The sequence below is a fragment of the Bartonella sp. 220B genome, assembly GCF_026930205.1.
GTDB lineage: Bacteria > Pseudomonadota > Alphaproteobacteria > Rhizobiales > Rhizobiaceae > Bartonella.
In genome coordinates this window covers 1-57671 of record NZ_JANHOI010000009.1, presented here as the reverse complement: position 1 = coordinate 57671, position 57671 = coordinate 1, and the positions used below count along the sequence as shown (strand labels likewise).

The window sequence follows — 57671 nt, the reverse complement described above, 5'->3', positions numbered from 1 at the left end:
CATAAGCTCACACAATACAAATAAGTATGTGAAGAAAAAAATCCAACGATTCTGCTCTAACTTCATAAAAAAAATGCCTCCGCAACCCTAATAAAGTGCACCAGAACCATCCTTGGAAACAAGAAAAAATACAAAAGCGCCGAAACACACTCAGCGTTATATGTAGGGCTCGCGCTTAAGAAATTTGCTTGCCTACAACAATAAGGGGGCGTAATAAAGGGGGACTACTCAAATCATTCCCTCTAAAGAAAAGGCATGGGAAAAGCGTAGAAGCGCGTAAGTTGCTGTCAAAACATTTGGAAATCTACCACCTTGCATCAACACAACCAGTAAAAACAATAGAGAAATAATAGGGGGAATGTAAGGGGAAACTAGGAAAAATGTAAGGGGAAAACCAGCTTTTCCTTGAGCCCACAAAAAGCTTTTAAACGAGACCTGTTTTTCCAGATGAGGTATAATGGAAATACCACGGAAAAAGGAAAAAACATACGAATGCATATATCCCCATAAAACCATGAGGAAGGGCTAATAGTATTCATAAGTCTTTCCACGTAAAAATATGTTGATAGAAAAAAACACTATACATCTATGTTGAGAGCAAAAAGCCTATAAAGAGAAAATCGTTATGCCATGTAAGAAAAGCAGTTTACAAAAAGAGCTGTACAGTTTAGTACAGCTTTTTCTTTATTTTATGCTTTATGCACTTGCAGTTTTACAGCATGAAAGTGTCCTTACGGCTTCTGTAGCCATAATAACCAAAAACACTGGAAATTACGGCGCCAATCAGGCCTCCTAAAAAGCCCCACCAGCCCATCTGAGAGGCTGTTTTGGTGGTTTTAGTTGCAGTGTTTTTTGCTCCCTTTATGGCATCCTCAAGATTGTCCGAGAGTGTTTCTGCCTGTTCTTCAAGAGTTTTTAGAGCTTGTTCTATTTTTGCCTCTGCTCTTTGATAGACATGAAGTGCATGGTTGGCATTTGTTTGTGCTTCAGCGCGTGTCATGCCATCATGCATAAGGGTGTTGATGATATCGCCTCGATCAAACTTTGCTGTTAGCGCCTGTGCACGATCAGAAAGGCGGTCACCCAGATCTTTCAAATAAATGCGAATGTGAGAAGGATCCTTTTTGAAAGCTGTTATCGCAGAACCAATATCGTTAAGGGCAGCTTGATAAGATTGCTTCAAGCGTTCAGGATTGAGAGCAGGTATATCACTTTTATTGAGAACTGTGCGTAATTCAGCACGCAATTTGTCAAAATTGATACCATTGTCATCGTTTTTTGTAAAAAACTTTTCCAAATTTTCGCTGTTTAATTTTGCAAGCAGAGGGGAAAAATTTGTTTTAAAGCTGTCCACGGTTTGTTGGATTGCAGAGGTGTTTTCGAGAGTAGCTTTAGTGCTGAAACTTGCTGTATTTGAAACCACGTGGATGGCTTGGAGCGCCATGATAAGGGTTAACAGAGCCCAAGTGAGAAAGCCATGAAGTATGCCTGAGGATTCTGCAAAACGTCCAGCAACAAATCCTCCCAAAGCAAGGCTGATCAACATGACGATAAGAGATCCCATGCCAACAGAGAGAAAGGTTCCTTCAAAAGGGATGGAAGAGGTGAAGTCCATTTGGCTGAAGCCTAATGCTGCAACCAGAAAGGATAAGCAGATCGAAGTGGCAAGGGCTGTGACCAGTCCAGCAAAGATTGCGGACCATGAAATGGGTGTTTGAAAAAAGGGATATTCTGTTTCTAGAGATGTTTCTCCTAGAAAATGGGTATCGAATGGTGTGTCTTCAGGAATGCGGGTTTCCATGTTTTTATCTCCTTGAATGATGCTGAAGATAAAATGCCTTTTTCTCCATTATGTTCCCCCCATTATATTCCCAAAGAGACAAATCAGTGCGAATGATGCGCCCAAAATGGGTGGAGACGCACCAAAAATGGAGGGGAAAGTCCGAAAGCAGAAAGGAATGATTATAATGGGAGATATCACGTTATGATGGGGGGCACGGATTTTGATGGTGAGACCATTGGTGATACTTCTTTTTAGATTAGAGAGCAATTTATGGAGTATTGGCTTTGTGAGACGAATGTTTTGAAGGAAAGCAGAACAGGCACAACGGGAGGAGGGGAAATGATCGCTTGTTTTCTTTGCAATGTCGTGGAACTTGTTCGGTTCTTTCTGTCGTGGAATGGGAAAATATTTTCTTTTTTGTGAAAACATGATACCGGTCATTTTGATCAATGAAACGCTTTGTCATTGTATTAGAAATTTTAAAAAGACGCCGTTTGAGGATAAAATGTTTCCTGAAAATTTTTTAAAAAAACGTGAGGTCTATGGACCGCTTTGTGTTGGTTTTGATCCTAGTCATAAAGTTTTGCAATCATGGAACTTAAGCTGTGATTATAAAGGCTTAAAAGCGTTTTGTGATATCCTCTTAACAGCGGTTGTGGAGCATGTGGGGGTTATAAAGCCACAAGTCGCGTTTTTTGAGTTGTATGGTGTGGAAGGCCTTCACGTTCTCAAAGAATTGATTGAAGATGCACGAGACCAAGGTTTGTTGGTTATCGCTGATGCCAAAAAGGGGGATATTGGCTCTACTCTTGAGGCTTATGGGAGAGCTTGGCTTGGTTCAAGCAGTCCATTTAAAGCGGATGCACTGACAGTCAATCCTTTTCTTGGTTTTGATGCTCTCATTCCTCTGTTTAAGATTGCAGAGGAAACAGAAACCGCGATTTTTGTGGTTGTTCAGTCCTCTAATCCAGAGGGGAAGTGTATTCAAAATGCGCGCATTGGGGATCAGACAGTTTCTGTTCATTTGGCACAACGTATTTATGATTATAATAGCCAGTCTTTTGCTCAACATCATTCTGTGGGTCCTATCGGGGCGGTTGTTGGCGCAACATTGGGTAGTGAAGCAAAAGAGACAATTGAACAGTTAAAAAACAGCCTGTTTCTCGTTCCAGGGATTGGAGCACAAGGGGGAACAATCACACAATTGACAAACCAGTTTCCGCAAAATTTGTGGCAGAATATTATTCCTTCTGTTTCAAGATCCATTACAGATGCGGGGCGCAACAGTGTTGATTTAAAAGCGCTTATTCGTGACTTTGCGGAACAAGCGAAAAGTACCCTTCTGTCTTGAAGTTTTTTGCCTATGCACGAACTCTGTAACGCCCTTTCCTTAAAGAAGAGTGCTTCTTTCAGAAGATGATTGTCCTGCTTATTTAAAATCAACCGTTGCTCTTCATGCTTTTTGAAAAGCATGTTTCTCATTTGAGATTGAGAGAACGTAAAGCTGTTTGAAGATGAGGGAGATCATGGAGGGGAAAGCGTGGAAATGTGCTGAGAATTATTTAAAGCAGATGTGTTCAGGGGAGAAGGTTGTATGAGGGAGAGATGGGAATTTGCAATTTATGAGATGGGAGGGAGAAGCGTTTTTATCCTCTAAAGATGAGGGGTATGCTCTTTGTAAAGTAAAGATTGGCGTATTGTACAGCAAAGCTTGGTACATATTGTAGAGGCTTCAGATTGATAAAGTCATTGCAGCCTTTGTTTCTATAAGATAAGACACAAGTTATCCGTGAACACAAATTGTTACGAGAGAAAAGCATGTCATCAAAACAAGAAAAAACTAAAGCCCGTTTGCCTCGTGGTTTTGTTGATCGTACAAGTGCACAATTATATGCAACTGAGACTATGATTGCGCAGATTCGTGAAGTTTATGAACTTTACGGTTTTGAAGCGCTTGAAACACCGATTTTTGAATATACGGATGTGTTGGGTAAGTTTTTACCTGATGAAGATCGCCCAAATGCAGGGGTTTTTTCACTTCAAGATGATGATGAGCAGTGGATGTCTTTGCGCTATGATCTCACTGCTCCTCTTGCCCGTTATTTTGCAGAGAATTTTGAAATTTTGCCAAAGCCTTATCGTAGTTATCGTCTTGGCTTTGTTTTCCGTAATGAAAAACCAGGACCAGGGCGGTTTCGGCAATTTATGCAGTTTGATGCCGATATTGTTGGAACACCAACAGTGGCAGCAGATGCCGAAATTTGCATGATGGCAGCGGAGAGTTTGGAAAAATTAGGATTTCAACAGCATGAGTATGCTATTCGTCTTAATAATCGGAAAATTCTGGAGAGTGTCCTAGAGTTGATTGGTTTAGGGGGCAATGAGAAGGTTGAAAAGCGCTTAACAGTTTTGAGAGCCATTGATAAGCTTGATAAATTTGGTCCTGAAGGTGTGCGTTTGCTGTTGGGTAAGGGGCGTTTGGATGAAAGTGGTGATTTTACAAAAGGAGCAGAACTTAAGGACAAAGATATTGATTGTATCCTTGCTTTGCTCTCAGCAGAAGCGGGAACAGCAGAGGAAACGCTTGATGCTTTGAGAAAAGTCGTTGGTCAGAGTGTTCAAGGACTTGAGGGGATTGGTGAGCTTGAGGAAATGCAAACAATCTTTGCCGAAAATGGCATGCAAAACCGCATTAAAATTGATCCCTCAGTGGTGCGAGGCTTGGAATATTATACCGGACCTGTTTTTGAGGCTGCTTTGCTGTTTGATGTTCTCAATGATGATGGACAAAAGGTTGTCTTTGGCTCTGTTGGTGGGGGGGGGCGCTATGATGGGTTGGTGGCCCGTTTTCGGGGGGAAAATATTCCAGCAACGGGATTTTCCATAGGAGTTTCACGCTTGATCGCTGCCTTGCAAAATCTTGGAAAATTGCCTGTGAAAAAAAAGACTGGACCCGTTGTAGTTTTGATGATGGATAAAGAGCCAGAGGCGATTGCCCGCTCTCAAAAAATGGTCATGCAATTGCGTCATGCGGGAATTTGTGCTGAACTCTATTTAGGAGCAGCGGGAATGAAAGCGCAGATGAAATATGCAGATCGGCGTCAAGCGCCTTGTGTTGTCATCCAAGGATCACAAGAGCGTGAGAGCGGAAAAATACAGATCAAAGATTTGGTTGAAGGGGCGCGCTTGTCTCATGAAATTAAGGATAACCAAACATGGCGCGAAAGTCGACCAGCGCAAGTGACGGTTGATGAAGAAGAACTCGTCAAAACGGTACAAGATATTTTGGCAACGCAAGATGCACAAAAGTCTTCAGGCTGAAAAGAACCCCCTTATCTTCTTAAGGAAAATATTCTTGAGAAATACGTTTAAATGGTTACCAAAATTGCTTTGGATTTGTTGATGATGGGGAGAGTGCAATAGAGGCAGCTGTTTTAAAGATGGTATGCACTTTGATGTTCTTTATGAGGGAGGAAAAGGTGTCTTTGGCTTGTCGGTTAAGCGGGCACTGTGATGGGTTGCTTGCAGATTTTTGTGGTGAAAACAGGCGGGCAATAGGGTGCGATGAAAAATTCAAACAAACGGCATAAATTTTTCTTTGTGAGGGAATTTATGCCGTGAGGTTTGTGCTCTTTCAATTTAAAGAGGCGATTTTGAATCGCAATTAGTTTTGCAGTTTTTTTAAAACATTTTGTGGTGAAGAAACTTCATAAGGGTCTGTTGTACAATTGTCTGAAAAACCTGCTTCTTCAAACCATTGTTCAATCACACCATCGTTAATAACAGCAGCATAACGCCATGAACGCATGCCAAAACCGACATTGTCTTTAGCAACTAGCATACCCATTTTGCGGGTGAATTCGCCAGAGCCATCAGGAATTAATTTCACATTTTTGATTCCTTGTGCTTTTCCCCAAGCATTCATAACAAAAGCATCATTGACAGAAAGACAGTAAATTTCATCAATGCCCAGTTTTTTAAATTCATCATAAAGTTTTTCAAAATCGGGTAGCTGAAAGGTTGAGCAGGTAGGGGTAAAGGCGCCTGGAAGAGAAAAAAGAACAACTCGTTTTCCTTTAAAGTATGCATCACTGTTAACTTCTTGCCACCGGTAAGGATTATCTCCACCAACCGATTCATCGCGAACACGTGTATGGAAGGTAACGTTGGGAACGGTTTTTCTCATCATGGGTTAGCTCCTGTCTTTTATTGAAAATTGTGTTTCATTATCGAAAATTATGTTTCAAAACAGCTTTCATCTTTAAAAGCGTGTTTCATTAAGGTGTAAAAAAACTTCTATATTTAATAACTGTGCAAGTATTTCTTCATTCCGTCAAGTGGAATTAAGGAGAATTCGTGGTCGACTTTTAGCGATATTCACTTTAAAATTGAAGCCAAGAGTATAAAGGCATTTTTACGATGATAACGACAGTTTTAACAACGGCTTTTGAGGATCAAAAACCGGGAACATCTGGTTTGCGTAAAAAGGTATCGGTTTTTCAACAGCCCCATTATGTTGAAAATTTTATACAGTCTGTTTTTAACAGCATTGGGGATATTGAGGGAAAATGCCTCATTCTTGGGGGAGATGGACGCTATTTTAATCACACCCTTCTTCAAATTGTCCTGAAAATGGCAGCTGCCAATGGTGTTGCTTGCGTAAAGGTGGGAAGAGGGGGCATTCTTTCTACGCCCGCTGTTTCGCATCTTATTCGCAAAACACGTGCCTATGGTGGGATTATTCTTTCCGCAAGCCATAATCCTGGTGGTTTAGAGGGGGATTGTGGCATTAAATACAATATTTCTAATGGTGGGCCTGCTCCCGATTCCTTGTGTGAGGCTATTTTTGCCGCATCGAGGCGTCTTTCTTTTTATAAAATTTTTGAGGCGCCAGACGTTGATTTAGAAAAAGAAGGCACAAGCTTTATAGGGTCTATGCAGGTTGATATCATTGATCCTGTCGCAGATTATGTTGCTTTGATGCAGGAGATTTTCGATTTTGATTGCATTGCTAAATCCGTCGCTAGAGGGCTTACTTTGCGTTTTGATGCCATGCATGCGGTAACGGGGCCTTATGCACATGAAATTTTTGAAAAATGTTTAGGGTTTCCAGAAGGAACTGTGGTGAATGGTGTTCCCTTACCCAATTTTGGAGGAGGGCATCCAGATCCCAATTTGGTTTATGCCAAGGGGCTTTACGATTTTTTAATGTCGAAGCAGTCCCCTGATTTGGGGGCGGCATCTGATGGTGATGGGGATCGTAATCTTATTATTGGTCGTAAGCAATTTGTCACGCCTTCTGATTCCTTGGCTATTATGGTTGATCATGCCCATCTCATTAAAGCGTATCGCCAAGGTATTGCGGGGGTTGCTCGTTCTATGCCAGCAACGCGTGCTGTTGATTTGGTTGCTGCAAAAAAACAATTAAATTGTTTTGAAACACCAACCGGCTGGAAGTTTTTTGGTGCACTTTTAGATGCGGGAAAGGTAACCTTTTGCGGCGAAGAAAGCTTTGGAACCGGCTCTCACCATATCCGCGAAAAGGATGGTTTATGGGCGGTCTTATTTTGGTTAAATCTTTTGGCGGTGACAGGAAAAACTGTCGCACAAATTGTGCAACATCATTGGCGCACTTATGGGCGCTTCTATTCTTTACGTTATGATTATGAAGAAGTGGAGGCAGAAAAAGCGCATGCACTCATCGAGCATGTGCGTGCCCATTTACCACAGGCGGGAACAGAAATTGCTGGACTCCTGGTCGAAAAAGCAGATGATTTTACCTATCATGATCCCGTTGATCAGAGTGTGAGCAGCAAGCAAGGTCTGCGTCTTTTTTTCAAAAATGGAGCACGGTTAGTGGTGCGTTTATCGGGAACGGGAACCGTAGGGGCAACTTTGCGGCTTTATTTTGAGCAGTATGAAGCTGATTCACGTAAACATTTTCAAGAGCCGCAAAAAGTGCTCCAGCCTTTGCAAAAGGCTGCGTTGAAATTGTTAAATGTAAAACAACAGTTAGGGCGTGAAAAGCCCGATATCATTACATAAAGCTTATGGGTTAGGAAAACGTCTCTCTCTGTCATGTTGTGTGGTGCCTTTGTTGTGTGGTGAGCTTTGCGGGGTTCCAGCTATCATCATTCTCATCTGGCGTGCACTTTGTGGTTATCGTGCGCAGAATTATGTGCTCTTTGCAAGGAGCAATTTTGAAATGATGGAAGAAAAAAACATCGAACCGCGAAGGGTCCGATGTTTTCATCAAGCAAAATCTGTTTTCTACATTCATTGCGTCTTGTCTAGATTTATTGTGTAGGCTTATTGCGGATGAATCATCTTTTTAGGATCAACAAGCCGGTCGTAAGTCTCTCCAGAAACGCCCGCTTTTATTGCTTCAGCACGCAAAGTTGTATCATTTTTATGAGCGGCTTTGGCAATTTCGGCAGCTTTTTCATAGCCAATTTCTGGGGCAAGAGCGGTTATCAGCATTAATGAGCGTTCCATGAGAGAGTGGATATGGATTCGATTGGCACGTAATCCTTGTATGCAATGGAGATCAAAGGAGCGCATGCAATCACCAAGAAGCGTAATCGACTGTAAAACATTATAGCCAATAACAGGTTTATAAACATTGAGTTCAAAATGTCCCTGACTTGCGGCAAATGTCACGCTGGTATGGTTACCAAAGACTTGGCAAGCAACCATCGTCATTGCTTCACATTGGGTGGGATTGACCTTGCCCGGCATGATAGAAGAGCCTGGTTCATTTTCGGGCAAGTTGAGTTCTCCCAATCCTGAACGGGGACCTGAACCCAAGAAGCGGATATCATTGGCAATTTTGAACAAATCGGCGGCTAGGGCATTCAAGCTCCCATGGAAATGTGCAAGGGCTCCATGATGGGCGAGGGCTTCAAATTTGTTGTCGGCGGTCTTAAAAGTGATCCCTGTAAGGCTACTGATTGTTTGTGCAAAAGCAATATCAAAACCTTGCGGTGCATTGAGCCCTGTTCCAACCGCTGTGCCTCCTTGGGCAAGCATTTGCACATCGCTCAGAGCTGTTTCAATGCGCTGAAGGTTGGCTTCTAAGGCAGCACGATAGCCCGAAAATTCTTGTGCGAGAGTTAAGGGGGTGGCATCTTGTGTATGAGTCCGGCCGATTTTGATGATATCGGCAAATTCTTCCTCCTTTTTCTTTAAAGTCATAATAAGGGCTTCAAGAATGGGAAATAAATGTTGGCGTGTTTGCAATGTGGTGGCAATGTGAAGCGCTGTGGGAAAGGAATCGTTTGATGATTGACTCATATTGACATGGTCATTGGGGTGAACCGGTTTTTTGCTCCCTAATTTTCCTCCCAAAAGCATGCTGGCATGGTTAGCAATCACTTCATTGACATTCATATTGCTTTGTGTACCAGAGCCCGTTTGCCAAACAGAAAGGGGGAAATGGGTGTCAAAGGCACCTGCAAGCACTTCGTCAGCCGCAGCAATGATCGCTTTACCGATTTTTTCTGAAAGCTTGCCTTTTTCCATATTGACAACAGCTGCTGCTTTTTTGACAAGGCTTAAAGCATAGATGACACTGAGAGGTTGTTTTTCACTGCCAATATTAAAATTATGCAGAGAACGTTCAGTTTGTGCGCCCCAATAACGATCTTGCCGTACAGCAATCGTTCCAAAGCTATCCGTTTCCTGACGTGTTTCAACCATGATAAGTTCCTTTTTGTTCGCAAATTTAATAAAAAGCTAGATAACGCAAAATAGAAAAGAGAAGCAAGTCTTTGAAAGATCTTTAGGGAAATTATTTTATGAACAATCCTTGACATTGAGAAGAAGCAATTTTATATCTTAACTGTTGTTAGCACTCGTAAGTTGAGAGTGCTAGTAGGAACTTAAAATTAATTCAATTCTATCAATTATATTAAGTTTTAAGGATTTAAAATATGGCTAATATACAATTCCGCCCACTACACGATCGTGTTGTTGTTCGTCGGGTTGAATCTGAAAATAAAACCGCTGGTGGGATCATCATTCCTGATACTGCGAAGGAAAAACCTCAAGAAGGTGAAATTATTGCTGTTGGTAATGGCGCTCTTGATGACAACGGAAAGCGTGTGCCTCTCGAAGTGAAAGCAGGAGACCGTATCTTGTTTGGAAAATGGTCGGGCACTGAAGTAAAGATTAATGGGGAAGATCTCCTCATCATGAAAGAATCTGACATTATGGGAATTCTGGGTTAATTCAGAATCTCAGTTTTTATTTTGTACTATTTGAGATAACTCCAAGGAGAAATTAAATGGCTGCTAAAGAAGTCAAATTTGGCCGTGAAGCGCGTGAGCGTTTGTTGCGCGGTGTTGATATCCTTGCTAACGCTGTTAAGGTAACGCTGGGTCCTAAAGGGCGCAATGTGGTGATCGATAAATCATTTGGTGCGCCTCGCATCACAAAAGATGGTGTATCCGTTGCAAAGGAAATCGAACTAGAAGATAAGTTCGAAAATATGGGTGCGCAGATGTTGCGCGAAGTCGCTTCCAAAACCAACGATATCGCTGGTGATGGAACAACAACGGCAACCGTTTTGGGACAGGCTATCGTACAAGAAGGCGTAAAAGCCGTTGCTGCTGGTATGAACCCAATGGATCTCAAGCGTGGAATTGATGCTGCTGTTGATGAAGTGGTAGCAAATCTCTTCAAAAAAGCGAAAAAAATCCAAACTTCAGCAGAAATTGCCCAAGTGGGAACAATTTCCGCTAATGGTGCTGCAGAAATCGGTAAAATGATTGCTGATGCTATGGAGAAAGTTGGTAATGAAGGCGTTATCACGGTAGAAGAAGCAAAAACGGCTGAAACCGAATTAGAAGTCGTGGAAGGAATGCAATTCGATCGTGGATACCTTTCCCCATATTTTGTCACCAATGCTGAAAAAATGGTGGCGGATCTTGATGATCCTTACATCCTTATTCACGAAAAGAAATTGTCTAATCTCCAATCTCTCCTTCCTGTGCTTGAAGCTGTTGTTCAGTCTGGTAAGCCTCTTCTCATTATCGCTGAAGATGTTGAAGGTGAAGCTTTGGCAACGCTCGTTGTTAACAAGTTGCGCGGTGGTTTGAAAATTGCTGCTGTCAAAGCACCAGGATTTGGTGATCGCCGTAAAGCAATGCTCGAAGATATTGCTATCCTAACATCGGGTCAGGTGATTTCTGAAGATGTCGGCATTAAACTGGAAAATGTCACTTTGGATATGCTTGGACGTGCAAAGAAGGTCAATATTTCTAAAGAAAATACCACGATTATTGATGGTGCTGGACAAAAAGCTGAAATTAATGCACGCGTCAATCAAATCAAAGCGCAGATTGAAGAAACAACTTCTGACTATGATCGTGAAAAATTGCAAGAAAGACTTGCTAAACTTGCTGGTGGTGTTGCCGTTATCCGTGTTGGTGGTGCTACAGAAGTTGAAGTGAAAGAAAAGAAAGATCGCGTTGATGATGCCTTGAATGCAACACGTGCTGCTGTGGAAGAAGGCATTGTTGCTGGTGGTGGAACCGCGTTGTTGCGTGCAGCAAATGCGCTCACCGTTAAAGGAAAAAATCCTGATCAAGAAGCTGGTATTAATATCGTTCGTCGTGCACTTCAAGCACCAGCACGTCAGATCGCTACCAATGCCGGTGAAGAAGCAGCGATTATTGTCGGCAAGGTGTTGGAAAACAATGCGGATACCTATGGTTACAACACTGCAACCGGTGAATTTGGTGATTTGATTGCTTTGGGAATTGTTGACCCGGTGAAGGTTGTGCGTTCTGCTCTCCAGAATGCTGCTTCAATCGCAAGCCTTCTTATTACAACAGAAGCAATGGTTGCTGAAATGCCAAAGAAAGAAACTCCAATGCCTCCAATGCCTGGTGGTGGAATGGGTGGAATGGGCGGAATGGATTTCTAAGATCTTTCGCCAAGATAAAAAGGACGGGTCCATTGGGCCCGTTTTTTTTAACCATTTTTTTCATTCCAAGGGAGCAGAGGGGGGATTGTGGAAGTGTCTATCCTGTGAATTTGGTGCTTTGAGTCCTTTGGGAGTTGTTTCCCCTGTAAAGGTTTTGCGTTCTGTTCTCTCGACATGTTTTTTCAATTGTCCGCTTGTTTTATGACTAACGCAATGCTTGCTCAATGCTGACGAGAGACATTTTATGACGCCTCGTGGAGAAAATGGGTTTTTAGCTTCTTTATAAGGGGAAAAAATGGACAAAGTGAATCCGTTTTATGGGGTTGCTCTTTATAGGATTGCAATGTTTTTTCTTGTACCGAACAGACCTTACCTTTCATTGATGCATTGTTTTCTTAAGAAGTGTTGTGAGGGGTGATGATTTTTTTTTGAGAATGTTCTCTATCGGATGTTATGAAATTTTACCCTTATTTCTTTTGGGGTGCATTTAACCTTTAAGAATTCTGAAGAGAAAATGCCATGTTCGTGTTTTGCTTTAGTCATGGACAATGGACACGTCTTGCTCTATGGAGCTCTAAAGATGATGTTTCTTGAATCAAAGAGGGAATCTTATGAGTGAATATCCTAAATGTCCTCACTGTGGTGGTCTTTATACTTATGAAGAGGGTGAAAATTTTGTCTGTCCTGAATGTGCACATGAATGGCCCCAAAAGAGTGAAGAACCTACCCTCGATATCGTTTATGATGCCAATGGTCAGGTTTTGACAAATGGGGATAGCGTTATGGTGGTAAAAGATCTTAAAGTAAAAGGCGCTGCATCGGTTCTCAAGAGTGGAACGAAGGTGAAGAATATTCGCCTTGTGGATGGGGATCATAATATTGACTGTAAGATTCCGGGCATTGGTCAGATTGGCTTGAAGTCGGAATTCGTAAAAAAGATTTGAGAGGAACTAAAGTTTAAGCATGTTCGTTTGTTAAAGCGCAATTGCTTGTGCCGAAGATATAGGGGGTGTTTGAGATGAAGATAGAGGGGGGCGGAATTCCTTCCATTCTTTTAAAGTTTTCAAATATCATAACCATTTGAAAAAAGAAATGGCATGGAGATCTCAAAGAGATCAATGATCGTTATCACTTGTCGTGTTAAGGGGTGCTCTCTCTTTCTTTTTCTTCAGTTTTATAACGCCAATCATTCCAGTGGAAATAATGAGTGTAGACATAGCTAAAAAAGAACTCACTAATCCCACAAGTGCAAAAAGCCCAGCAATAAAGCCAGACACGGCTTCAGCAGAGTTTGCTAAAGTTGAAAAGGTTCCAAAACTCTTACCCAAATTTTCACGACGAGAGTATAATTGGATCGCTGAGACTAAACTAATATCCACAAATGCACCAATAAATCCCAAAACAAATGCTAACACGAGAAGGAGTTTTAAAGAAAGTGTTGCAGCTAAAGGCATAACAAACATAATAATTCCATAGAGAAGCCAAAATACCATGAGCTTCAACGATGTAATATTGAATATCATTTTACTATATAACAAACCACCTAGAAGAGTTCCTACAGCAATGAGAGAAAATAGAGAACTCACAAAGCTTTCCTCTCCACCCTTGGAAAGTACAAAAGCTGGAATTAAAAATCTTAAAATTGCACCCGTAAAGAGAATAGCAAAAGACGAGCCAACCAGTGTCATAAATAAATTATTATTTTCTGTAGAAATATCTTTAAGATAGGAAACTGTTTCTCGATAAATTTTTATAAAATGGAATGATTTCTTCTCATTTGCATTGAAATTCGTGAGATTAAATAATACTATAATAGAGAGAAAATAGGTAAAAAGATCAAAAATGAGGACTGTTGATTTATTGGCGAAAAAAAGCAGTACCGAACAAATTAAAGGGCCAATGAGGGATGCAGTCTCTTCTATAATTTGTGAAACGCTATTTGCCTTTGTCAGATCATTTATTGAAAATATTTTCGGAATAGCAGCTTGAAAACTTGGTTGAAAAAGACTTCTTCCTATCGTTGTACATATTGCCGCAAAAATAAGAACAATAATATGTGTACTCCCTGTTATAGAGGTTATAAAAACGAGTAATGAGGCTAATAATCTCACAAATTCACTGAAGATCATATTTTTCTTCAAAGAAAAATTATCAGCTAACCAACCTCCGATAGGACCAAAAAAGAGAAAAGGGATAAAGCGAAAAAAATACACAAGACCTGTAAAAAGGGGGTTATCTGTTAATTCTAAGACAAGTAAAATAAATATAACTTCATAAGCAGTATCACCAACTTTAGAAATAAAGAGAGAAAAAAAAAGAGACAATGGACTCTTTTTTAAAAATAAATTCATATCAACCATTCGATATTATAAACTTTTCTATAATTAAAGTTATATTACCTTTAATAAAATTGGTGATATAAACTTCAAAGAAATCTTATATTCTCATAAATCGCTTCATGCGTTAAGTGAAAACTTTTAAAAAAGCACGCATTATGATGTAAGAATTTGGATGGATATTAGGAAATATCATCCTTTTTCTTTGATCTTATAAGAGAATAGAAAATGATAAAGGACTTAAAGTCTTCTTTGTTTTTATGGATGACATGATGGGGTTGGGGGATTTAGTTTTATGACAGTATAGAAGTACTCTTTTCACGGATGTATTTGCTTATCGCTGTTTTGATCTCATTTTTATTGTGGCATTGCTTCTACACCTAAAACTTCTGGAATAAAATGCCGTAAAAGATTTTCAATTCCATGTTTGCGTGTTGCGGTTGAAGAGGGGCATCCGGCGCAGGCGCCGCGCATATTGAGATAAACAATAGCATTTTCAAAATCGCGAAAAGTGATATCTCCTCCATCATTGGTAACGGCTGGGCGAACACGTGTTTCAAGAAGCTCTTTAATTGTTAGGACAATATCAGCATCTTTTCGGTGTAGTTTGCTTTTTTATTGTGGCATTGCTTCTACACCTAAAACTTCTGGAATAAAGTGCCGTAAAAGATTTTCAATTCCATGTTTGAGTGTTGCGGTTGAAGAGGGGCATCCGGCGCAGGCGCCGCGCATATTGAGATAAACAATACCATTTTCAAAACCGCGAAAAGTGATATCTCCTCCATCATTGGCAACGGCTGGGCGGACACGTTTTTCAAGGAGCTCTTTAATTGTTAGGACAATCTCGGCATCCTTTTCATCATAAAATTCTTCGTTAAGCGCGTCGGTTTGTGCTTGTGCAGAGGCATTGGTGGTGATAACCGGATCACCAGAGAGAAAATGCTCCATAATTGTGCCTAAAATAATGGGTTTTAGATGTTGCCATTCGCCCTCTTGTTTGCTTACCGTGATGAAATCATAACCTAAAAAAACACCATTGATATTAGGAATATTGAACAGTTTCGCAGCGAGAGGTGAATTTTTAGCCGCTTCTTCACGGTCACGAAATTCTAACACACCTTCGGAAAGAACCACACGACCTGGCAGAAATTTAAGCGTTGCAGGATTGGGCGTGGTTTCAGTTTGAATAAACATAGACTCTCCTTTATATAAGGCCTTTTAGATAAGGGATGAGGAGGATCATGATCTCTCATCCTATTTAAGCTATAGATTCAATGTTTTCATCGGCAATATTACTCGGAATAACGGTAACAGGAATTGAAAATGCCGTTCCCCGATTTCCGATAAGTTGAATCAGTGGTCCTGGTCCTTCTGCATGGGCACTGGCTGCTAAAACAATCAGTGCAATCTCTTTATCTTCGTTGATGAGTTTAGAAATTTCATCAATTTTTTCACCTTCACGGATAATGATTTCTGCTTTTAAAGCGTGTGTTTTGCGTACATCATGGGCAATTTCTCGCAATATTTTATCAGCAATTTGCGTTGATTCTGTGCGCATAACGTTATTGACACCCAGGAAATGTTGAAATTCTATACTGTCTACAACACAGAGCAATACCAATGTTCTGTTGGTATTTTGCGCATGTTGGGCGGCAAATGCAACAGCACGCCGGCATTCTGGTGTTTCATCGATAATGACTAAAATTTTTTTCTTATGAGATTTTTGCGGACTTTTTCTCTTAGAAACCATGGGTTGCTCTCTGTATTCTTGACCATTGAAGCCTTATTGTTTCATGTATCCTGTAAAAAACCAACAATTTCGCGGATTTTTTTCATATTTTTTTCTGCTAATGCACTGGCACGTTGTGCGCCATCACGCAAAACAGAGTCAATATAAGCATTGTCTTGATGTAATCGACGCAATTCTTCTGTTATGGGTGCAAGTTTATGGACGACAAGGTCTGCTAAGGCTGTTTTGAAAAGTGAAAACTGTTGCCCTGAAAATTCTAAAAGAGCTTTTTCTTTGCTTATTTGCGCAAAGGCAGCATAAATACCAAGCAGATTGTCGATTTCGGGTCGCTCTTCTAGCGCTGTTAGTGTATCGGGAAGAGGGACGGAATCCGTTTTTGCTTTGCGGATTTTTTTGGCAATAAGATCAGCATCGTCGGTTAAATTAATGCGCGAAAAATCGGAAGGATCTGATTTGGACATTTTTTTTGTACCATCGCGCAATGACATAATGCGCATCGCTGTTTTGCCTATCAGGGCTTCTGGCAGGGGAAAAAAGCCTTGTTTTTCTTCTTCACCTATTGGTATCGAAACAGCAAAATTTAAATCCGCAATGCGTTTAGCGTAGTCGTTATTGAATTTTTGTGCAATATCGCGTGTGAGTTCAACATGCTGTTTTTGATCTTCGCCTACTGGAACATGTGTCGCACGATAGAGTAAAATATCAGCGGCCATCAGACTTGGGTAAGCAAAAAGCCCAAGGGATGCTTTTTCACGATCTTTTCCCGCTTTATCTTTAAATTGTGTCATGCGTTGGAGCCAACCAATACGAGCAATACAATTAAAAATCCATGCAAGTTCAGCATGTTGGAAAACACGAGATTGGTTAAAAATGATGTGTTTTTGCGGATCAATACCAGCCGCTAAAAAGGCAGCCGTGACTGCTCTGGTTGTTTCAGTCAAAGTAAGGGGATCAGGATTCACTGTAAGCGCATGCATATCGACAACACAGTAGAGGCAATGATAGGATGTTTGCAGCTCAACCCAATGTTTGATGGCGCCAAGATAATTGCCAAGATGTAAGTTTCCACTCGGTTGTACACCAGAAAAAACAAGCGGTGTGAAAGTGTCCATAGAAGTGTTCTTTCTTAAAATCAAATTATTTCTTTTGCGTTTTGTGTCAAAATGCCTTTCTGAAAGCAAGTTAAAATATTAGAGCCGTTTTTTGAAGTTTTTGAGGGTGAGGAAAAAAGAACGCGTATCAATTAAAAAATAAGCGCTAAAATAGACCAAGAAGAGAGAAACCATTATCCCTGATAACGTGCTAGCGCGCAAGAAAAATGATGCTTGTGAGGATAAAGGGAAAGACAAAAAGTCAAGTCTATTTAGGAGATAATGAAGGACCATCGTGCTTAAAACAGTGACGAGTATCAGACAGGCAATGCGTTTTATCAGTTGTGCATCAATTTTCCAATAACCACGTTTGAGGAGAACAGCACAAAGCAAAAGGAAGTTCACCCATCCAGAGGTGATTTCGGCAATGACAATGCCAGGAGCGGATAATATGGGGAATAATATTAAAGCAAGACTGATATTGATGAAAACACAAATGCCGGTGAAAATCATCGGTGTTTTTGTGTCTTCATGGGCAAAGAAATTGGGAATAAACACCTTAATGAGGACAAAGGCTGGAAGTCCTAATCCATAAAGTCCAAGGAGTTGTGCAACATGGTGCGTTGACTCACTGGTAAATTGTCCACGTTCAAAAAGTAAACTGACAATGGGAGTGGAGAGCAGTAAAAAGGCAACTGATGCAGGCAGCGTTAATAAAAGGGTGAGTTCAATAGAGCGGTTTTGCAAATCATGCGTTTCTTCATGCTTTTTGCCGCGCAAAGCTCTTGTCAATTCTGGTAAAAGAACAGTTGCAATAGCAATTGCTATCACACCTAGGGGTAGTTGATAAAGGCGATCAGCATACATCAAAGAAGATACAGCACCAGATTGGCTGGAAGCAATGTTGGTATTAATGAGCAAATTGATTTGCGTGATTCCTCCTGTGATGGCAGCAGGGAAGGCTAAAGTTAAAAGCTTACGAACATTGGGACTAAAATGGGGGCGGCGAAGGAGAATTTTCATGCCACTGCGACGCAAAGCAACAGCGATGAGGGTGAGTTGGAGAATTCCTGCAGCTAACACACCCCAAGAAAGATTGAGGCCGATATGCCAAGCATCAAGTTGATAAAACCAAGCATAGGCGAGCACACAGATGAGAATAATATTTAAAAAGAGGGGGGCTATGGCTGCGATAAAATAGCGTCGTAGGGCATTCAACATGCCCCCCATCATGGCTGCTAAAGACATGCAGGTTAAATAGGGAAACATGATTGCGGTAAAATGAATCGTGGCGTTAAATTTTGTCGCATCCTCTGTAAAGCCTGGAGCTATGATTGTTCTTACCAAAAAAGGCATACTGAGTTCCATGGCAATCGTTAAAAGTAACAGCAGCGAAAAGAGAACGCCAAACACCTCTTCGGCGAATTTGCAAGCAGCTTCTCTACCATCTTCGGTAATTTTTTTGGCAAAAAGAGGAACAAAAGCTGCGTTAAAGGCGCCTTCCGCAAAAAAACGGCGAAATGTATTGGGAAACCGAAAAGCCGCATTGAACGCATCGGAAACAGGACCCGTTCCAAGAGCGGCTGCCATTAACATTTCACGGATAAAGCCAAAAATACGGCTCATCAGGGTTCCAGAAGCAACAGTTGCAAATTTTTTAATTAAAATCATAAAAATATATCAGGTTTATTATGAAGGACAGGTGATAAAAAATGAATACAACGCATCAGATCATAAAAATCTGATCAACATATTAATGTAAGAATGTTAATAAATACTCTTTTAAACTGTTTTATGCTGGTGTTTGTCTTTCTGTCAACAAAACTACATGAAGCTGTCTTAAATTATGCTTATTACCTTTGTGTTAAAGCTTTGAGAACTTCCATACAACATAAAAATTCTTTCTCTCAAGCTGAATATATGGAGCTCTGTAACGAATAAAAAAGACGCAGAGAAAGTGGATAAAACGGATTATTCTCTCTGTTGCTGCTTTTTCTCGTTATTATCCATATGGTATCTCTTAGGCATCTTTTTGCTTCTCAAGCTCTCTGTTTTGCTTTTTAAAATCATGATTAGATATTTTTCCTTTTATGGAAGAAAATGATCAATGGGACAGAGCTCTCTTAAAGCGATAATCCAGCGTAAAAAAGAATGAAAAAAGTGAAAATTTATGCGTGCCTTTAGATGGATATTGTCCTTGCATATTCAGCTTTATGTGGTTGAATGCTCTGTTGTATCGCTTTATCTCGCAAGATGATTTCTGTTATTTTCTCTGCTTTAATTGCGGATGGGTTAAAAATTTTTATGTATTTTTTGAAACGGTTTTCTTTTATAGATTGGTGCAGATTTGGTGTTGAGTGTTCTTTAAATCTACGACAAGAAAGCTCTTTATCGGGAATGCTCTGTCGTATCTCTTTTACAGATTGAACGATTTTTGTAATTTCTTGTGCTTTGCTTAATGATGTACCAAGAGTTTTAGCTAGCTTTTCGTAATTCTTTTCTTCTATTGCTTCATGCTCGCTTGGTGATAAGCGCGCATTAATTTTTGCGCTATAAGCTCGTATTTCTTCTCTGAGTTCGAGAGACTGTGATAAGGCTTTTTGCTGTTGTTCTTTTGACAGGGCGCAGAGATTTTCCATCCATTCTTTAGGGACTTCTACCGGTTGTTCACAGCGTTTTTGTTTTGCACAATGGTCCTGCAGAATATCCTGTTCTATTTGTTTAAAAGTATCCACGTAACGATCAATGGCGATACATAGGGGTAAAATATTGTCTTCAGCACGTGCACGCGCGTTATTGATGATGCTACCTATGTTGATACCAGCAAGCTTAGAAATAGATTTAGGGAATTCTATAATTTGACATGCTAGTTTCTCACCCTCAAGGGGATTTTCATGAATTATTTCAAGTTTTTTCTCTAAAATATGCGGATTACCATAAACAATCTTGCACAAAACTTCGATTGCTTGTTTCTTCGCTTGGATGGATGTGTCTTCTTTAATCCTTGCAATGATTTCTTCTTTTGTGAGAGACGCTACTTTTTCTGCTGGAATGAGTATTTGTTGTAAGTCTTGAGCTCTGGGTACGGTAAAGGTCATAGCATCACCAATTTTGAGTGTTTTCAATTGCTCTGGTGCAAGATGCTTCTTATCCCCTATGATGAAAGTACCCTTAGCATCGATCATGAAGCCATTTGCGCCACCACCTCTATAGAAGCCTGTATAGGTTTCCTCTTCTTTCGCCGTGAGAACAAGACGCTCTTTCATATTCTCAACCCCAATCTTTTTCATGTGGTCCATGAATTCCTTTAAAATGAGCGTTTTTTCTGGATTGGAGATATCGTCAAACAGATGCTTCATCGGTTCTGAATCCCCAGATTGCAGTGATGCAATACTGGCAAGCTTCATGCGTTCTTCGGTGACCAGAGAAAAGTCTAACTTGTGACCTGCAACTTCAGCAAGTTTTTCAAAAAACATCCTTTGGGTGCGTCCATTGCCCTCTCTGAAAGGATGCGTATAGTTCAACTGTATCATCATTTCAGCAGCATTTTCAACGAATGCTTCGCGGCTTAAGCCTTTTAAATTATTCTTCTCGGTTAGTGTTCTGTCTAAATTTTCAAGGCCCTCTTGGACCTTTTTCCCTGATGCAAAAGAAATATTTGCTTTTTTCATTTCTGACATACAGGCAACGGTGCCATCTTTAAAGGTAAAAGGTTTCTCGCGCGTTTTTCCAGCCCATTCAAAAGTGTTTTTAAATAAAGTGTTATGAATATAGAGGAGATAGGCTGATGTTAGCTTTTGTGGTGGTGCTTCTTGGCGCAGATTAATGATTGCTTTTGCTGAATCATGAGCACACTGCATTTGTAATTTACCATAATCTGTTAGGCCATATTTATTTTTTAGTGTGACACTGTTTGGATAAAAAAAATTGCGCGGTGATATATTTTTTTCTTTTAGAGGAAATGTGTTTTGCAGATTTTTTGGCTGTGGCGCTGTAAAAAAAGAAGGAGCATCCATTGTCAAGATTGTTTGTTGCTCTGGTGTGAGATGCTTTTTATTTCCTATGATGTTCGTCTTATGGATATTCATCATGAACCCATGTCTATAACCTTCATAGGAGCCATGATTAGATGGCTTTTTTGTATGATCATTGTAAAACGATATTTTTTTCATTCAATCCTCTCATTTTCAATTCTCTCAAGGTATGCGTAGAATTCCTTGAATTCCTTTAAAACAAGCAATTCTTCTGAACTGGAAATATTCTCAAGATCATGTTTTATAGGCTCTGGAGTGCCATGGTGCGGCGTTGTCGTGCAGACAAATATCTTGCGTTTTTCTCGTGTGAAGCTTTGCAAATGTAAAGAAGGGGGATGTTCAGCCCATTTAAATGGGCTGCGCAGTTTTATGATGAAGTTTTAGCAATTTGCTGATGAAACGACGGAGGTATTTTATATTTTCCGTAACAGCACCAAGGATTTTGGTGCAATGATTTTGCGTCGATTGCACCAAAGGGGCAGGAAAAATAAAACTGTTTATCTGGTGAAAGCCATTGTTTTTTGTGCTTCAGTTCTTCGTGGTCGCACGTCTGGTGGATTTTTGTCTGTTTGCCTAGAGGTTTCACCAGTTTTTTGCTGTATGTTGTCTGACGAGCGCTCGAGCTGTTTGTGAGATTCTGATGAAAGTTGCTGTTTTTGCAAGCTTTTCTCTAGGCTGCGAGAATGTGCATGGCGTCTTTGTTTTTCCTGATGGCTTTCTAAAATGTGTTCTTTTGCATGTTTTATAGCTTCTGCATAACCTTCAATAGCATTCCCTAGATGTGTAAGAGCGTTTTCAGCCTGTTTGCGTGTATTACTTTTAAAGCCATGGAAATTGTGACCAGCAAGTTTACCAAAACAACCGGGGTGATTTATAACTTGCCATGCAAGCTGTTCTCCCTCAGCAGGAGCTTTTTCAACTGTTTCAAGCCTATACTGCAAAACATTTGGGTTACCATAAGCAATTGTACACCAATATGTAATTTCTGCATGACAATATTTGACCGCTGTATGACTTTTAACTCTGCGAGCAATTTCCTTATGGGAAAGGGATTCCATTTCTTGCTCAGGCTTACGCGGATTTTGTAAATCTTCAGCTATTTCAGTTAGGTCCATTGACGTTCTATGGCGTGTGTGTTTCCCTAGATGGCTCTGCGAAATGTTCTCTTTTGCCTGTTTTACAATATCGGCATAATTTTCAAGGGCAAGACAGAGGGATGAAACCTGCTTTTCAGCTTCTTGGCGTGTTTTACTTTTTACACCCAAAATTTGTTTTCCAGCAAGTCTGGCAACAAGGGCAGGATTTCCTGCAACTTGCCATGAAAAACTTTGTCCCAACATGGGATTTTTTTCGATTTCTGCAAGTTTTTTTTCAAAAATATCTGAGTTGCCATAAACAGTTTGAGACAAATTTTTGATTTCGTCCCTACAGGTTTGAACCAATGTATTGTTTCTCACTTTGAGGATAATTTCCTCTTGCGAGAGAGACATAGTTATTCTTGAGGAAGCAACAGTTTGAGTCGCTGTATTGCTTTGCTCTTTTTTTCTTATACGTGGTGGTTTTGGGGGGGGAGGTGTTGCGTATAGATCTTCACGTTCTTCAGATGAAATGCTGCTTGTTTGCACGCCTTTCCTGTCTCGTGTTTTTGGTGGAGTAGGTGGAGCAAGTGTTGCGTATAGGTTTTCACTGTCTTGAGAGGAAGTGCTGTTTGTCTGCATGCCTCTCTTGTCTCGCATTTTTGGTGGAGTAGATGGAGTAGGCGATGCGTAGAGACCTTCACTGTTTTCAGATGAAGTGCTATTTGTTTGCATACTTCTTGCACGTGGTGGTTTTTGTGGAGCAACTCTTATGTTTGCAGTTTCACTTTCTTGTGTGGTTGTTTGGCTTTGTTGTTTGTCTCTTGCGCGCGGAGGTCTTTGTGGAGCAACTCTTATGTTTGCAGTTTCACTTTCTTGTGTGGTTGTTTGGCTTTGCTGTTTATCTCTTGCGCGCGGAGGTCTTTGGGGAGCAGCTCTGGTGCGTAGGGTTTCTTCTGGGCGTTTGGGGAGAGGTGGTTCTTGCTCCTTTGGAGAAGTTTTGGAGGTGATTGGTGTTGCGGGAGAGTGTTCGCCCTGTTCTTGAAATTTTTGCATCATGCTCGCTATAAAAGGGGATGGTTGTCTTTTTTTCATGCATGTTTCCTTTCAAACTTTTACACTCTTTTTAAATCCCCCTTCGCGCCTTTCTCCATCGTGATGCTTTTTCATCGCTTGTTATGGAGGAGACTAAAAATACTTGCAAAAGACCTTGTGTTCTTCGTACAGATCATCATCAATATTTGTTAATATGCAGATTTATGAATAAGTTATATCAAATGATGAGGAAATTTTGATGTAACTTCTCCCTTACAGTTTATGCTACTCGGCGCAAACTGCTTTGCGGAAATCGCGCCAAGAACAACATGAAAAACGCAAATTTATCTACCCTTATCTGGCAAAAGCTATCGTTTTGGGTGCGGTTGCTTGGCGAGAATGAGCCTCCTGTGTTCTTTCATGTATCTGTTGAGAGGTTTTTCTCGCCTCATGATGTACGGTGGATGATAAGTATTCAGGAAGTTTAGAGAGGTTGGTTAAGTTTTTTTGTATTTTAACGCCTTGAGCCAGTTCAGCAGAGGAGCCATGGGGCTTTTGTTGCCGTTGTTGGGACTGTGCAAGGTTTTCTTTTAGCAAATGGACAATAGTTGCATAATTGTCAATGGTGTCAATTAGGGAGGAAAGTCCTGCTTCAGCATGTTTGCGGGCACTATTTTTTAAGCCACACATGTGCACACCAGCATAATTATGAAAAGACTGCGGATATGCGGCAAGTTGCCACGTCAACTCCTCTGCCGTAGCAGGATTCTGGAAAACTTCCTCCATTTTGTTTGCCAAAATATCCGATTTGCCAAAAACAATTTTGCACCAATATGTGACCCGTTCCTGATATCTTGTAACCGCTGGATTTTTAGAAATTTCTGCATTCTCCCTTTCAGATTGGTCTGAACTTTGCAGGATTTTTGCTACAGCCTCGCGGCCCATTGTTTGTTCATAATATGTGAGGACTGCTTCTGGGGTTATCGACAAATCTTCTCTCGCATATTGTACAGCCTCTCCATAACAGGCAACAGCACCACAAAGGGCAGAAAGATTTTCTTCTGCATTTTCGCGGGCGCGAGTTTTCATGCCACAGAGATTGAAACCGGCAAGCTTAGAGACACTTTCCGGATGGGCTGCAAGTTGCCATGAGAGGCTTTCTCCAAGAGCGGGATTTTTTTGAATTTCCTCTATTTTCTCTTGTAAAATGTTTTTGTTGCCATAAACAATTTTGCACAAATGTTGGATTTTCTCTTGATATGCTTTCACCAATCGGCTGTGTGGAAGAAGCTGCATGATTTGTGCTTCTGAGAGTGCCCTTGTTTCTGTTTGTGAAGCTGCTGTTGTGTAGAGGGTTTCCTCTTCATTTTGATCTGTCGCGCTTTTTACAGAGTGTTTTTGTTCTTTTTCTTTTAAGGAAGGAGACAGTTTTTTTCTTTGTGGAGCAGAGTTCGTGGAGAGGTTCTCTGAGGAAGTGTGTCCTGCGACAGCTTGTTCATAGCGTTTTATGCGTTCTTGTACTGAAAGCTGTAGAGGAGGAGGTTGGTTTTTTTTCATGCTTGTTTCCTTTTCATCATTGTTTGAGAAAATCTCTTTGGCACACTCTCCACCTTTATCATTTGAAGCTTTTATACAAAGGATCAATTTAAAGGGGATATTAATGTGAAGGGCTTCCAAAGACTTGTACTACGTCACTATCGTAATGGATATTTGTGTCTTTTATAGAGTTTTTTTGTGAAATTTTATCAATAACTTATATAAATTACGGGATTTCTTTGAGACAACTTTTTTGTCACATTTCATAACAATTCTTGGCGCAATCAAAACAGAGCGATTGCGCCAAGAGATAAGATAAAAAAGTAATAAAATAACAAATGATCACATAATAGGAAAACTTTATGCGTTTTTAATGTGCACACTTACATCGCATAAGCCATTGCTCCTTTTGGGGAAGGCGTTCTGCTGCGTGATTGCTCTTGCTGTTGAGCGCCTCGTTCTCTTCCTCTTTCCTGTTGGTGATGACGGTGATGATGATGGTGGTGATGCCCGTGTTCTGGACTTCCCTCTCCTCTCTCCAAGCCTTTTGTGAGATCTTTGTGTAGCTTTTGTGCAGTATGAATATGTCTTTCAAGAGCGGCACAAAGGGGACGAAAGCCATCTTCTGCTTCTCGACGGGCGGGGCTTTTTACGCCAAATACCTTTTGGCCCGCAAGCTTAGCATGGCTTTCAGGATTTTCTAAAAGCTTTTGTAAAACTTCTTCTCCTTGGCTAGGATTTGCAAGAATCTTAGCAAGATCGCCGTTCAAAGCATGTCTGTTACCATAAACAACGGCGCACCATTCTTGGACCTCTAGTATACCATATTGAAAATTTGGGTTTTGCGCAAGCCCTGAAGTCACTAGATCTTGCTGGGTTCTTGGAGGTGATGTTCTTCTTATTTTTTCCACTCCTTGGTAGAGGGTATTTTCTTGTGGTCCACCACTTCCCATACCAGCTGTTGCATAGACGGATTCTACGGGTTTGGAGGGCTGTTGTCCTCTCTGTGGACCAAATTCAAGCTCTGCATAGAGATGCTCTGATTGTGGGCGTGGGGGATGCTGCCCTCTATTGCCGTCGTAGAGAGGATTTTCTAAGTGGTAAGGGTCTGGCTGTCCTTCTAGCTCTTTTAGATCCCTTACTGCATAGGGGGATACTAATGGTGTGGGTTTTGGCCCACTACGTGGTACCGCATAGGCATTTTCTGGGTTTAATGGTTTTTGGGGGGCATAGGGATTATTTTCTGGTTGTGAGTGTGAACGCTGACCTCTGTTCGGGTGTTTAACCTCAGCGTAAACGACTTCTGGTTGTGAGTGTGAACGCTGCCCTCTATCTGGTTTGTTAACCTTTGCGTAGAGCTCTTCTGGGTTAAAGGGAGGAGGGGTGGGTTGATGTTTTTTCATGCACGTTTCCTTTCAAAATTTAGAAAACCTCTTTGGTGCATTCTCCACCTTTATACTTCGACAGATTTTATCTAAAGATAAGGTGTTCATGTGAATAACCTCCAAAGATTATGCGCTATTCTCCTTCATGGTAATGGATGTTTGTGTCTTTTATAGAGTTTTTTTGTGAAATTTTATCAATAAGTTATATAAAATTACGGGGGCTCTTTTTATACAATTTTTTTTGTAACATCTTGGAACACTCCTTGGCGCAATGGAGAGGAAATGATGTGCGCCAAAAGAGGATTAAGAAAAGCAAAATGACAGCTCATATTCAGCTGGTCAGAGCCAATGATGAGGAACGACTGACTTTAAGAGTGCGTGCTTGGCATTGAGCTTCTTTGGTGAGTTTCACGACTTGAGAGATTTCTTTTGCTTTACTTTCCGATGTACCGAGCAGGCAAGCAAGTCTTGTACAATCCTTTTGTTGTATGGCTTGACGCTCCTCTGATGATAAACGATTGTGTAATTGGCGCGAAAAAACATGGAGTTGTTGTTGTAGCGCGGTAGAATGTGATAAGGCTTCTCTTTGTTGTTCGAGGGGTAAAGCAAAAAGGTTTTGTAAAGCTCTCTCAGGTTTTTCGACAGGTTGGCTCAAACGACTTTGTTCTTTTGTATGCTGTTCTAGAACGTCTTCTTTTGTTTGCTGTGCCGTTATGGAATAAGTTCTGAATGCTTCACTCAAATTTGAAAGTTTCTCTTCAGCTTGTCTGCGGGAAGGACTTTTTATGCCAAGTACTTTTCTTCCTGCAAGCTTACAAATGGATGTTGGATTTTGAATAATTTGCTCCGCAATCTGTTCGCTCAAGCCTGGATCTGTTGCTATCATATCTAGCTCTCTGTTTAAGGTTCTTGGGTTTCTATAAACAGTCTTTACTAAACTCTCGACTTCTTTTCGGCACATTTCGACAGAAGGATTATTTGCAACCTTTGTGAATAATTCTTCATTTGTGAGTGGTGCTAAGTTTTCTTTTGGAATCAGACTTTCTCTTAAATGTTGCACGTTGGTTTTTTCAAAGCAGATTTGGTCGCCATTTTGTAATGTTTTCACTTGCTCTGGTGTGAGATCATCTTTGTGGACGATGACGAAAACACTATCCACTTCCATAACAAAACCTTCTGCGGAACAACCTCTATAGATGCCCTCATAGGTCACACCTTCTTTTGCTGCGACAACAACACGATTATTGATTTCAGGGAGTCCAGAATTTCTCATTTGGGAGATGAATTCTTTTAAAAGAAATGCTTTTTGTGGATGGGTGATATCTGCAAAAAGATCTTTCATCAGTTGTGGATTGTTATGTTGCATTGCTTCAACGCAGGCAGCCGTCATGCGTTGCTGTGTCACAACAGAAAAGTCAATTTGATGGCCTGCCGCTTGCCCAAGCTTTTCCATAAACATACGACTGACACGTCCATTGCCTTTTCGGAAAGGGTGTGCGTGATTAAGTGCCATAAAAACTTCAGCGGCCTCTTCAGCAAATTCTTGGCGTGATAAACCTCGTAAATTGTTTTTTGCGCTAAGTCTTCGCTCTAATTGTTTTAGTTCTTTTTGAATTTGTGAACCGACAGCGAAGTGGGTTTCATAACCTTTTGGTCGCATGGCCGGCATACGAGCAGTGGACCCATCTTTAAATGTAAAGGCTTGATCGCGGGTTTGTCCGGCCCATTCAAAAGTCTTGTAGAAAAGGCTCCAGTGGATTGTTTTTATATAGGCGGCATCAAATTTTCGTGGGGGTGGTTCAAGGCGAAAATTCACGGCTGCTCTGGCTGTATCATGGGCACAGCGTGCATACAGTTTTTGTGGGTCCATGATACCATATTTATTTTTTAGTGTTTTGCTATTTTTATAGAGGTAATTTTGCTCCAACATCTTTTTTTATTCCTTAAAGTTTAGGGGGTGGGTGGTGGATGAGCATGCGAAACGCTTCGTGGATAAATTCCCCCTTCGCGTATTTTTTTGAGATTCCAAGCCTTTCGGGAGAGAGGTTTAATCTCTCAATTCTAGAGCGCCGTATAGGTGCTGCTGGCTGTATCAACGGTTTTATGGTGTTTTTATCATTCTTTTGGCAGAAGAATTGGTGGTTTGTTCGCATTATTTGCAGGCACGTTACTTTTTTCATGTACGTGAGGACAGCTTCTTTGAGATCTCTTTTCTTTCTTTTTATCCTTGTCATCAAGAACATTTCTTTCAAAGCTGCTTTCTTCAAAAGCTCTTTGAGAGGCGTTTGAAGAAGAGATAGGGTGGTCGTGATCGCCATTGGGTGTTTTGGGGCTTTTTATAATGGACGCTGTCATAATGGGCGTTGGTGTTGGTGATCACACGCATAAAAGCACTGATCAAGAATTCTGCTTCATGATTGTTTTTTTGTGGGTCCATACAGAAATTCCTTATTGAAGGGGCTTTTAGAGGATATCCGTTTTTTCTCTTGTATTGTTGTTTTGCTCTGAATACGCATGACCAGAGGGTATTTTTCAGTTTTTCTTTGCTTGTGGGGCAAAACGGTTTTTTTCAGCAGCCGCTAACATTTCTTTTCTTCTAAAATAGATCGCTCGACCACATCGTAAAGGGGGATGTCCTTGCATAAGAATAATTTGTTCGTCTTGACGCATCTCTTGAATAATTTCATGCGGTAAAATCAACGCTCTTTGTTGATAATTGATGTTGTAAGAGCTCTTGCCCAAAGACAAACCTCTTGATTTGCTGGTTCCAGCGACTTCAACGGTCATTTGACCACAGCGCTCTGAAATGTCTTTGGCTGTTTGGAGGTCTTTAATGGCGGCATAACTCACAAAGGAGCAGCTTTCAAACCATGAGCGTGCTCCTGCTTCTCCAAAGTGATTGACCAACTGACCAGTGGATTGATAAAAGAGCATGAGGGACGTGCCATATTTACGACCACGATCGCGTGCTTCTTCTAAAATGTTCATATAACCAAGAAGATCAACTTCATCCAAGACAAACAAAACACGCTTTTTGTAGTTTCCGTCAGCTATAATCATGGCATTTAAAAAGGCACCAATAATCACCCGCCCAATCGCTGGATAACTGTTTAAAATGCTTGCAGGGAGATTGAGAAAAATATCAGTATTTCCGTTTGTAATATCTGAGGATGAAAAATCATCTCCACAAACCAGATCAGCATAGTTTGACAGAGAAAGCCATTGGGTATCTTTTGATGCAGTTGTATAGACCCCTGAAAAGGTCTGTTCCGCCATTTCTGTGAAAATACCAACCATTTCGCGAATAAAAGGAGAAGGGGTTGTTTCTTGAATCATCCGTAATTGATTGACAACTGCCGTTTCTGATTGAGACAAAATTCCACGTAATGTTTTTAAATTGCGTTCACTGTCTTCATATTCATCAGAGAATATAACATGTGCAAGAAGAGCAGTTAAAAGATTATGGGCTTGTGTCGAAAAATATTCTGCTGAAGAATTCTCTGATTTTTTATCTGTAAGAAGCAATTTGGAAAAACCCACAATATTGGCTTCACGTTGTGTACGTGGTACACTCTCGTCTAAGAGCCAGTCGAGAACATTAAAATTTTTTGTTAAGATAGAGTTGGGATCGAGAACAATAACATTTCTATTGCCCATCTTTTTTCGTGCAAATCTAACGATTGGTGCAACTTCCGTAGAAGGGTCGAGACAAACAATAGAGCCTGGATAGGTTAAACATGTTGGTATTACTGTACTTGTGGTTTTATAGCCACCAGAACCGGCAAAAAAGATCATGTGCGTTGAACCAAAGTCAAGATTGAAGGTAAGCAAAGGCACTTTTCCCCCTTTCCCCCATGTTGTTTTATCGCCAGGAGCAAAAGGAATATTGCGTACACTGTCTTGATCAACGCGGCATCTCTCACCAACGACAATTTGCCCATTGGCAGGAAAAATTCGGGCTGCATCTCTTAAGTTCATCCATGAGGCATTTCCAAAAACACCTTTTTTGGCGCGCTTTATTTTGCTCGTATGTGGAGAGAGTGTCATAACTTGAATTGCGAATAGAAAAACGCCACCAATAATACCAAAGATAACCATGGGATCCATGAATTGGAGGGCATAACTCCAAGTTATCCCTTGTTGACCAACATAGGGACTTAAGCGTTTTATTTCACTCCAAATGTAGGAAAAAGCAATGAGACCAAAAAAGACAGCCGAGACAAGCGTGATCGCTTTACGTAGATGCAATTTTTGCGATAAGCTATAAAATAATGAAACAGTAGCAATCAGCACGAGCATCAATAAAGGTTCTGAGCGAAGATACCAGTAGACTTGATTATCCTGCAGCCCATCGATGATAAACAATAACAAATGAGGAACGAGGAATATCGTTAAAGTTCCTAAAGCGATTGGTGCTAAAATAAGTACCAGCTGCATTTTGCTATATTTCATTGTCGTCTTATCCAGTTGTTATCGAGATATGATGTAAAGTTACGGGGTATGCCAAAAAGGATCATTTCAAAAGTGGTCATAAGGTGTTCGTTAACTTTCTTTTTTCAGGAGCGTGAGAATGTTAGAACATCTCTCAGCTATGGGGGTAAATGAAGGAAACAGGGTCCAAACGGTTTAGCTCGCCATAGAAAGCGCTTTTGAACGATATGTCGTGCGTGTTTGCGTTTGTTGGTGTACTTCTCTGGCTTGCGTGGCGATTGCTGTAATTTCCTGTGCTTTACGTTCTGAGACACCAAGGCTTTTCGCGAGTGTCCCATGATCACCATCCCTGACGGCTTTATGCTCGGCTGATGAGAGACGGCTATTGATATTTTTTACAAGAGTACAGAGCTCTTTTTGAAGGGAAGGATCATTTTCTAACGCTTCTTGCTGCAATTCTTTTGGTAAGGTGAGAAGATCTTGCAAGTCTTTACTTGGTATTGCTACTTTTTGTCCGCGACGTTTTTGTTCTGCTTGATGCTCTTGCGTAATTTCCTTTTTAGCATGTTTTACAGCATAGGCAAAATTTACGATTGCACAACAGAGTGTTTCAACATGCGCTTCAGCATTGGCGCGCGCTGAAGTTTTGAGACAAAGGAGGTCAAAACCTACGAGATTAGCAACAGAACTGGGAGATCTGTTAATCCGATCCGAAAGTTGTTGCCCAAGTTCTGGATTTTTAATAATCTCCACCATCTTTTCATTTAAGCTTTTTGAGCTGCCATAAATGGTTTTTGATAAACATTGGATTTGTTTTCGGCAGGTGTGGACACCGGCATCCTCTGCAATTTTTTCAGAAAGTTCACTTTTGCTCAAAGGGGCTAGTGTCTCTTCTGGAATGAGAATTTGTTCAAGCTTTTGCGCCATTGGCACTGTAAAGGTGAACATCTCACCGGATTTTAATGTTTTTAGTTGTTCTGGTGTGAGGTGCTCTTTGTTGCCGATAATGAAAGCCCCTTTCACATTGAATGCAAAACCTTCAACCCCCATACCTCTAAAGAGACCCGTGTATGTTTCGCCTTCCTTTGCAACCATAACAGGGCGATCATTAACATTGCGCCCACTCTCTTTTGTGTTGTCCATGAATTCTTTTAAAAGAAGTACTTTTTCTGGATGAGAGATATCTTCAAACAGATATTTCATAGGCTCTAGATTGCCATTTTGTATTGCTTCAACACTGGCAACCAACATGCGTTCTTTTGTTACAAGCGAAAAGTCAAGCTGATGCCCTGCTGCTTTGGCAAGATTTTCAAAAAAGATCCGTTGTGTGCGTCCATTGCCTTCTCTAAAAGGATGGGTATAGTTGAGAGAGGCAAAAAGTTCTGCTGCTTCATGAGCAAATTCTTTGCACGATAAACCCTGCAGATTATTCTTCGTGGCGAGTGTTTGATCTAAGGTATTGAGATTTTCTTGTAATTCGCTACCGACTGCAAAATGCGTTATTTTTTTCATTACTGGCGCGACGGCAGAAGTGCCATCTGCAAGTACGAAGGGAATATTGCGAGTGTGGCCTGCCCATTCAAACGTATTTGCAAATAAGCATTTGTGCAGAGAGCATAGATAAGCACTATCAAAAATTTCCGGCAAAGGTTCTTCACGAAGATTGATCATTGCCTTTGCTGAATCATGCGCACATCGTGCAGTAAAGGCATCAAGGTCTTTTATTCCATATTTATTTTTGAGTGTTTTGCTTTTAGGATACATATAATGTTCAGGAGAAGGCGCTGTGGATGCTACACCTGTTTTTTTAAATTTTGCTTTTGGCATTATTATCTCCTTATCATGTAGGGGGGGCGGTAAGAGCGTTAAATTTTTCGAATGAAATATCGCCCCTTGGATATTTCTCTAAGATTTCCAGCGTTTTAAATGAAGTCTGTCTCCTTTTTTCATGTGTGAGAGAGTATTGAAACATCTTTCAGCTTATAGATGTTCACGTGAAAGAGACAGGATCTCATCGTTTTTGGCTAGGTTTTTAACTGGCCATAGCCAGCGCATTTGAGCGATTGAGTGTGCGGGTGCAGGCTTGCTTATGTGTTTCTTTGGCTTTCTGAACAGTGTTTGTAATTTCTTGTGCTTTTTGTTCTGAGACACCAAGACTTTGCGTGAGTGCTTCATAATCATGTGTTTTGATTGCGCGATGTTCGTTTGATGAGAGACGACACTCTATACTGCATATAAACATGCGGAGTTCTTTGTATAATGAAGGAGATTGAGACAAAACTTCTTGTTGTTTTTCTGGTGATAAGCAAAAGAGATTTTGCAAGTTTTGACTTGGCTTCTCTACCGTTCTTCCGCAGCGATCTTGTTCGATTTGATGTGCTTGAGTGATTGCAAAACGCGTCTGTGTTACAGCCTCCGCATAATTGACAATTGCGCTACAGAGCAGTTTTACATGCCCTTCAGCATTTGTACGCGCTGCAGTTTTGTAGACAAAGAGGTCAAAACCTCTAAGAGGAGCAACAGAGTGAGGCGTGCGTTCAATCTGATCAGCAAGCCGTTGGCCTAAATCTGGATTTCTAAAAATCTCTTCCATCCGTCCGTCTAATGCTTTTGAGCTGCCATAAACAAGTTTTGACAAATGTTGAATTTGCTCTCGCGCTGTCTGGACACGGGCACTTTGTACAACCTTTTCGGCATATTCACTTGATGTGAGAGGTGCGAGTGTTTCTTTGGGAATAAGCGTATTTTCAAGCTCTTGCGCCGTTAAGGCTGTAAAGGTAATGATCTCTCCAGCTTTTAATGTTTTTCGTTGTTCTGGCGTGAGATGCTCACTGTTACCTAGGATGTAAATCCCTTGTGTATCGAGCACAAAACCACCAAAATCGCCACCTTTATAGGTTCCTAAGTATGTTACGCCTTCTTGTGCAACCATAACAAGACAATCATGAACATTGTGCCCAAGTTCTTCCATATGGTTCATGAACTTCTCTAAAAGAAGCATTTTTTCTGGATTGGAGATATCTTCAAAAAGCTCTTTCATCCGTTGTGTATCGCCATGTTGTGCTGCTTCGCTAGAGGCTGCCATCATGCGTGTTTTTGTTGCAAGCGAAAAGTCAAGCTGATGTCCTGCTGCTTGGGCAAGCTTTTCAAAGAAGAGTTCTTCTACGTATTCATTGCCATCTATGAAGGGATGTATATATTTGAGAGAAATAAACAGTTCTGCGGCTTCTGAGATAAATTCTTGGCGTGTTAAGCCTTGCAAATTGTTTTTTTCAGTAAGCGTTTCCTCTAATCTTTGTAAGCTTTCGGGGATTTCTTCACCGCTTACAAAAGCATCACCACTTTCCGCGTTGTGCATTTCTGGCATGATAGCAGTGGTACCATCTTCAAATGTGAAGGGGGTATTACGGAACTGCCCTGCCCATTCAAATGCGTGCTTCAACAACTGCTGATGGAGATGGCATAGATAAGCACAATCAAAATAGTCTGGTGGTGGTTCTTGACGTAGAGCATTTCTTGCCGCTTCTATATCAGAGGAACATTTTTCCAGAAAACGCTGTAAATCTGTTTCTCCATATTTGTTTTTGAGTATTTGGGTATCAGGATAGACATAATGAAGGGGTGAGGGTGTTCCTCTTGTTTTTGACTTTGCTTTTGGCATAATGGCCACCTTATAAGAGAGTATTGTCCATAAGAGTGTTAAATTCTTCGAGTGAAATATTCCCCCTTGCGTACCTTTCTAAAATTTCTAGTGTTTTGGGATGAAGTGTTAACCCTTCAATTTCATGGCTGTTAATGGCCGCATCAACAGCTTCGCGGCGCTTTTGTAATTCTTCCGTTGTAGGAGAGAAAAGATTTTCTGTTCTCTTTGTTTTCATTTATTCTTCCTTTAGCGTTTTTCAACAGTTGCTTTAAAAGGTTTTTCTTCCAGTAGATGTCTTCTCTCGCATTACCCTCCAAAGATGTTTCGTTGTTTGAACGGATCATAATAGATTTCAGTGACCTTAAATTTTCCTTCAACTCGTTTACATTGGATGATGATATCAATCATTGAGATCAACAGCCCTCGAATATCATCCCGCTCTAAATCACTTCCGCCTTCACTTTCTTTGATCAAAAGAGTCATTTGTTCAAAGGCGGCAAGTGCTGTTGAGGCATGAACCGTCGTAATCGAACCTGGATGGCCGGAATTCACATTGCGGATATAATAAAAGGCTGTTCCATCTCGAAGCTCTTGTAAAAGAATGCGATCAGGACGCATTCGTAAAGAAGATTCAAGCAATTCTTTGGGGCCAATAGAGGCTAAGCCTTGTCCATCTTTTGAATAGATCATAGAAACATGATTGGGTTGAGGAACAATCAGTTCTTGTGTATCTTCAATGGTAATAATACGCTCATTATGAGGAATTTTGGCAATGAGTGCCTTTGACAATGTTGTCTTCCCAGAACCGGTTTTTCCTGAAATCAAAATATTTTTCTGGTATTTTACCGCCTGATTTAAAAAGGAGACGAAGTCCTTGTTGCAGTAAGCGGTTATCAAATCATGTTCAACACTTTTGAGTTCATGAAAACACGATTGATAATCACTTAAAGACGTGAATGACACCTGTTCACACATGGAAAAAAGACCTTTGTTTGCCAGATCTTCGAGGGAAAAATTGTGTGATGATGGTTTGCGAATTGTCATACTGATCGTATCTTTTTCTACCGCCGGAGGAATGACAATTTGAATACGTTCATTATTGGGTAAAGTCGCCGATAAAATTGGATTTTTATCCGATATATTTTGTTTAGAATAGGAAGCGACAACTTTCGCAATTCCCATAAGTTCATCAAAGGACAGGGCTGGAACTTCCATGGTTTTCCACCCCTCAATGCCTTCTGTCATGACTTGATAGGGACGATTGATGACAATTTCAAAAAGACTTGCATCTTGCAAAAAAGCACGGATGGGTTCAAGTTTTGTTAAAACAATTGCAACAGTTTCATCGTTCAAATGGTGTGCGTTTTGGCTCATTTTAAAGTCACCGTTGGGCTTTTATAAAAGTTTCTTGAAAGGGCGCGATGGACAATCTGTTGTTTGTTTTCAATGATTTTCAATTTATAAACATTGGAAAAATCTAAATCACGCGCCACAAAAACATTCACCATTTCTCCTTGATTTTTTGTCAAGGTTGGAGGAATATTGGCGTAGTTTTCTGTGATAATATTGGCAATATTTTTTCCTGAAGAGACTGTTTCAGAATCTTTCTTCTCTTCTTGGCCTTGTAATAAGCGGTTTTTCGCATAGTTTGTGCCATCTTTGATAATCGATACAAGAAGCGCAGATCCAATGCGTTCTAACCAATGATTGTCAATATCTCCATCTATGCCAGAACGCCCTAAGGAATCTGTAGCAGGTGAAGCTAATGCGATAATGACACCATTTGGTGTTTTGGCTCTATTCCAGAGAACAAAGAGGCGATTTTGTCCTTTTTTCAATCCAGCGCGATATTCACCAACAATCTGTGTGCCTTTATCAAGAAGGACAACACGACCATTGTCTGACAAGATATCTCTGGAGATGATGCAACTGGTAAATCCTTGTTGGTCACTGCTGATAGCTGTTTCTAAGATGCAGGGAATAGAAGCGCCCATTGCGATAATGTAGTTGCGATTGCCAAGCGTTGAAGCGCGAATACCTTCAAGGGTTGTTGGCTTGAGAAGATTGTTAAAGCGTTGTGCTGTTTCATCCGGCTTGTTTTCCAGTTGGTTCAACAAAGAGCCATTATTTGTTAGAGTTTTATCCTGTTGTGTATTCGTATAAGCTAACACAGGAGCGCGTTGCGCTGCTTCTAGAAGTTTATCATCGAAGGCTGCTTGATTTATTGTGGGCGTTGGTAGCTCAACCTTTGGCAATGGAGTATTATTTTTTGTCTCATTTTTTTCTGTTGGTTGAAGAGAGGGGGGCTTTGTCTCTGCTGGGCGAAAAAGTTCTGTTTGCTTAATAACCCCTTCTTTTTGAACTTCAACAGGTGGTTTTTTGTCTGTGGCAAGCGTTGAATAGGCTAAATAAAGACAAACACTAAAAAGAATAACAAGAGTTACTGCTTTGCCGATATTGCTATGTTGGTTTTTTCCTCGAGCGTCTTTTATCGTATCGCGATCATTGATGTTTTTTTCATCCATTTTGTCATTCATAGCTGTTTCCTATGTTCACTTTACGTTGTACAGAGGGGGATGTTGTGCCAGTTTCAGGGTTGATACCTTCAGGAACAAAATTTTTGTTGAAGATACAAAGCACGTCATTGCCACGGCGCAGAGTAAATTGCGCAGCTGTCGCATGAACAATGACCTTGTTGCCTTTAATCGATTTTGGAACGAGAGATTCTTGTCCATCACGCGATACAAGATAAATGGCAGGAATTTCGCTATTGCCCAAAAATGTAAAGGTGGTTGTTTTTCCGTTGTCATAGACAGAGTTTGGTTCAATGAGGGGAGAACCTTGTGCTTCATAAGCCCAATTGCGCGGGCCAAAATCTTCATGGGTATTTAAAATATCATTGACAAAATCTTCCTCACGCTGTTCGGCTTTTGCTGCTTCGGCGAGTTTCTTACGCAAGGCTTCATCTGCTGGATAGCGAAACTTTACGAGGAAATAAGTATCATTTCCCGCTGAGACATCACCTTCACGCACTTGGAGTTCAAATTGATAAGAGCGTTTTGTTCCGTCTTGGCGGCTTGTGACAATTTGTAAATTGGTGACGGGTTGTACTTCGCGTGGTTTTAGAAAAACAAAGTGACCAGCTGGTGCAACTTGCCAAGCGACGGAATTGCCAATTCCCACATAGGCAACTTCTTCGTCGTCGGCAAATTCAAGCTGGACCGAAGAACGAATAGAGCCAATAATTTGGGTAACATTGTATGGATCATAATTGACAAATCGAATACGATTGTCTTTGCGGGCACTTACAGGGGCTGTTTCTGCATATAAGGAGGCTGTATAGCAGTTTATTGCCACGATGAAAGCTAAAAAGACTATTTTTGAAAATTGGCTCATTGTATCACCTCTGGATCGGTTCTGTATTCCGACACTTGAAAGCCAAGGGGGTTGATTAAGCGATCTGTCGTTGAAATCTGTGCATTAATATAAGAAAAATTTAAGATCGAAATCCAATGGGAAATATTTTCTTTGCCATTTAATTCTCTGAGCGTTTTGTAATAACGCACTTGGATAAGATCTTTGCTTAAAAAGGAAATAGATTTGATTGTGACCGTAACAATCATATTTTGATAGATATTTTGTGGGCTTTCTGGATTGTTGCCCGCATACCATTTGGCAAAACGGTTTTGTTCTGTTGGAGAAGATAAAAGAGAGATTAGGCTAAAATTGTTTTCTGCCTCTGTTGCTTGAAATCCTTCGCGTGCACGAACATATTTGGCTGCAAAATAACGTGTTATTGCTTCGTCATAGTCGTTGGGAGAGTCTTTTAGGGCACTGATCGTATCAACAATGCCTGTTGAATTATCCACACGAATAACAAAAGGTTCTACGGTTTTTAAGGGTGTTAATGCTGCTACAGCCAAAGCTAAAGCAATCGTCATTAATCCAAAAAGCACCATCAGAGCCATGGCAATTTTCATCCGTACCCGCATGCCATGCATGCGATCAATATCGAAAGAACGTGCTTCTTTTATATATTCTTTGAGTGCTTCACTGTTCACGCACGACCTCCAAAGTTTTCTCAGAGAGCTTTTTATGGTTGATAGGATTGAATGAAGCTGTATGTGGAGTGACAACCGCTGTTGCTTTTTCACTTTCTAGAGTATTAAGGATAATCGGTGTCGTAACAGGCTTTATGATTTTTTCTTGCTGTGTGGCTCTATGGTCCCAATCCCATTTATCTCTATTTAAAACGCGGGTCTGTTTCCCATTACAACGCGGTGGTTTTTTTGGGCCACTCAGAGAAGCACAGCCGGTAAGGGCCATGCTTAAGATGAGAAAAAAAGTTATTTTTCGTTTCATTTCTTAAACTCGTAAATATTTGGAAAGACAACAGCTCTGAACAATCTCACAAAAGCAGGTGATGAAAAGTTTTGGTTGGTTTTGTGAAACTAAGGTTAGGGGGGAACGCAATATGCACGGAGCTCCCGCTTTAGCTCGTGCGTGCAGTGCAAAAACAAAAATTTTGCTTCTTTTAAAAAAGTGCTTCACATTAAAATCGACCACGTCCTTGCGCTCCCGTTTTTGCGACTTTGGCTGCTGCACTCGCTACATTTGCTGCGCTATTTGCTGCACCAGAGAGTTTCGAAGTAGCACTTTTGGCGACATTTCCACCCGCTTTTGCTCCGCCGGAAAGCATTGTGAAAATCTGAGCACCTGATGACATACCAGCGTTAAAGTATGGTCCTCCAGAAGCAAGAGCAGAAGCAATACCAGGAAGTGCGCGAAAAAGAATGGCGCCTATGACCGAGATGACAACGACAGGAGGGAAAAGAATATAGATGGAATCATAGGATCCACCGAGAACATGCACAATAATTTTGCACATAATCGTTCCCAACATGATTACCAGAACTTGCAAAATGGTAAAATTAACGAGCGTTGTAATCCATGCATCGGTAAATTTTCGGGTCGCATTGAACAAATATAAACTAATGAAGAGTGGCCCAAGACCTATAATCATCACAAGTGCAACTTGTGCAAACATTTGGACAATAAAACCACCGATACAAAAGACAATAACAGCGCAAATCATTAAAAAACCAAGCAGGCCAACCAAAATTTTCTCAAAGAACCAAGCTCTAGCTAAGGCTTCTTGATAGCGAGAACATGCTTGTAACAAAATATAATCAAAGACATTAGAGTCAGTATCATTGCCGTTGAAGGCATTGCCAATGGAATTTGCTAAATCATTGAAAAAAATATCTTTAACATAGATATTAAATGTATTTGCATTGGTTGCCATTGTTGTTACAATAACGATTTTCACCACATTGTTGAGAAGACTCTGCGTGGAAAGGGCAACACGACCCGTCATGACATTATAACCATAGAGAAAAATGAAAATGATAGAGGCAAGATTCAGGGGTGCTGAAATAGCAGTAGACAAATTATGCACGGTCATGTCCATCGTATCATTGAGTGGCTTTAAAATATATCCAGAAATACTTTCAAATGGAGCAGAACTAAAATCAGTCATCTAGCTTTCCAAGTGTTGATGGGACATTAGACTTCTCAAGTTTCCCCTTTAATTTTTGTACAATCTCTTCATGCTGTTTTTTAATTTCTTCTTCACGGACTTCTTCTTTTGTTTTGCTGTCTTTTGCTTGAATCATAGCCAAAGATTGGAGCTTTAAAGCATCCGCTTGAAGGTTAGCTTGAAGAACAGAAAGTTTTATCTGAAGAGTTTGTAATTTTTCTGGATCAGGTTTTTCTTGTGATTGTTCTTGTGTAAGTTCCTCATTTATTTTCTGAATTTCTTTTGTAGTTTTCGTTGCATTATCAAGAATAGTTCCAGCTGTTTCTGATTTTACAGTGTTTAATTGTTGTGTGCTTTCTAATGCCTGTTTATAATATTCATCAGCATTTTCTGTAGTTTCTGCCATTGTATGAGAGATAAAAGACAAAGATAATAATGTGACGAAACTATATTTTTTCATTGGTTTTCTCTCCTTTGATAAAAAATGGGCAACCACCTATCGGGGTCTGTTCCATATTCGTTGATAATTTGGTTCATGAGTTCAATATTCTTTGTGGTGCCACTTAAGACAGCAATCTCATCGTTCATTCCACGTAAGTTAAGTTCAGCAACAACAGAATTTTGTCCCTGTTTGATAAGAAAACGACGGGATTCTCTGCTTAATTCCGATTGTATGAGTTCGAATTCCCGTTCAGTCAGTTTGAAATTTTCAACATAATCGTTGTAATTTGCTTTTTGATTTGGAAAAAATATTTGGGTGGGGCATTGCTCAATAATCGTGTGGGCGATTGTTGAATTTAAAGCATCTCTGGGGCTTTGCGTTGCAAACAGCATCATGCCATTTTGTTTCCGGATTGTTTTGAGACGATCTTGCGCAAACGCTTTGAATGAATCATCTTCAAGGGCTTTCCAGAATTCATCAATGACAATAATAATGCGCCGTCCATCAATCAGATCAAGAATGCGGTGAAAAAGATACATCATTAAGGGACACCGAATTTCTTCATTGTCTAAGAAATCGGTCATGTCATAACCAATAAATTTTGCGTCTAAATTCAGATCATCTTGGTCGTTATCAAAAACCCAGCCTAAGGCATTGCCTTTGACCCAAGGCTGTAACCTTATGGCAATTCCCTCTTTTGAGGTGTTATCAAAAAACAGTTGAAGAGCGCCAAGAGAGCGTTGTGCATAGGGCAAACTTTCTAAGGAATCAATAGCTTTGGCGATGTCTTGTCGCTCTTGTTCTGTCACGATTTGTCCTTCAATTGTAACAAGTTTCAAGACCCAATTACGAAGAAAGACTTTATTTTTTTCTGTGTATTCCATGCCTTTTAAAGGGGAAATACCAGTAGGTTGCCCATTTTTTAAAGGTTTATATTTTCCACCTCCAGCGCGCACAAAAATTTCTGCACCCTGATCCTTGTCGAAAAAGACCATGGTAGGGTTGTGTTTTTGCAATTGTGCAAGAAGAAAATTAACAATGACTGTTTTACCAGATCCCGATGGCCCGCAAACAAAGGTATTGCCAAGGTCGCCATAATGAAAATTAAAATAATAGGGGGAGCTGGCTTGCGTTTTTAACAATGCGACAGCAGATCCCCAAACATTGCCTTCAAGCTTACCAATGGGAAAGGAATGGAAGGGAGATAAAGCCGCAAAATTTCTGCTGGTAATAGCTCCAGAACGTGCTCGATAGCTAAAATTTCCGGGTAATTGTGCCCACCATGCCGCTTCCAATCCTAAATCTTCTCTAGCAATCACTGCTCCACCATTGGTTAAATGCGAACGCGCTTTTGAAAGATTTTCAGCTAATATTTTAGGATGATCGGCAAAAACAGCGAGAGAGAGATGATGCTCCCCTAAAACAAAGCGATTTGATTCTAAGTCATCAAGGGCTTCATCAAGGGCATCGATTTGTGAGCTGGCACGATCTACTGCGTTAATCATTTGATTTTGTTTGCGGCTCATAATGATACCGGCCGCTGCTTTACTCTTAAAGACAAAGGATTGTGTTAAGATGAATTCAAACGGTGCTGTCAGTAATTCATCAGTCATACCAGGACGTGTTTTAGAAGGATATTCTTTCCACCCAAATATACCAACAAAGCGTTCATTGCTTTCATGGCGAATTTCGATAATTTCTCTCCCAAAAATCACACGATCTGAATAAATCGTTGAGGCAATGGTTCCAAAGGTGAGGGGGATACGCTCACGTCTTCCCCCTACCAACTGGTGTAGAAATTCACTTTGTTCAGAAAATAAAATGCCTTCATGTTCGTAAACTGATAAGAGGCGCGCGTCATAGACCTCTAAACCTTGTATAAAATCTCGGCTTAATTCTTCGATTTTGTGAATGGCTTCTTCATCTGGTTCAGATTGTGTTTTCTTGGCTTTGCTCAAGCGTTGAAAAAATGAAGCTAACCGTTCTGTCTTATCTGCTGCCGGATTCCAGAGCAGTGAAACAAACAGATCATTTCTATAAAGCTCTTGCGAAATCATTTTCTTTTTATATTTTTCATCTAATGTTGCTGCAAAAGATGAAAGAAATTGACCTTCTGGATAGAGCGTTTCGCGACGACGAATAATGTGAGAATATAAAGCAACACGTTCATCGGCAATATTTTTTAAGAGCGTGTTTAATTGATTATGTAAGGAATTTAATTGATCGATATCTACAGTGTCAAAATTTACCCCCTCAATAGCTATCACGGTCATTAAACAACGCGAATTTAATGCAATGATATGCTGGTTAACATGGCGTATATAGGGAATATAGTCTTCAACAAAAGTTTCTCGTTTCATGATAGACGTTTGTTTCACTGCATAAGTTCCTTATAAGTACGGATAAGGCGTAAGGGGGAAGTCGACCCTCCTCCCCATCTGTTGAGGTTTTTTTGTTTTCCTCGGGTATTCAGCCACGCAAACAATACGCGGAATTGGTTGTGATCATATTTTGTTACTTCGCGCAAAACAAAATGCATCCCAAAACCTAAACCCATCATGGAAAAACTACTTGTTAAAATGAAGAGAATGGTTGTCGCCATGACATTGAGAGCCATCGCCTCCATTGTAACACCTGCAAACATGGCGGGTCGTGTACAGGCAAGGAAAAGAGTATCTTCATTCATTTATGTTGTGCCTGCTAACTGGTTGCGCCCGTTAATTGACCAACGAGAGTGGGGGCTCCAAAAACAATTCCAATGCCGAGAATACAGTAAGCAGCTTTACGTAAATCAATAAAGCCGTACATCCAGCCAATGCCTACAGCTGCAACACATATAATGGCAATAAGCCTTGCTGTGGGACCTGTCATCATCTTAACAATATTATCTAAAACACTATCAAGTTTTCCTAGCCCATTCGTAGCAGGGGCGGCATAAGAAGTATCTAATACAATGAGCGATGTTAAAAGCAGCATAATGGCTATAAACATCATGTTCTTGGATATCTTGTTTGTCATTTTACCTCTCTTTAAAAGAATTCTTTATTTATGGACTTTTATCTCTCCCGAAGAACCTCATTACTTTACGGTTAACAATCTGAACCACTACGCTCCTCCTTTCTAAAAGCTTGAGAGTGATTTTTTCTTACTCTCAACATGCTTTTTTTAAGAGATAAAATTCATCTAAAGATTGTTCTACATAAAAATGGCAATTTTAAGTTGTATATTTCGGCATAGCGAATTTGTGAAAGATCTTCTTTAAAATTTCTTATTCAGAACGAAGAAGGTTGTTGGCAGAATGAAGAAGTTTGTTGGTAAAAATGTGAAAGGGCAGAAAAACAATGAATTTTTTGAGCGAATATATTAAGCGCCTGCGCTTTAAATTCATCGTTATTGTTTACATTATGGGTTCTCTTTTATGGGGAATAAGTCAATATAAAGATAAAATAGATTTGGGCGTTCTCAAAATTACAATGGAAGATACTAGGCAAAATACTGGAATAGAGAGTGTCGATCAGTCTTTGGAAAAGAAAAAGCCAATGGAAGCTCTTACCAAACAGAGATTGACAAAAAACGAACCAGCTCTTCATTTGCAAAAGAGTGTTTTACCAAACAATGGGGTTGTTTTTCAGGGGAAGGCATTTGTTACCAGTGGTGTTACATTTAAATTGTTCACGCCTGTTGCACAATCTTGGCGTAAACATATCACACGCATTGTTCATTTATATGGTGTGGATACTTGTGCACCGCGTCAAAAAGCAAAATTGAACGATCAAGAATGGCACTGTGGTGTCGTTACAACAGCTTGGCTTGTCACTAAAACACTTGGTCAAAATTTATCCTGTAAGCAGGCTCTTATGCACAATGGTATTTCTTATGCGCAATGTTTTATTGAAGGGATTGATCTCGCTGAAGTTGGTCTTGCAGAGGGCATGCTTGTGCTTTCGAAAGAAGATAAAAATCCTCTTCCAGTGCAGTATCGTATTGCTGAAGAAACAGCGCGCAATAAAAAAATTGGTCTTTGGTCTAGTGAATTCACTAAACCTTCACAATGGAGGCGAGACAATGGATCTTACAATCCTTTTGCTGGTTTATGATGCGCTTTATGGAGATATTTTCCTGATGTTTCAGAATCTTATAAAGCCAATTGAAGTGAACCAGAAAGAGAATTGAAAGGAGATATAGGAATTTTTGTAGAGGTTTTTCAGAGAGGTTAATGGATTGTTATATCCCTTTTACAAAACAATATTGCGGTTAGAATTATTTCTAGAGCTATTGTTGAGACAAAGAGCCATTGTTGACACAATTCTATAAGGAAAAACCAGTCTATTCAGATGTAGGCAATAAGAGGATGGTGTTTGAAAATGATTACACACATCGTTGGAGAGAGACGAGAAAGAAGATTGTTTAGAATATCCGCTTATAGATTGTTTTGTCCCGTAAAACATGGCGATTTATCTTACGAAGACCGTAATCTCATCAATTTGATTTCTCACAAGAGTGGAGAAGAAAAAAGGGCGCTCATAATCCACTTGATCTCTAAAGATTGTAAGAAAATCAAGAAAGAAAATGATCTTTAAAACGCAAAGAGAGATTTGTGCTTTAAACAGCTTTGGCTGTCTCATAAGAGTATCATGAAACCTAAAATATGAAATGCTTTCCATGCAATCTATAACATGCTTTTAGGCTTTAAAGTCCACGCATTGATAGGCAATGCCGCATATTGTCTGTTCGGTGTGCGCTTTAAGTGCGTTTGTACCTAGAGACATGGAACTTTTTCTTTTGAACAGTTTTTATGGAAAGATTTCTTTGTTCATTTTTAAAAGAAGAACTTGAGTATTTCAGAGAAGAAACTGTATCACTAGAATAGTTTTTAGAGTTTAAGTTTTTATTCAAAGTAAAGAGCATTGTAGAATTGTAAGCTTTGGAATGATAAGAAGCTTTACGAATTTTATACCACTTCGCTTATTTATTTTATTATTCTTTATGATCTTTCTAGGCGATGCAAATTTTAATGTGAGAAAAATACAGTGTTGAGAAAGCAGATGACAGAAGAATGGTTTTTCGATAAGTCGTTTTTAAGTAAAAGACAGTTTCATAAATGACAAATGTATAAGCAGGTGCAACATGAACGAACTTACCCATATTGATACTGTTATAGAGCGTTACGATGCTGTTTTTTGCGATGTTTGGGGTGTTGTACATAATGGTGTGCATGCATTTGAACCAGCATTGAAAGTGTTGCACAAAATTCGACAGATGGGAAAAAATGTTATTTTCTTGACCAATTCACCTCGACGGCGGGAGGATGTTGTTGCTCAATTGCAAAGTATGAATGTTCATAGCGACTATTATGATGCTATTATTACTTCAGGAGATGTGACACGCGATCTTATTCGTGCTGCACCACGTAAAATTTTTTTTATTGGTCAACAACGCGATGCGGTGTTATTTGAAGGATTAGAGTGCGAACTCGTTGAAGAATGGGAAGCTTCTGCTGTGGTTTGTAGTGGCTTTCTTGAGGATCTTGAAGAAGAACCTTCTGCTTATAAGGATATGTTTCATCGTATGCGCGCACGGAATTTGCCTTTTATTTGTGCCAATCCTGATGTGATTGTCCATTATGGAAATCAGGAGTTTTGGTGCGCTGGTGCATTGGCACATCTTTATCAACAATTAGGTGGGGAAGTGCGTATTGCTGGAAAACCCCATGCGCCCATTTATGAAGGTGCTTTTAAAAAACTTCAAAAAATTCGTGGAACAGTAGAAAAAAGTCAGATTTTAGCGATTGGTGACGGTCTTTTGACCGATGTTAAAGGCGCTGTCCATTTTGGTCTTGATGTACTTTATATCATGGGGGGTATTCACCGTTATGACTATGTGCAAAACGGTATGGTAGATAAACAAGCTTTGCACTCTTTTCTTGAACGTTATGGCTATAAGCCACAAGCGATTATGTGGGCTCTTCAATAATGTCTGATTTTTTGCGTCTTCAGGGGACAAAAATGTTTCCTTTGTCTTGGCGGGGAGCCGTATTGGCACTTGGAAATTTTGATGGTGTTCATTATGGACATCAGGTGGTGCTCCAAAAAGCGCTTGATTTAGCGCGTATAAAAAATAAACCCGCTGTTGTTTTAACCTTTGAACCACATCCAAGGAGTTTTTTTTGCCCCTCTGCTCCTGTTGATCGTTTGACAGAAGCTCCTGAAAAAGCTGAAATTTTTAAAATTCTTGGCTTTAATGGAGTGATTGAACAACCATTTGATGCAGATTTTTCTGCTCTTTTGGCAGATGAATTTATTCGTGTGATTTTAAAACAAGCTTTTGATGTTTCGGTTGTGGTGACGGGAGAAAATTTTCAATTTGGTCATCAGAAAAGTGGAAATTCACATCTTCTTTGTCAAAGAGGGAAAAAATATGGATTTGAGGTTTTACAAATTCCTTGTATCTCTAGCAGACAAGATCGACAACAATTGATCATTTCTTCTAGCACTATCCGTAAGCTTCTCTCACAAGGACAGGTAGAAAGGGCAGCGCATTTGTTGGGCTATCATTATCGGGTGCGCTCTAATATTGTGGAGGGTGAAAAACTTGGACGCCTTTTGGGCTTTCCGACCGCTAATCAGATCTTACCCCTTCAAGCCAATTTGGCACATGGTGTTTATGCCGTACGTTTGCGTCGTGCTAACGGTGTTTTGTATGATGGAGTTGCAAGCTTTGGTTGTCGTCCAACAGTTGTGAAAAATGGTGCGCCGCTTTTGGAAACGTATTTGTTTGATTTTAACGGTGACCTTTATGGAGAAAGCTGCACTGTTTCTTTCATACAATTCTTGCGAGGGCAAGAAAAATTTGAGGGACTCGATGCTTTGATTGCACAAATGCAGCGTGATGAAAAAGCAGCAAAAGCAATTTTGGCGGCAGTACAACCATTTTCGCAGTTAGATAGGATGCTCACTTTTAAAAATATGCTCTAAGTTGATCTGAAAAGGAGAGCAGAGCAGCAAAAATAGCACTTAAACTAACTGCCATTAGGAAAATATACTCTAAAACATCATGAAATATATGTTTTTTCCGTTGTTGGGAAGGGGAATCGAATGTCTGGTGATCGGATTTCAGCATTGTCTTTTTCGTAAGTTTATAAAATTTAAATGGCTTTATCGTTCAAAAATTACTGCTTATTTCTTTATGATTCGTTAAGACTCATGATGAGAGACAGGCTAAACGATAAAGATGTATGGAGCGTGTTCCATGGCGGCAATAGGTGAGAAGAGGTCTAGAGGCTGTCTTTAAGATTGTTTTCATGGTTTCAATCTCTGATTTTTTGATGACCGGTGGCACGATAGGAATATGATAGGCTTTTATACCATAGTGGTGTGCTGCTGCTTTAATGATGGAAAAATCGGGTTGATGCGGGTCTTCTTGATCGGGGCGATTACAAATAATCGTTTTAAAACCAGCTTGTGCTAATGTTTTAATGTTTTCGAGAGTGATTTGGGCGCTGATAAAAATATCAGGGGCGATCTGTTGCAAATTTTCAATTTGTTGCAAATTCATCTTTGTCTATCTCCGATCAGGTATTTTCATGATGTTCTCATGCTTGCTTTCCAAAAGGGCATGATGAGAGTGAGATTTTTTGAGTCAATATTTAACAGAAATGCCGCTGCTGTCGAGAAAAATAGACCTTGTTCAAAAAATGATGTGGACTTGCAAGACATCTTAATCATCAAGGATATATTCATTGCTCTTGTGTTGAATTTTTTGCTTTGGTTGTGGTGCTGATCTGTTGCATAATTCTCTTTCATGAGGACTGTTTTTTTGGAGGGAAAACGGATTTTTCTGGTGCGTTTGTTGAAATTAAAGAGTGGGCTCTAAAGTTTTTTCAACTTGTTTGGATGGTGGTATAACGACTAGGCTTTTCATTCGAGGTATTTTGGGGCAATGCGGAGTTGTAGACTTAAAACTGTAGATTTCTTTAAAAAATATTCTGTTTTCCCTTTGGTCAAGAGGAGCGGTGTGTAAAAGGGGGAGAGTGCTTCAAGTTTTCAATGGAGCCTGTATGGCTGTTGCTTTTATATCTGCGAAAGAGAAGAGGGAAGTGTTTTAAGTGCGCCAGATACTTGCTTCTCCAAAGACTTGTCTCCTTTGTTACTTTCTGTATAATCGCAAAAACGTTAAAGCTGAAAGGCGTAAATCATGATCATTGGACTCTTGAATCAAAAGGGTGGGGTTGGAAAAACCACGTTAAGCGTGAATCTTGCGGCTAGTTTTGCACGGGCTGGAGCACGGGTATTGCTTATTGATGGTGATCCACAAGGGAGTGCTTTAGATTGGGCAGCTGCTCGTGAAGGTGCTCCTTTGTTTTCAGTTGTTGGTTTGCCGCGTGCAACGATTCACAAGGAGATTACACAGATTGGTCATACTTATGATTATATTGTTATCGATGGTCCTCCACGTGTGACTGATCTTGCCCGCAGTGCTCTCATGGCTTCGGATGTTGTGCTTATTCCGGTGCAGCCTAGTCCGTATGATATTTGGGCGGCAGATGGAATTGTAAAGCTTATTGATGAAGCACGCGTCTATAAAGAAAATTTAAAATCTGCTTTTGTTATTAATCGTAGAATAGTCAATACAGCGATAGGGCGTGATGTAGGTGAAGCTCTTGGAGGGTATCCCGTGCATGTCCTTTCTGCTAGCGTTGCACAACGCGTGATTTTTGCAGAAGCCGCAGCACAGGGAAAAGCTGTTTATGAGGTTGATCAGCAAGGACCAGCAGCTGCAGAGATTGAAGCTGTTGCAGTGGAAATCAAGGAGTTTGTACAATGAATAAAACAATTAAAACTGGGAACAAAACAATGAAGACCGGAAATAAGAAAATCAACATTGGCACAAAACCAACCAATAAATCAATTCCTTTAACAGCTGATGCATGGGTAGAAAGCCGCAAAGGAAGTATGGAGGAAGGTATGAAGCGTCTCACCATTGATGTGCCGGAAAGTTTGCATCGTTCGATCAAGATGAGTTGTGCTAGCCGTGGAACAAAAATAGCAGATGAGGTGCGTGAATTGCTTTCACAGAAATACGGAAAAATGTAAAAAATGATATACGATAATACGTTTCTTTTGCTTTAATTGTTCTTTCTCCTTTGATTTGTAAGATTCATTCCATGGCATGATACAAATTTCTATGTTTTACAGGATTGAACATTATACAATTGGATATGAATATGCTCTTCTCCAGCATTTCTCTAAAGTTGTTATTATATTTAAAGTAATACAGCTTGTTTGTTGTATAGCACCTAAAGAAGCATCCCCATTTGCTTTATGGAATTTTATTGATAAGGATTTTGAGCAAGAGATTATTTTTTGTTTATTGCACTCTAAAAAAAGAAAATGTTGCAATTAAACAGTAGCGCGTATGTCATGAATTTATTCTGTTAAACTATTAAATGCGTGCCATATAGGGAGAATTTCCGTGCTAAAAATAAATAATCCGTTTATGGGAAGTCTATTTCACAGAATTTATTCTTTCATAAAGCCATTATAACAGTAACACTTTTTAGCGCTAGGCTTATTGTTTCTGGTGGTGAAGAAATTGTAGCTTAGAGGAGTTGAAGAAAGATGGGAAATTACGCGATAAATAGGTAACAAAATGTATAAAGTAGGGAGAACTTATAAAATCCATCTCAAAATTGTAAAAACACTAAACAAGTTCTTAGAAGAAGTTTTAATCGAGCACTAAAACAGTGTTCAAACTTTTTAAATCTAAAAGATAGAAGGGGAAATTCTTTATGAAAAAAATCATTATAACAGCATTGCTTCGTTGTATTGGATTTATCGTTACTGATTGTAAGGATAAGATCTATAGCGTAGAAAATTTAAAAAAAGATCCCAAATTACTCGACGAATGGTATCTAAAATGCGCAAAGGCAGGACCATCTGTACAAGCATCACAGAATTGTAAAAATGTTTTGCAAACGAGTAGAGGGCTTTAGACATATCGCTACAGTTATCCCAAAATTGTAAAAATGCTGGATAAGCGCTTGGTGAAATTTTAATGGGAGATTAAGAAACTCTACTAAAGATTTCGTAAGTTAGAAAAAGTATAAGACAGCAGTGGATAGACAAAAGTCATTGTAACAATTGTGTTTTTTGCTTTCTTTCAAGAAAGAGTGAATTTTGACTTGAACGCAAAGAATGTATATTCCAATAAATGGAAAACCTCCTATTTTTGTGAAGGTTTTCTGCTCTTTAAGATGCAAGAGACAGTCTTTATAAAAGAAAACCGATTTGCATTTGAAATATAAGTATAAGTTTCCACCACATATATACTTCGCTAAAAGCCAACAAAGTTTAGGGAAGTGTTCTACTCTTTAAACAAGAGTCGAAGATGCTAAGATTCTTTTTATTTCTCATAAGTATTTGAGGCGTTTTAGCACTGTAGGGTATAAAACAGTATTGCTTTGTTGTGTATTCATTTGTTTTTTATGTGCTCGTTTCATGTAGCAAATTGCTAAAACACCACAAATCCTCAAATAAATTGGTGAGTACTAAAAATCCCCAAATTTATTGCGCCTTTTCTCAATGAACAACGATCTTTAACTCTTTTATACAAGCTTTGTGAGTGATGCTACATCATAACGAGATTGGCGATAAAGCTGCTTTTATGAAGAAAAAATCCAATATGATCAGTAAAAAGAAGAACAATGAGCTTTCTATTGAATATTGAGAATAAAACAAAGCGTTCACAGCAGAAGTTTTGTTTTGCAAAGGAAATCTATGATTTTTCTTTTAGGGATGAAATGCGTGTGCAGCAAAGGTGTTCATAAGTGCGCACTCTGTTCTTGAGCAAAATGATCTACAAGAAAGAGGCATTTTAAATAAAATACTAAAAGTGTTCGTGCAGAGCTGTTTTAAGGGCTTATGGGGTCAAAAGATTATAAAACGGTGTGTTTTAGAAACTCTTGAAAAGGTTAAGGAAATCCTATATAGTCGTTCATTGCAAAGAAAAGCGAATGATAATTAAAAAAGGGTAATCGTTGATTATTGTAAATTATCTTTTTGATATTATCGCATGGTTATGTTCAGAAGGTGTTTTTCTTGCATTTTGTGCAAGGTACTGTGAGTACGAGGAGTACAGCGTGTAAGAAATCAAGCTTTCTGGGCAGATATGGGCTGACCCTGTAGAGCGCTAAAGTAACGTCTCGGCAGAGTGAAGCCAAAGACTATGGAGGGTAAAATATTGAAATCTTTAAAAAACTCAAACCTTTATATACATCAAATTTTGTCTAGATTAAGGCATTATCGTTGTTCATCGAAAAAAGGTGCAATAAATTTGGAGATTTCTGATATTCCCAATTTGTTTAAGGATTTGCAGTGTTTTAGCAAATTGATATTGTGCTAAGGGTGGTTTTGGAGCAAAGAAAAAACATTTCATAAAATGCGTTGAAAATTGAAGTGGTATGCGCTTTTAAGGATTATCGTGCTTTTTGTCGGAGCAATTTTGCACAATGAACTCAATTGAGTGTATCAGCATTGAAGAAAAGCTGTTTAATCTCCCTTATTTGTGAGCAAGATTGAACAATATTATAAAGGGGAAAGATAAAAATGTCTGTAGTGCAATATGGTGATGATAGTTTTGCATCAAGAGCAAACGTTCTTGATAATAATCTTATTGATCGTGACTGGGCAATGACAAAATTTGTGGCTGCTGTTAAAGGATTGGCACAAGTGGTCGATTATGAAAGCAATATGCTAGAGAGCAATGGTGTTCCAGATTATGAAGAAATAAATTTATGTAAAATACGTGGCTTGCGTGACCTTAATAAATCTATAAGCGATATAAAACGCTACATGAATGAAGATATTGAGAATGAGGTTGAAAGCTTGTTGTCGGATTTACAGGAAAAATTACATCGTAATAGCGAATTACTTCAAATGCATTTGGATGCAGTCAACAATCTTTCGCAAGCTATGCAAGGAGTTGCCGCTCGTACAAAAGAAACGCTTTGATCCAGTTTTGATCAATGCCATAGATTTTGGGTGATTAAAATAATGATGTGCTGTATGGCTTTGTCAAGCAGAGGTGCGCGTTTCAAACTCTATTGGGTATTATCATTCGGCATCTTTTATTATTCACAATAATGGGTGCAATTGGGAATTGGTGCGTTTGGGATTGATCCAATGTGAAAAAGTCTACTCTTTGCTCTTTTTTCTAGCACTCAATGTTGAGAGTGCTCTTGCGTTTAGACGATTCATAAGAGGCATTTTTACTCCTTTTTATAGTTTTTATCCACACGCCAATCCCACTTGTAACGCGCAAGCAGATGTTTTGGCGGATGGTTTGATTGCTTCAACATAAAATAGGATTGAAATGAGAGAACCCCACAGTATTCGAGGCTCTCATTCAACAGACAAAACGATAACTTATCATTATAAATCAAACATATTGTCTGTTGAAAGAATGATTTTACAGAGAGGGTGTGTATCTTTCTCTTTTGTTTATTGAGTGGTTTTTTAGCATTTTTATAAGATTTTTTTTGAAAAAGAAAATTGCATCAAAAAAAAGCAGCACTCTGTGCTGCCTTTTCTTAAAATTAATACTTATTCTGCTTTAAAAACGATAACTTATTCCACCGGAAAAATTGGTTCCAGAAACACCGGCTTTTTGGAGTTTATGCCGATAGCTAATATCACCATGAAGTGCAATATTTTGGGAGAGGGTAGCATTCACACCAATACCTCCTTCAATGGCAGTGCCGGTAGGATCAAGATAGAATGTGTCAGCAATTTTTATCGTTTCACCATCAGCAAAAGCTTTGAGTATGTTCAATTTGCCATAGAAGGAGAAAGTGTTGGCTTCTTCTTCGCTTGTGAGAGTTTGTGTCAAACGTCCACCCATACGGACCAACCATTGACGTGGATTGCCCATATCAATTTCTAAACCATTGGCATCTGATAGAACATCGAAGATAAGATTTTGATAAATGAATTGCGCTTGTGGCTCAAACATCAGCCCCTTTGTACCGGTTGTTATTTTTTGACCAACGGTAGCAGATATATTGAGTGTTTCGGTACCATCCAATTTTACAGCATTTCCAACAAGAGCTGTCGTAATATTTCCTTTTAGTGTTCCGTAGGAAAGAAGCGCATTTACATAGAGACCATTGCTGTGTTGGATGCCGCTGTAAGCTGTGAGTGACCATTTATCAAGCGTTGTCTTTTCAGAATCTTCCATGTCCTTTGGAGTAAAGCCAAGTTTTCCGTATGTTCCTAAAAGACCAAAATGTGTACGGATATCTTCACCTTCTAGTGTTGCCAATACGACACCGAGTTGTAGCCCAGTATAGTTCACATCAGCACCGTAGCCATAGTGCAGGGGGGCACGGTTAGAAAATAAAGTCACCTTCTCACCATAGGAGGACAAGAAGATGCCGTTCTTTTTATTCTTTTCTGTTCCAAATACTGCTGTACCCATATTATCTAATAGCACATTTTGATTATTTACATCAGCAAATCCAGCAGAAAATAAAGCATTGGGCATGACCAAATAATTTGCGACCTGCGGTAAAAGTGCTCGCACTTTCTTATCCTTATCAAGGTAAGCATTTTGCAACCGGAAATCCCAGAAATTCCGATCATTCTTCCCCAAAAGATTTTGGCTTGCATGAGATGTCCCTGGTGCATAACCCGTGAGTATGTACTTATAAGGCAAACCTTCCCTCGTCATATAGTCCCCCGCTAACTTGAATGAGGTTTCATCCGCTTTTCCAAAAACTTGAATGAGCGAAATTCCATGCGTCTCTAAAGGAAGGGAAATCATGTGTTCTCCCCGAACAGAACTGCTCTCGGTTATCTTTTTCTCCTTTTTTAAAAGATTAACATGAACCACAGTATTCCCTGATACGTCACCATGAATGACAACACGATCAGTTTTTTGTTCTTCTATTGGAGAAGAACTGCTCCATTGAGAGTTCAAATGAAGCGCTGTGCTACCTTTTGCACTATAAACTACTGGTGCATTGGAGTTTTCATTTTCTCGTTGCGGGTGAGACCCTATAAACAAAGTCTGGTATTTTCCCTCTGTTGGCTTTTCAAACATAATCATGCTGTCTGTGAGCTTGAGTGCAGAGAGGTTAGAGAATGATTTTTCATCACTACCAAACTGCGCATAATCAGTGGGCTCTTTATCATTATTTATTGCGTTTTTACTCGCTTTTAAAAGCCATTTTGAGCCGTTTGTGAAATCAAAAACTATTTTGCTCTCTTCTGATGTTCTTACCCGCCCTTCTAAAAGGGAATGATTTGCCGTTAACAGAAGAGGAGCAGCAGTTTCACTTTTTAGTAAAACATCAGCATGAATTTCTGAATTTTTGAGGTTGATTTCGTTGTTTATGTATTTCCCATAAACACCAATACCAATACCATTTTCAACAAAAAGCTTCGTATTCTCCAGTGTTATTCTGTTTGCAATGTTTTGCTCTTTTGAGGCAGCATCAGCTTTTTCTTCAGCATTGCGTATATCTTGTTCCGCATCGCGTATATCTTGGTTTTCTAACACGTAGGAGAGAGCATCTTTGAGAACGATACCATCAGATTTATAAAGTCCCGTAACATATACGGTCGAATCTTTAAGCTTTATTGTACCATTGCTGCTTACCAATCCAGCTGTTTCTGCTGTTGCAACAATATTGGAAGCATCAATAGTTCCCCCTTCTGTTGTACTCAGTGCAACAAAACCTGCAGCAACTGTTCCTCCTCGTATTTGGGCTACGGAGTTTTTCCCCTCTACATAGACAGCAAAATACTTGTCGTAAATGTTAACATCACGCAAAGTTACAGTTTCATTGTCTTTAACTACAACCACAGATTGTATATCCTTACCTTGTACTGGTTTTTCAGGCTGTTTTTCTGGTTGTACGCTTACCGGTTTTGCAAGTTCAGGTTTTTTAGGTGCTTCCTGTACAAGCACTGGTTCTTCAGGTCTTGCTTGTGGAGGCATAGAAGGACTTGATGGTTTCTCTCCAGTGACAAGACCTGTGGAAGAAGAGGCACCTTGGCGTCTTCTGGATTTCGCGGGTCCTGCCGCTGAAGATTCCATATCATTTCCTGAGAGTACAGGATTTGCAGGTGGATAGTTCTGTAGACTTCCTCTGGAGTTAGACTCAGTATTTGAACTTTCTGTACCTGTCCGAGCACGTTGAAGCTCTGGTCCAGTGCTAGGAGGCCTATCAGTTTCTGTATTTCTTGGTGAGGTTTCTTCTTTATGGTCTTGAGATGAAGGACTTCCAGTTCCTGTAGGGCTAGGTATTACAGTAGGTGTAATAGTAACTGTAGGTTTTGTCGTTGAAGGTGTCCTGATTGAATATCCATCCACTTTAGATGGAGTTCTTAAGCTATCAGAAGGAGGGTAGCCTACAGTTGATGGTAGAGTCGTTACAGAGAGGGCATAGGATAGGCTGGAAGAGCAAAAAAAAATTCCAGAAAGTGTGCAGAGCAAGAAGCTTTTTTTCATGAGATATATTCCTAAATATCTGCCCCCTCTCTTAAAAAATAAAATTTTTTAACCCATTATGTTTCTTTTTTAAATTGCAAAAAGAAACATATGTAGCGCTGTCTATATTTCAAGATGTTAATTAAATTATTTTTAAAAACGGTAGTGCATTCCAGCGGAAACGCTCATTCCAGAGAGTCCCGCTTTTCTGAGTTTATGTTGATAACTAATATCACTATGAAGCGCAATTTTTTGTGATAAGTGTGCATGAACACCAAAACCACCTTCAACTGCAATTTCCATAGAAGGAAGTTGGAAACTCTTACCCATTTCTATGGCACTCTTATGACCAAAAGTCTCAGTCATGTATCATTTGCTATAGAAGGAAACAGCATGACCTTTATTTTGTGTTAAACGACCACCAATATGCAGCATGCCTTGATGAAGATTACACATATTCGTTTTGAAGCTATCGGTATCTGGGAGGATGCTAAGCATGAGATATTGATAGGAAAATTGTGCTTGGGGTTCAAGGATGAGCCCTTCAATATTAAGGGGGAATTTCTGACCAACGGTGGCAGAGACACTCACTGTTTTTATGTTATTTTTAGTCTTTCTTATGAGAGTGGTGCTGTTATTTTCTTTGAAAATTCCGTAAGAGAGGAATGTGTTGGCATATATTCCATTATCATGCTGGATGTTTCCATATGCTGTAAGAGACCACTTATCGAACGTACTCTTTTGAGAGCCTTCTCTATCTTTTGGGATGAAAGCGAGTTTTCCGTATGACCCCAGGAGACCAAAATCTGTGACGGTATTTTGATCTTCGAATGCGACCAATTTAACACCTGCTTGTAGAACTGCATAGTGCATATTGGCATTAACGTTCTCTTATGGTATATTAACACTGCGAGAGAACGTAAACTTATTCCCATAAGTAGAGAAGAAAACCCCATTTTTTTATTCTCTTTTGGTTCAAACGTTGTTATTCGCATATTGTCTAACAATATATTGTGATTGTTTATATCAGAAAATCCAACGGCAAAAAGAGCATTAGGCATTACCAAAGAGCTTGCCATTTGTGGCGTGAGCATTTTGGTTTTTTTTCAGAATTAAGCGGGGCATGAGAGAGGGCTACGGTTTTGTTATTGTCCGCAAGCTTAGATGGTTTTTCAGTATCACCGGCAGTTTGGCTCGTCGTCTCAATCTTTAGGGGTAAATTCACATGCGCTTTTGATGATGTGTTAGGCGTTGTTTCCAGAGTAGAGGAAGTGGTGTTCTTTACGCGTTCACCACTAAGATAGGATTGTCTATCGTCATTCAAAGCCTTTTTGATTTCTTCTCGTATAGCATTAGCAAGAGCCTTGTTTTGTCCTTGTAAGGCACTATCCACAGCTGCCGCTTTGTGCAGCATGTCCGCTTTATCTTGTAGCTCTTTCCAAGCGCGATTATCTTCCTTTACCCATTCTGTACGTTGGGCATCAACAGGACGTTGATTATCGGCTTCAAGTATTGCTGCTGCCTGTCCGGATTTGAAAAGTGCATCATTGTAACTTTGTAATAAATGTTCTCTTGTTCTCAAACGGTTTTGACGTGATTGCTCAATCTGTGTTCTGGCTTGCATCCTGTATTGTAAGTTTCTATCATACCTATCAGACATGGCGCGAGCACGTACATCACTAAGATTCTTCTGTAACTCATTTTTATGTGCACTAGAGTTATATCTACCGATTCCTGAAAAATAGCTATTAACTCTATTTTCTATCTCGTTCTCTTGTTCTTGAAGCATCTGATCAAAATATGAATTTCCTCCTATAAAATCACCAGATGCTATTTTTTCAAGGTTTTTTTCTGATGCTGTTGGAATGTTGGTTAAATCAATTAAATAGCGATATTGTTCAGGTGCTTTAATAAGCTCTTCGAGTGTATTGCGTGTTTGGGCATTTAAACCAGAGGCGTTGCTTGTGAGGGTAAAGGTAAAATAAGAAAAAAAGCATAAGCGGCTGTACACAAGAATAAACGCTTTTTATGCATAGAAATGCTCCTCAATATTTTTTTGATGAAAACAGAATAATTTTTTGTTTCATTACGTTTTTTGTAATGCAGAAAAGATATGCGGCGCTGTTTATCTTTCAGCGCCGCGTATGTTTTAAAAATAGAAACTAAAGACTTC

47 protein-coding genes and 1 pseudogene are annotated in these 57671 nt (G+C 39.8%); 14 read left to right on the top strand and 34 right to left on the bottom strand.

Features of this window, described 5'->3' with window-relative positions; genetic code table 11:
• Positions 1-712 precede the first annotated feature (712 nt).
• Positions 713-1801 carry a YrzE family protein gene (locus tag NPX99_RS06705; protein WP_269031106.1) on the bottom strand — a complete coding sequence of 363 codons (1089 nt, stop codon included), beginning with the start codon at positions 1799-1801 and terminating at the stop codon, positions 713-715.
• Positions 1802-2288: 487 nt separating this feature from the next.
• Here NPX99_RS06705 and pyrF point away from each other — a divergent pair, with 487 nt between their 5' ends.
• Together pyrF and hisS are read left to right on the top strand one after the other, a co-directional pair.
• Positions 2289-3134, top strand: a complete 846-nt coding sequence (gene pyrF / locus NPX99_RS06700) for an orotidine-5'-phosphate decarboxylase (RefSeq protein ID WP_269031105.1) — start codon at positions 2289-2291, stop codon at positions 3132-3134.
• Positions 3135-3601: 467 nt separating this feature from the next.
• Positions 3602-5104 carry a histidine--tRNA ligase gene (gene hisS / locus NPX99_RS06695; protein WP_269031104.1) on the top strand — a complete coding sequence of 501 codons (1503 nt, stop codon included), beginning with the start codon at positions 3602-3604 and terminating at the stop codon, positions 5102-5104.
• Between the two features lie 343 nt (positions 5105-5447).
• Here the strand turns inward: hisS and NPX99_RS06690 are convergent, their stop codons facing one another.
• A complete protein-coding gene (locus tag NPX99_RS06690; protein ID WP_269031103.1) occupies positions 5448-5972 on the bottom strand; it encodes a peroxiredoxin in 525 nt (174 codons plus the stop codon).
• Positions 5973-6202: 230 nt separating this feature from the next.
• On the opposite strand from NPX99_RS06690, the gene NPX99_RS06685 reads away from it, so the two are divergent.
• Positions 6203-7828: an alpha-D-glucose phosphate-specific phosphoglucomutase gene (locus NPX99_RS06685; RefSeq protein ID WP_269031102.1), complete on the top strand. Its 1626-nt coding sequence runs from the start codon at positions 6203-6205 to the stop codon at positions 7826-7828.
• A 264-nt stretch (positions 7829-8092) separates the two neighbouring features.
• On the opposite strand, the gene fumC is transcribed toward NPX99_RS06685, so the two are convergent.
• Positions 8093-9481, bottom strand: a complete 1389-nt coding sequence (fumC, locus tag NPX99_RS06680; RefSeq protein WP_269031100.1) for a class II fumarate hydratase — start codon at positions 9479-9481, stop codon at positions 8093-8095.
• Positions 9482-9714: 233 nt separating this feature from the next.
• Between fumC and groES the strand changes: the two genes are divergently transcribed.
• The 3 genes from groES to NPX99_RS06665 all read left to right on the top strand — a co-directional run bounded on the left by groES (position 9715) and on the right by NPX99_RS06665 (position 12655).
• A complete protein-coding gene (groES, locus tag NPX99_RS06675; protein WP_004865053.1) occupies positions 9715-10011 on the top strand; it encodes a co-chaperone GroES in 297 nt (98 codons plus the stop codon).
• A gap of 56 nt (positions 10012-10067) precedes the next feature.
• Positions 10068-11711 (top strand): chaperonin GroEL, encoded by a 1644-nt coding sequence (gene groL / locus NPX99_RS06670; protein ID WP_269031099.1) that lies wholly within the window; start codon positions 10068-10070, stop codon positions 11709-11711.
• Between the two features lie 611 nt (positions 11712-12322).
• Positions 12323-12655 (top strand): zinc ribbon domain-containing protein YjdM, encoded by a 333-nt coding sequence (locus NPX99_RS06665; RefSeq protein ID WP_269031098.1) that lies wholly within the window; start codon positions 12323-12325, stop codon positions 12653-12655.
• A 171-nt stretch (positions 12656-12826) separates the two neighbouring features.
• On the opposite strand, the gene NPX99_RS06660 is transcribed toward NPX99_RS06665, so the two are convergent.
• The 26 genes and pseudogenes from NPX99_RS06660 to NPX99_RS06535 form a co-directional block, all read right to left on the bottom strand.
• On the bottom strand, positions 12827-14062 hold the full coding sequence (locus tag NPX99_RS06660; protein WP_269031110.1) for an MFS transporter: 1236 nt from the start codon (positions 14060-14062) through the stop codon (positions 12827-12829).
• 342 nt (positions 14063-14404) lie between these two features.
• A pseudogene (locus tag NPX99_RS06655) lies at positions 14405-14644 on the bottom strand (NifU family protein); the annotation flags it as partial.
• A gap of 18 nt (positions 14645-14662) precedes the next feature.
• Positions 14663-15241, bottom strand: coding sequence for a NifU family protein (locus tag NPX99_RS06650; protein WP_269031097.1), 579 nt, complete (start codon positions 15239-15241; stop codon positions 14663-14665).
• 64 nt (positions 15242-15305) lie between these two features.
• On the bottom strand, positions 15306-15797 hold the full coding sequence (locus NPX99_RS06645; protein ID WP_269031096.1) for a universal stress protein: 492 nt from the start codon (positions 15795-15797) through the stop codon (positions 15306-15308).
• A 41-nt stretch (positions 15798-15838) separates the two neighbouring features.
• Positions 15839-16909, bottom strand: a complete 1071-nt coding sequence (gene trpS, locus NPX99_RS06640) for a tryptophan--tRNA ligase (RefSeq protein WP_269031095.1) — start codon at positions 16907-16909, stop codon at positions 15839-15841.
• Between the two features lie 78 nt (positions 16910-16987).
• A complete protein-coding gene (gene murJ, locus NPX99_RS06635) occupies positions 16988-18559 on the bottom strand; it encodes a murein biosynthesis integral membrane protein MurJ (protein WP_269031094.1) in 1572 nt (523 codons plus the stop codon).
• A gap of 509 nt (positions 18560-19068) precedes the next feature.
• Positions 19069-21060 carry a BID domain-containing T4SS effector gene (locus NPX99_RS06630; RefSeq protein WP_442864052.1) on the bottom strand — a complete coding sequence of 664 codons (1992 nt, stop codon included), beginning with the start codon at positions 21058-21060 and terminating at the stop codon, positions 19069-19071.
• Between the two features lie 359 nt (positions 21061-21419).
• On the bottom strand, positions 21420-23093 hold the full coding sequence (locus NPX99_RS06625; protein WP_269031093.1) for a BID domain-containing T4SS effector: 1674 nt from the start codon (positions 23091-23093) through the stop codon (positions 21420-21422).
• Positions 23094-23387: 294 nt separating this feature from the next.
• Positions 23388-24590: a BID domain-containing T4SS effector gene (locus tag NPX99_RS06620; protein ID WP_269031092.1), complete on the bottom strand. Its 1203-nt coding sequence runs from the start codon at positions 24588-24590 to the stop codon at positions 23388-23390.
• A 362-nt stretch (positions 24591-24952) separates the two neighbouring features.
• Complete coding sequence (locus NPX99_RS06615) at positions 24953-25972, bottom strand: BID domain-containing T4SS effector (RefSeq protein WP_269031091.1); 1020 nt, start codon at positions 25970-25972, stop codon at positions 24953-24955.
• 313 nt (positions 25973-26285) lie between these two features.
• Positions 26286-27884, bottom strand: a complete 1599-nt coding sequence (locus tag NPX99_RS06610) for a BID domain-containing T4SS effector (protein WP_269031090.1) — start codon at positions 27882-27884, stop codon at positions 26286-26288.
• Between the two features lie 333 nt (positions 27885-28217).
• Positions 28218-28391: a hypothetical protein gene (locus NPX99_RS06605; RefSeq protein ID WP_269031089.1), complete on the bottom strand. Its 174-nt coding sequence runs from the start codon at positions 28389-28391 to the stop codon at positions 28218-28220.
• Positions 28392-28486: 95 nt separating this feature from the next.
• Positions 28487-30406: a Ti-type conjugative transfer system protein TraG gene (gene traG / locus NPX99_RS06600; protein WP_269031088.1), complete on the bottom strand. Its 1920-nt coding sequence runs from the start codon at positions 30404-30406 to the stop codon at positions 28487-28489.
• Between the two features lie 174 nt (positions 30407-30580).
• On the bottom strand, positions 30581-32212 hold the full coding sequence (locus NPX99_RS06595) for a BID domain-containing T4SS effector (protein ID WP_269031087.1): 1632 nt from the start codon (positions 32210-32212) through the stop codon (positions 30581-30583).
• 205 nt (positions 32213-32417) lie between these two features.
• Positions 32418-34046: a BID domain-containing T4SS effector gene (locus NPX99_RS06590; RefSeq protein WP_269031086.1), complete on the bottom strand. Its 1629-nt coding sequence runs from the start codon at positions 34044-34046 to the stop codon at positions 32418-32420.
• Positions 34047-34056: 10 nt separating this feature from the next.
• A complete protein-coding gene (locus NPX99_RS06585) occupies positions 34057-34263 on the bottom strand; it encodes an antitoxin VbhA family protein (protein WP_269031085.1) in 207 nt (68 codons plus the stop codon).
• 71 nt (positions 34264-34334) lie between these two features.
• Entirely contained in the window at positions 34335-35402 is a 1068-nt protein-coding gene (gene virB11 / locus NPX99_RS06580; RefSeq protein ID WP_269031084.1) for a P-type DNA transfer ATPase VirB11, read from the bottom strand.
• Positions 35399-36565 (bottom strand): type IV secretion system protein VirB10, encoded by a 1167-nt coding sequence (virB10, locus tag NPX99_RS06575; protein ID WP_269031083.1) that lies wholly within the window; start codon positions 36563-36565, stop codon positions 35399-35401. Before virB10 ends, virB11 begins: the two co-directional genes overlap by 4 nt.
• A complete protein-coding gene (gene virB9, locus NPX99_RS06570) occupies positions 36558-37424 on the bottom strand; it encodes a P-type conjugative transfer protein VirB9 (protein ID WP_269031082.1) in 867 nt (288 codons plus the stop codon). Before virB9 ends, virB10 begins: the two co-directional genes overlap by 8 nt.
• On the bottom strand, positions 37421-38125 hold the full coding sequence (locus NPX99_RS06565; RefSeq protein ID WP_442864053.1) for a virB8 family protein: 705 nt from the start codon (positions 38123-38125) through the stop codon (positions 37421-37423). Before NPX99_RS06565 ends, virB9 begins: the two co-directional genes overlap by 4 nt.
• A complete protein-coding gene (locus NPX99_RS06560; protein WP_269031080.1) occupies positions 38079-38390 on the bottom strand; it encodes a type IV secretion system protein VirB7 in 312 nt (103 codons plus the stop codon). The genes NPX99_RS06565 and NPX99_RS06560 overlap by 47 nt, the downstream gene beginning before the upstream one ends.
• A gap of 190 nt (positions 38391-38580) precedes the next feature.
• On the bottom strand, positions 38581-39567 hold the full coding sequence (locus NPX99_RS06555) for a type IV secretion system protein (RefSeq protein WP_269031079.1): 987 nt from the start codon (positions 39565-39567) through the stop codon (positions 38581-38583).
• Complete coding sequence (locus NPX99_RS06550; protein WP_269031078.1) at positions 39560-40027, bottom strand: type IV secretion system protein; 468 nt, start codon at positions 40025-40027, stop codon at positions 39560-39562. Before NPX99_RS06550 ends, NPX99_RS06555 begins: the two co-directional genes overlap by 8 nt.
• Positions 40024-42369, bottom strand: a complete 2346-nt coding sequence (locus NPX99_RS06545; RefSeq protein ID WP_269031108.1) for a VirB4 family type IV secretion/conjugal transfer ATPase — start codon at positions 42367-42369, stop codon at positions 40024-40026. Before NPX99_RS06545 ends, NPX99_RS06550 begins: the two co-directional genes overlap by 4 nt.
• Before the next feature lie 14 nt (positions 42370-42383).
• Complete coding sequence (locus tag NPX99_RS06540) at positions 42384-42695, bottom strand: type IV secretion system protein VirB3 (RefSeq protein ID WP_269031077.1); 312 nt, start codon at positions 42693-42695, stop codon at positions 42384-42386.
• Between the two features lie 14 nt (positions 42696-42709).
• Complete coding sequence (locus tag NPX99_RS06535) at positions 42710-43027, bottom strand: TrbC/VirB2 family protein (protein ID WP_269031076.1); 318 nt, start codon at positions 43025-43027, stop codon at positions 42710-42712.
• Between the two features lie 323 nt (positions 43028-43350).
• Between NPX99_RS06535 and NPX99_RS06530 the strand changes: the two genes are divergently transcribed.
• From NPX99_RS06530 to NPX99_RS06520, 3 genes are all read left to right on the top strand, one after another.
• Complete coding sequence (locus NPX99_RS06530) at positions 43351-44106, top strand: hypothetical protein (protein WP_269031075.1); 756 nt, start codon at positions 43351-43353, stop codon at positions 44104-44106.
• A 1030-nt stretch (positions 44107-45136) separates the two neighbouring features.
• On the top strand, positions 45137-45982 hold the full coding sequence (locus NPX99_RS06525) for a TIGR01459 family HAD-type hydrolase (protein ID WP_269031074.1): 846 nt from the start codon (positions 45137-45139) through the stop codon (positions 45980-45982).
• Complete coding sequence (locus NPX99_RS06520; RefSeq protein ID WP_269031073.1) at positions 45982-46983, top strand: bifunctional riboflavin kinase/FAD synthetase; 1002 nt, start codon at positions 45982-45984, stop codon at positions 46981-46983. Before NPX99_RS06525 ends, NPX99_RS06520 begins: the two co-directional genes overlap by 1 nt.
• Before the next feature lie 226 nt (positions 46984-47209).
• Here NPX99_RS06520 and NPX99_RS06515 read toward each other — a convergent pair whose 3' ends face one another.
• On the bottom strand, positions 47210-47563 hold the full coding sequence (locus NPX99_RS06515; RefSeq protein ID WP_269031072.1) for a TIGR01244 family sulfur transferase: 354 nt from the start codon (positions 47561-47563) through the stop codon (positions 47210-47212).
• Between the two features lie 639 nt (positions 47564-48202).
• Here NPX99_RS06515 and parA point away from each other — a divergent pair.
• From parA to NPX99_RS06490, 5 genes are all read left to right on the top strand, one after another.
• Entirely contained in the window at positions 48203-48832 is a 630-nt protein-coding gene (parA, locus tag NPX99_RS06510; RefSeq protein WP_269031071.1) for a ParA family partition ATPase, read from the top strand.
• Positions 48833-48861: 29 nt separating this feature from the next.
• Positions 48862-49101 (top strand): hypothetical protein, encoded by a 240-nt coding sequence (locus NPX99_RS06505; RefSeq protein WP_269031107.1) that lies wholly within the window; start codon positions 48862-48864, stop codon positions 49099-49101.
• Between the two features lie 695 nt (positions 49102-49796).
• The gene (locus NPX99_RS06500; protein WP_269031070.1) at positions 49797-50000 is read left to right on the top strand and encodes an EexN family lipoprotein; all 204 of its coding nucleotides are present in this window, start codon (positions 49797-49799) and stop codon (positions 49998-50000) included.
• 1612 nt (positions 50001-51612) lie between these two features.
• The gene (locus NPX99_RS06495; protein WP_269031069.1) at positions 51613-52017 is read left to right on the top strand and encodes a flagellar protein FlgN; all 405 of its coding nucleotides are present in this window, start codon (positions 51613-51615) and stop codon (positions 52015-52017) included.
• Between the two features lie 73 nt (positions 52018-52090).
• The gene (locus tag NPX99_RS06490; RefSeq protein WP_269031068.1) at positions 52091-52366 is read left to right on the top strand and encodes a hypothetical protein; all 276 of its coding nucleotides are present in this window, start codon (positions 52091-52093) and stop codon (positions 52364-52366) included.
• A gap of 252 nt (positions 52367-52618) precedes the next feature.
• Here the strand turns inward: NPX99_RS06490 and NPX99_RS06485 are convergent, their stop codons facing one another.
• From NPX99_RS06485 to NPX99_RS06470, 4 genes are all read right to left on the bottom strand, one after another.
• Positions 52619-55519 carry an autotransporter outer membrane beta-barrel domain-containing protein gene (locus NPX99_RS06485; protein WP_269031067.1) on the bottom strand — a complete coding sequence of 967 codons (2901 nt, stop codon included), beginning with the start codon at positions 55517-55519 and terminating at the stop codon, positions 52619-52621.
• A 132-nt stretch (positions 55520-55651) separates the two neighbouring features.
• A complete protein-coding gene (locus NPX99_RS06480; protein WP_269031066.1) occupies positions 55652-55864 on the bottom strand; it encodes a hypothetical protein in 213 nt (70 codons plus the stop codon).
• Positions 55865-55867: 3 nt separating this feature from the next.
• Positions 55868-56371 (bottom strand): autotransporter outer membrane beta-barrel domain-containing protein, encoded by a 504-nt coding sequence (locus NPX99_RS06475; protein ID WP_269031065.1) that lies wholly within the window; start codon positions 56369-56371, stop codon positions 55868-55870.
• A 187-nt stretch (positions 56372-56558) separates the two neighbouring features.
• Complete coding sequence (locus NPX99_RS06470) at positions 56559-57509, bottom strand: hypothetical protein (RefSeq protein ID WP_269031064.1); 951 nt, start codon at positions 57507-57509, stop codon at positions 56559-56561.
• Positions 57510-57671 lie beyond the last annotated feature (162 nt).

What these genes read in the sequence shown, in the direction of transcription:
- NPX99_RS06485 (WP_269031067.1), bottom strand. Translation starts at nt 55,519, where the DNA reads ATGAAAAAAAGCTTCTTGCTCTGCACACTTTCTGGAATTTTTTTTTGC.
- NPX99_RS06495 (WP_269031069.1), top strand. Translation starts at nt 51,613, where the DNA reads ATGTCTGTAGTGCAATATGGTGATGATAGTTTTGCATCAAGAGCAAAC.
- NPX99_RS06480 (WP_269031066.1), bottom strand. Translation starts at nt 55,864, where the DNA reads ATGACTGAGACTTTTGGTCATAAGAGTGCCATAGAAATGGGTAAGAGT.
- NPX99_RS06545 (WP_269031108.1), bottom strand. Translation starts at nt 42,369, where the DNA reads ATGAAACGAGAAACTTTTGTTGAAGACTATATTCCCTATATACGCCAT.
- NPX99_RS06595 (WP_269031087.1), bottom strand. Translation starts at nt 32,212, where the DNA reads ATGCCAAAAGCAAAATTTAAAAAAACAGGTGTAGCATCCACAGCGCCT.
- NPX99_RS06625 (WP_269031093.1), bottom strand. Translation starts at nt 23,093, where the DNA reads ATGAAAAAAAGACAACCATCCCCTTTTATAGCGAGCATGATGCAAAAA.
- NPX99_RS06615 (WP_269031091.1), bottom strand. Translation starts at nt 25,972, where the DNA reads ATGAAAAAACATCAACCCACCCCTCCTCCCTTTAACCCAGAAGAGCTC.
- NPX99_RS06605 (WP_269031089.1), bottom strand. Translation starts at nt 28,391, where the DNA reads ATGGACCCACAAAAAAACAATCATGAAGCAGAATTCTTGATCAGTGCT.
- NPX99_RS06525 (WP_269031074.1), top strand. Translation starts at nt 45,137, where the DNA reads ATGAACGAACTTACCCATATTGATACTGTTATAGAGCGTTACGATGCT.
- pyrF (WP_269031105.1), top strand. Translation starts at nt 2,289, where the DNA reads ATGTTTCCTGAAAATTTTTTAAAAAAACGTGAGGTCTATGGACCGCTT.
- NPX99_RS06660 (WP_269031110.1), bottom strand. Translation starts at nt 14,062, where the DNA reads ATGAATTTATTTTTAAAAAAGAGTCCATTGTCTCTTTTTTTTTCTCTC.
- NPX99_RS06645 (WP_269031096.1), bottom strand. Translation starts at nt 15,797, where the DNA reads ATGGTTTCTAAGAGAAAAAGTCCGCAAAAATCTCATAAGAAAAAAATT.
- trpS (WP_269031095.1), bottom strand. Translation starts at nt 16,909, where the DNA reads ATGGACACTTTCACACCGCTTGTTTTTTCTGGTGTACAACCGAGTGGA.
- NPX99_RS06530 (WP_269031075.1), top strand. Translation starts at nt 43,351, where the DNA reads ATGAATTTTTTGAGCGAATATATTAAGCGCCTGCGCTTTAAATTCATC.
- groL (WP_269031099.1), top strand. Translation starts at nt 10,068, where the DNA reads ATGGCTGCTAAAGAAGTCAAATTTGGCCGTGAAGCGCGTGAGCGTTTG.
- NPX99_RS06585 (WP_269031085.1), bottom strand. Translation starts at nt 34,263, where the DNA reads ATGAAAACAAAGAGAACAGAAAATCTTTTCTCTCCTACAACGGAAGAA.
- NPX99_RS06520 (WP_269031073.1), top strand. Translation starts at nt 45,982, where the DNA reads ATGTCTGATTTTTTGCGTCTTCAGGGGACAAAAATGTTTCCTTTGTCT.
- NPX99_RS06685 (WP_269031102.1), top strand. Translation starts at nt 6,203, where the DNA reads ATGATAACGACAGTTTTAACAACGGCTTTTGAGGATCAAAAACCGGGA.
- groES (WP_004865053.1), top strand. Translation starts at nt 9,715, where the DNA reads ATGGCTAATATACAATTCCGCCCACTACACGATCGTGTTGTTGTTCGT.
- NPX99_RS06705 (WP_269031106.1), bottom strand. Translation starts at nt 1,801, where the DNA reads ATGGAAACCCGCATTCCTGAAGACACACCATTCGATACCCATTTTCTA.
- NPX99_RS06665 (WP_269031098.1), top strand. Translation starts at nt 12,323, where the DNA reads ATGAGTGAATATCCTAAATGTCCTCACTGTGGTGGTCTTTATACTTAT.
- NPX99_RS06540 (WP_269031077.1), bottom strand. Translation starts at nt 42,695, where the DNA reads ATGAATGAAGATACTCTTTTCCTTGCCTGTACACGACCCGCCATGTTT.
- NPX99_RS06505 (WP_269031107.1), top strand. Translation starts at nt 48,862, where the DNA reads ATGAAGACCGGAAATAAGAAAATCAACATTGGCACAAAACCAACCAAT.
- fumC (WP_269031100.1), bottom strand. Translation starts at nt 9,481, where the DNA reads ATGGTTGAAACACGTCAGGAAACGGATAGCTTTGGAACGATTGCTGTA.
- NPX99_RS06630 (WP_442864052.1), bottom strand. Translation starts at nt 21,060, where the DNA reads ATGAAAAAAATATCGTTTTACAATGATCATACAAAAAAGCCATCTAAT.
- traG (WP_269031088.1), bottom strand. Translation starts at nt 30,406, where the DNA reads ATGAAATATAGCAAAATGCAGCTGGTACTTATTTTAGCACCAATCGCT.
- NPX99_RS06515 (WP_269031072.1), bottom strand. Translation starts at nt 47,563, where the DNA reads ATGAATTTGCAACAAATTGAAAATTTGCAACAGATCGCCCCTGATATT.
- NPX99_RS06620 (WP_269031092.1), bottom strand. Translation starts at nt 24,590, where the DNA reads ATGAAAAAAAACCAACCTCCTCCTCTACAGCTTTCAGTACAAGAACGC.
- NPX99_RS06650 (WP_269031097.1), bottom strand. Translation starts at nt 15,241, where the DNA reads ATGTTTATTCAAACTGAAACCACGCCCAATCCTGCAACGCTTAAATTT.
- NPX99_RS06550 (WP_269031078.1), bottom strand. Translation starts at nt 40,027, where the DNA reads ATGAAAAAATATAGTTTCGTCACATTATTATCTTTGTCTTTTATCTCT.
- virB11 (WP_269031084.1), bottom strand. Translation starts at nt 35,402, where the DNA reads ATGAGCCAAAACGCACACCATTTGAACGATGAAACTGTTGCAATTGTT.
- murJ (WP_269031094.1), bottom strand. Translation starts at nt 18,559, where the DNA reads ATGATTTTAATTAAAAAATTTGCAACTGTTGCTTCTGGAACCCTGATG.
- NPX99_RS06590 (WP_269031086.1), bottom strand. Translation starts at nt 34,046, where the DNA reads ATGCCAAAAGCAAAGTCAAAAACAAGAGGAACACCCTCACCCCTTCAT.
- parA (WP_269031071.1), top strand. Translation starts at nt 48,203, where the DNA reads ATGATCATTGGACTCTTGAATCAAAAGGGTGGGGTTGGAAAAACCACG.
- NPX99_RS06610 (WP_269031090.1), bottom strand. Translation starts at nt 27,884, where the DNA reads ATGTTGGAGCAAAATTACCTCTATAAAAATAGCAAAACACTAAAAAAT.
- NPX99_RS06690 (WP_269031103.1), bottom strand. Translation starts at nt 5,972, where the DNA reads ATGATGAGAAAAACCGTTCCCAACGTTACCTTCCATACACGTGTTCGC.
- NPX99_RS06555 (WP_269031079.1), bottom strand. Translation starts at nt 39,567, where the DNA reads ATGACTGATTTTAGTTCTGCTCCATTTGAAAGTATTTCTGGATATATT.
- hisS (WP_269031104.1), top strand. Translation starts at nt 3,602, where the DNA reads ATGTCATCAAAACAAGAAAAAACTAAAGCCCGTTTGCCTCGTGGTTTT.
- NPX99_RS06560 (WP_269031080.1), bottom strand. Translation starts at nt 38,390, where the DNA reads ATGAAACGAAAAATAACTTTTTTTCTCATCTTAAGCATGGCCCTTACC.
- NPX99_RS06535 (WP_269031076.1), bottom strand. Translation starts at nt 43,027, where the DNA reads ATGACAAACAAGATATCCAAGAACATGATGTTTATAGCCATTATGCTG.
- NPX99_RS06475 (WP_269031065.1), bottom strand. Translation starts at nt 56,371, where the DNA reads ATGCACTATGCAGTTCTACAAGCAGGTGTTAAATTGGTCGCATTCGAA.
- NPX99_RS06500 (WP_269031070.1), top strand. Translation starts at nt 49,797, where the DNA reads ATGAAAAAAATCATTATAACAGCATTGCTTCGTTGTATTGGATTTATC.
- virB9 (WP_269031082.1), bottom strand. Translation starts at nt 37,424, where the DNA reads ATGAGCCAATTTTCAAAAATAGTCTTTTTAGCTTTCATCGTGGCAATA.
- virB10 (WP_269031083.1), bottom strand. Translation starts at nt 36,565, where the DNA reads ATGAATGACAAAATGGATGAAAAAAACATCAATGATCGCGATACGATA.